This window comes from Streptomyces mesophilus, from assembly GCF_011044995.1.
Lineage (GTDB): Bacteria > Actinomycetota > Actinomycetes > Streptomycetales > Streptomycetaceae > Streptomyces > Streptomyces mesophilus.
In genome coordinates this window covers 1-40546 of record NZ_JAAKZW010000043.1, presented here as the reverse complement: position 1 = coordinate 40546, position 40546 = coordinate 1, and the positions used below count along the sequence as shown (strand labels likewise).

At 70.4% G+C, this 40546-nt stretch carries 31 protein-coding genes; 21 read left to right on the top strand and 10 right to left on the bottom strand.

The genetic code is table 11. The features are described 5' to 3' along the window. Positions 1–67: 67 nt before the first annotated feature. The 3 genes from G6045_RS13740 to G6045_RS13730 form a co-directional block, all read right to left on the bottom strand. Positions 68–1477, bottom strand: a complete 1410-nt coding sequence (locus tag G6045_RS13740; RefSeq protein WP_165332212.1) for a maltokinase N-terminal cap-like domain-containing protein — start codon at positions 1475–1477, stop codon at positions 68–70. A gap of 122 nt (positions 1478–1599) precedes the next feature. Further along, on the bottom strand, positions 1600–3300 hold the full coding sequence (gene treS / locus G6045_RS13735) for a maltose alpha-D-glucosyltransferase (RefSeq protein ID WP_165332211.1): 1701 nt from the start codon (positions 3298–3300) through the stop codon (positions 1600–1602). Positions 3301–3319: 19 nt separating this feature from the next. Then, a complete protein-coding gene (locus G6045_RS13730) occupies positions 3320–5335 on the bottom strand; it encodes an alpha-1,4-glucan--maltose-1-phosphate maltosyltransferase (RefSeq protein ID WP_165332215.1) in 2016 nt (671 codons plus the stop codon). 522 nt (positions 5336–5857) lie between these two features. Here G6045_RS13730 and glgP point away from each other — a divergent pair. Then, positions 5858–8470, top strand: coding sequence for an alpha-glucan family phosphorylase (glgP, locus tag G6045_RS13725; RefSeq protein WP_165332210.1), 2613 nt, complete (start codon positions 5858–5860; stop codon positions 8468–8470). Positions 8471–8703: 233 nt separating this feature from the next. Here glgP and G6045_RS13720 read toward each other — a convergent pair whose 3' ends face one another. The 4 genes from G6045_RS13720 to G6045_RS13705 form a co-directional block, all read right to left on the bottom strand. Then, positions 8704–9483 carry a PaaI family thioesterase gene (locus G6045_RS13720; RefSeq protein ID WP_165332209.1) on the bottom strand — a complete coding sequence of 260 codons (780 nt, stop codon included), beginning with the start codon at positions 9481–9483 and terminating at the stop codon, positions 8704–8706. A 189-nt stretch (positions 9484–9672) separates the two neighbouring features. Continuing rightward, positions 9673–11694, bottom strand: coding sequence for a M4 family metallopeptidase (locus tag G6045_RS13715; protein WP_165332208.1), 2022 nt, complete (start codon positions 11692–11694; stop codon positions 9673–9675). A 349-nt stretch (positions 11695–12043) separates the two neighbouring features. Beyond that, on the bottom strand, positions 12044–13885 hold the full coding sequence (locus G6045_RS13710; RefSeq protein WP_165332207.1) for an ABC transporter ATP-binding protein: 1842 nt from the start codon (positions 13883–13885) through the stop codon (positions 12044–12046). After that, positions 13882–15771: an ABC transporter ATP-binding protein gene (locus G6045_RS13705; protein WP_165332206.1), complete on the bottom strand. Its 1890-nt coding sequence runs from the start codon at positions 15769–15771 to the stop codon at positions 13882–13884. The genes G6045_RS13710 and G6045_RS13705 overlap by 4 nt, the downstream gene beginning before the upstream one ends. Positions 15772–15969: 198 nt before the next feature. Here G6045_RS13705 and G6045_RS13700 point away from each other — a divergent pair, with 198 nt between their 5' ends. Genes G6045_RS13700 through G6045_RS13685 form a run of 4 tightly spaced genes read left to right on the top strand, consistent with a single transcriptional unit; the run spans position 15970 to position 19714 of the window. Then, entirely contained in the window at positions 15970–16914 is a 945-nt protein-coding gene (locus tag G6045_RS13700; protein WP_165332205.1) for an ABC transporter ATP-binding protein, read from the top strand. Next, complete coding sequence (locus G6045_RS13695) at positions 16911–17669, top strand: ABC transporter permease (RefSeq protein ID WP_165332204.1); 759 nt, start codon at positions 16911–16913, stop codon at positions 17667–17669. The genes G6045_RS13700 and G6045_RS13695 overlap by 4 nt, the downstream gene beginning before the upstream one ends. A 46-nt stretch (positions 17670–17715) precedes the next feature. Continuing rightward, the gene (locus G6045_RS13690) at positions 17716–19077 is read left to right on the top strand and encodes a sensor histidine kinase (protein ID WP_165332203.1); all 1362 of its coding nucleotides are present in this window, start codon (positions 17716–17718) and stop codon (positions 19075–19077) included. Next, positions 19064–19714 carry a response regulator gene (locus tag G6045_RS13685; protein WP_165332202.1) on the top strand — a complete coding sequence of 217 codons (651 nt, stop codon included), beginning with the start codon at positions 19064–19066 and terminating at the stop codon, positions 19712–19714. Before G6045_RS13690 ends, G6045_RS13685 begins: the two co-directional genes overlap by 14 nt. Positions 19715–19721: 7 nt before the next feature. On the opposite strand, the gene glgX is transcribed toward G6045_RS13685, so the two are convergent. Continuing rightward, positions 19722–21962 (bottom strand): glycogen debranching protein GlgX, encoded by a 2241-nt coding sequence (gene glgX, locus G6045_RS13680; RefSeq protein ID WP_165332201.1) that lies wholly within the window; start codon positions 21960–21962, stop codon positions 19722–19724. 241 nt (positions 21963–22203) lie between these two features. Between glgX and G6045_RS13675 the strand changes: the two genes are divergently transcribed. The 7 genes from G6045_RS13675 to G6045_RS13645 all read left to right on the top strand — a co-directional run bounded on the left by G6045_RS13675 (position 22204) and on the right by G6045_RS13645 (position 30590). After that, positions 22204–23457, top strand: coding sequence for a L,D-transpeptidase (locus G6045_RS13675; RefSeq protein WP_328707764.1), 1254 nt, complete (start codon positions 22204–22206; stop codon positions 23455–23457). 236 nt (positions 23458–23693) lie between these two features. Further along, a complete protein-coding gene (locus tag G6045_RS13670; protein WP_165332200.1) occupies positions 23694–24959 on the top strand; it encodes a L,D-transpeptidase in 1266 nt (421 codons plus the stop codon). Between the two features lie 97 nt (positions 24960–25056). Then, a complete protein-coding gene (locus G6045_RS13665; protein ID WP_165332199.1) occupies positions 25057–25824 on the top strand; it encodes an enoyl-CoA hydratase/isomerase family protein in 768 nt (255 codons plus the stop codon). Positions 25825–26114: 290 nt separating this feature from the next. Further along, complete coding sequence (locus tag G6045_RS13660) at positions 26115–26618, top strand: ATP-binding protein (protein ID WP_165332198.1); 504 nt, start codon at positions 26115–26117, stop codon at positions 26616–26618. A 70-nt stretch (positions 26619–26688) separates the two neighbouring features. Further along, positions 26689–28236, top strand: a complete 1548-nt coding sequence (locus tag G6045_RS13655; protein WP_165332197.1) for a choice-of-anchor I family protein — start codon at positions 26689–26691, stop codon at positions 28234–28236. 393 nt (positions 28237–28629) lie between these two features. Continuing rightward, positions 28630–29394 carry a polysaccharide deacetylase family protein gene (locus tag G6045_RS13650; protein WP_408056330.1) on the top strand — a complete coding sequence of 255 codons (765 nt, stop codon included), beginning with the start codon at positions 28630–28632 and terminating at the stop codon, positions 29392–29394. Then, positions 29391–30590, top strand: a complete 1200-nt coding sequence (locus G6045_RS13645; protein ID WP_165332195.1) for a YncE family protein — start codon at positions 29391–29393, stop codon at positions 30588–30590. Before G6045_RS13650 ends, G6045_RS13645 begins: the two co-directional genes overlap by 4 nt. Before the next feature lie 106 nt (positions 30591–30696). On the opposite strand, the gene G6045_RS13640 is transcribed toward G6045_RS13645, so the two are convergent. Continuing rightward, positions 30697–31338 (bottom strand): GNAT family N-acetyltransferase, encoded by a 642-nt coding sequence (locus G6045_RS13640; protein ID WP_165332194.1) that lies wholly within the window; start codon positions 31336–31338, stop codon positions 30697–30699. 81 nt (positions 31339–31419) lie between these two features. Between G6045_RS13640 and G6045_RS13635 the strand changes: the two genes are divergently transcribed. The 7 genes from G6045_RS13635 (at position 31420) to G6045_RS13605 (ending at position 37364) form a co-directional block, all read left to right on the top strand. Then, positions 31420–32334, top strand: coding sequence for a helix-turn-helix domain-containing protein (locus G6045_RS13635; protein WP_165332193.1), 915 nt, complete (start codon positions 31420–31422; stop codon positions 32332–32334). 65 nt (positions 32335–32399) lie between these two features. Next, the gene (locus G6045_RS13630) at positions 32400–32615 is read left to right on the top strand and encodes an EF-hand domain-containing protein (protein WP_165332192.1); all 216 of its coding nucleotides are present in this window, start codon (positions 32400–32402) and stop codon (positions 32613–32615) included. A gap of 273 nt (positions 32616–32888) precedes the next feature. Next, positions 32889–33875, top strand: coding sequence for a PstS family phosphate ABC transporter substrate-binding protein (locus G6045_RS13625; protein ID WP_328707763.1), 987 nt, complete (start codon positions 32889–32891; stop codon positions 33873–33875). Then, positions 33872–34822 (top strand): phosphate ABC transporter permease subunit PstC, encoded by a 951-nt coding sequence (gene pstC, locus G6045_RS13620; protein WP_165332191.1) that lies wholly within the window; start codon positions 33872–33874, stop codon positions 34820–34822. The genes G6045_RS13625 and pstC overlap by 4 nt, the downstream gene beginning before the upstream one ends. Further along, positions 34822–35724: a phosphate ABC transporter permease PstA gene (pstA, locus tag G6045_RS13615; RefSeq protein WP_165332190.1), complete on the top strand. Its 903-nt coding sequence runs from the start codon at positions 34822–34824 to the stop codon at positions 35722–35724. Before pstC ends, pstA begins: the two co-directional genes overlap by 1 nt. Positions 35725–35759: 35 nt before the next feature. Then, on the top strand, positions 35760–36608 hold the full coding sequence (pstB, locus tag G6045_RS13610) for a phosphate ABC transporter ATP-binding protein PstB (protein ID WP_165332189.1): 849 nt from the start codon (positions 35760–35762) through the stop codon (positions 36606–36608). Between the two features lie 60 nt (positions 36609–36668). After that, complete coding sequence (locus tag G6045_RS13605; protein WP_165332188.1) at positions 36669–37364, top strand: winged helix-turn-helix transcriptional regulator; 696 nt, start codon at positions 36669–36671, stop codon at positions 37362–37364. A gap of 15 nt (positions 37365–37379) precedes the next feature. On the opposite strand, the gene G6045_RS13600 is transcribed toward G6045_RS13605, so the two are convergent. Further along, a complete protein-coding gene (locus G6045_RS13600) occupies positions 37380–38636 on the bottom strand; it encodes a saccharopine dehydrogenase family protein (RefSeq protein ID WP_165332187.1) in 1257 nt (418 codons plus the stop codon). A gap of 119 nt (positions 38637–38755) precedes the next feature. Between G6045_RS13600 and G6045_RS13595 the strand changes: the two genes are divergently transcribed. Both G6045_RS13595 and G6045_RS13590 read left to right on the top strand, forming a co-directional pair. Continuing rightward, complete coding sequence (locus tag G6045_RS13595; RefSeq protein ID WP_165332186.1) at positions 38756–39550, top strand: TetR/AcrR family transcriptional regulator; 795 nt, start codon at positions 38756–38758, stop codon at positions 39548–39550. Continuing rightward, a complete protein-coding gene (locus G6045_RS13590) occupies positions 39547–40158 on the top strand; it encodes a class I SAM-dependent methyltransferase (RefSeq protein WP_165332185.1) in 612 nt (203 codons plus the stop codon). Before G6045_RS13595 ends, G6045_RS13590 begins: the two co-directional genes overlap by 4 nt. The last annotated feature ends 388 nt before the right edge of the window (positions 40159–40546 follow it).

The window sequence follows — 40546 nt, the reverse complement described above, 5'->3', positions numbered from 1 at the left end:
CGGGTGGGCGCGTACTCACGGGTGAGGCCTCCTCGGGGGGCTTACGGACGTGTCGTACGGGGGGCGTTCAGTGGTGGGGCGGGCCGCCGGACGCATCTGCGAGCCGCCGGATCGCCGCCATCGGGACCGGCAGCCAGTCCGGCCGGTGACGGGCTTCGTACAGGAGCTCGTACACGGCCTTGTCGGTCTCGAAGGCGCGCAGAAGGGCGGGATACGCGTACGGATCGCCGCCCCCGCCGGCCGCGTACCCGGCGCAATAGGCCGCCCGGCAGTCCTCGGCCCATCGGGGTGCCCAGGGTTGGTGGGAGCGCGCCGCGTAGTCGAAGGACCGCAGCATGCCCGCCACGTCCCGCACCGCGGGCTGGGGCTTGCGCCGCTCGGCCAGCGGCCGGGCCGGTTCGCCCTCGAAGTCGATCAGGTTCCAGGAGCCGTCGGCCGTCCGCAGACACTGGCCGAGGTGCAGATCGCCGTGCACCCGCTGGGCGAACAGGTCGTCGGTGTCCGGGAGTTCCCGCAGCTCCTCGAATGCGGCCCCGAGAGAGGAGACGTAGGGCCGCAGCATCGGCACGTCCTGGGCCGTGGCCCGCAGCCGTTCCAGCATCGCGTCCGCGATCTGCTCCCGCTGCGGAGGTCCGAGCGAGACCGTCGGTGCGGCGCTCGCGAGCGCCGCGTGCACCTCCGCGGTGGCCCGGCCGAGCGCATGCGCCTGAGCGCGGAAGTCGTCGCCCTTGGCCAGGGTCCGCAGCGCCAGCTCCCAGCCGTCCTCGGCCCCGGCGAGAAACGGCTGGAGCACCCCGAGCGTCAACGGCTCCGTGCCGTCGAGCTCCGCGGTGCACCAGGCGGCCGGCGCCGGTACCCGGGAGCAGCCTTCGCGGGCGAGCAGCAGGGGGAGTTCCAGGTCGGGGTTGACGCCGGGGACGACCCGGCGCAGGAGCTTCAGGATGAACCTTTCGCCGTACACCAGCGAGGAGTTGGACTGCTCGGCGCCCAGCGTCCGCGGTGCAAGGCCGCCCGGTATGTCGGCGCCCGGCGCGAGCTCGAAGCGCAGCACGCCGCTGCGGCCGGGCGTCCGTAACCGTTCGAGCAGCAGTGTGGCGACCCGCGGGTCGTGCAGCCCCTCGTACACCGCGTACCCGGCGAGCGGCCCGTGCTCGGGGTGGCCGATCAGGGCCGGGGCGAGATGGGGTGGCAGCGTGCGGCGGAACCCGAGGAGCAGCTGATAGCAGTCGCCGGGCCCCGGGGCGGCCTCTCCCTGCGCGGGCACGGTCGGCTGCTGCGCCCGTACGAGCAGATGCAGCAGCCCGGACGGCAGCAGTTCGGTCGACGCCACCAGCGAGAACCCCGTGACCGGCCGCCCCTTGCCCGCGAACCAGCGCTGCCGCGGCAGCCAGGCGCGCAGCAGGGGATCGAGCGAGGCGAGCAGATCGGGCCGGGTGCTCTCGTACCCGGCGGCCGGGCGGATGACGGCTTCCGACATGGCGTGCTTCCTTTCCCCGTACGGGTGGGGGAGCTGTGCCTGGAGACGGTCTCGCGGACCGGGAGGTCACCTTTTCCCGGTGACCGGGACGGGCGATGCCAAACCCGCCCCGGACACCCAAACTACGCGGGATCGGTCCGCAGCCGGAACCAGTAGAACCCGTGCCCGGCAAGGGTGAGCAGATACGGCAGCTCACCGATCGCAGGGAAACGCACCCCGCCGATCAGCTCCACGGGATGCCGGCCGTTGAAGGCCTGCAGGTCGAGCTCGGTGGGCTGCGGGAAGCGCGAGAAGTTGTGCACGCACAGGACCAGATCGTCGCCGTGCTCGCGCAGGAAGGCCAGGACGGCCGGGTTGGACGAGGGCAGTTCGGTGTACGAGCCCAGGCCGAACGCCGGGTTCTGCTTGCGGATCTCGATCATCCGACGGGTCCAGTGCAGCAGCGAGGACGGCGAGGACATCGCGGCCTCGACGTTCGTCACCTGGTAGCCGTAGACCGGATCCATGATCGTCGGCAGCGAGAGCCGCCCCGGATCACAGGACGAGAAGCCGGCGTTGCGGTCCGGCGTCCACTGCATCGGCGTACGTACCGCGTCCCGGTCACCGAGCCAGATGTTGTCGCCCATCCCGATCTCGTCGCCGTAGTACAGGATCGGCGACCCCGGCAGCGACAGGAGCAGGGCGGTGAACAGCTCGATCTGGTTGCGGTCGTTGTCCAGGAGGGGCGCGAGCCGCCGGCGGATGCCGATGTTGGCGCGCATCCGCGGGTCCTTGGCGTACTCCGCGTACATGTAGTCGCGCTCTTCGTCCGTGACCATTTCGAGCGTGAGCTCGTCGTGGTTGCGCAGGAAGATGCCCCACTGGCAGCCGGCCGGGATCGCCGGGGTCTTGGCGAGGATCTCCGAGACCGGATAGCGCGACTCACGCCGTACGGCCATGAAGATCCGCGGCATCACCGGGAAGTGGAAGGCCATATGGCATTCGTCGCCGCCCTCCTCGAACGAGCCGAAGTAGTCGACGACGTCCTCGGGCCACTGGTTCGCCTCGGCGAGCAGCACGGTGTCCGGGTAGTGCGCGTCGATCTCCTTGCGGACCCGCTTGAGCAGCTCGTGCGTACGCGGCAGGTTCTCGCAGTTGGTGCCCTCCTCCGCGAACAGGTAGGGCACCGCGTCGAGCCGGAAGCCGTCGATGCCGAGGTCCAGCCAGAACCTCAGCGCGGAGACGATCTCCTCCTGGACCGCCGGGTTCTCGAAGTTGAGGTCCGGCTGGTGGGAGAAGAAGCGGTGCCAGAAGTACTGCTTGCGGACCGGGTCGAAGGTCCAGTTGGACGTCTCGGTGTCGACGAAGATGATCCGTGCGTCCTGGTACTGCTTGTCGTCGTCCGCCCAGACGTAGTAATCGCCGTACGGCCCATCGGGGTTGGAGCGCGACTCCTGGAACCACGGATGCTGGTCGCTCGTGTGGTTCATGACGAAGTCGATGATCACGCGCATGCCGCGCTGATGGGCGGCGTCCACGAATTCGACGAAGTCCGCGAGGTCCCCGAAGTCCGGCAGGACGGCGGTGTAGTCGGAGACGTCGTAGCCGCCGTCGCGCAGCGGCGAGGCGAAGAACGGCGGCAGCCACAGGCAGTCCACACCGAGCCACTGGAGATAGTCCAGCTTGGCGGTGATGCCCTTGAGGTCGCCGATGCCGTCGCCGTTGCTGTCCTGGAAGGACCGGACGAGTACCTCGTAGAAGACGGCGCGCTTGAACCAGTCGGGGTCCCGGTCCCTCGCAGGGGTGTCCTCGAAGGTATCCGGGACGGGCTCATTGACGATCATATGTGGGTGACCCTCCGATTCACGGCGAGGACGGTCGCAGGACGGTGAGGATGTGAGCGGGCGATCGGCCCGGCTCCAGACGCACGTAGTTGGCCCTGCCCCAGTGGTAGACCTCGCCGGTGAGTTCATCGCGTACCGCGGTGAACTCGTGCCAGTCGAAGCCCAGTTGCGGCATGTCCAACGAGACGGTGGCCTCCTGGGTGTGGTGCGGGTCCAGGTTCACGACCACCACAACCGTGTTCGGGCCATGGGTTTTCGAGTACGCGAGGATCTGGTCGTTGTCCACGTCGTGGAGGTGGATCCGCCGCAGCTGGCGCAGGGCCGGGCTGGTGCGGCGGATGCTGTTGAGGCGGGTGATGAGGGGTGCGATGGTCCGTCCCTCGCGCTCGGCCGCCGCCCAGTCGCGCGGTTTGAGCTGGTACTTCTCGGAGTGCAGATACTCCTCGCTGCCGGGCCGCACCGGAACGTTTTCGCACAGCTCGTAGCCGCTGTAGACGCCCCAGGTGGGGGACAGGGTGGCGGCGAGCACGGCCCGTGCCTCGAAGGCCGGACGGCCGCCGTCCTGCAGATACGCGTGCAGGATGTCCGGCGTGTTCACGAAGAAGTTCGGGCGCATGTAGTGCGCCGTCTCGCGTGCCAATTCCTGGGCGTACTCGGCGAGTTCGCGCTTCTCATTACGCCAGGTGAAGTAGGTGTACGACTGCTGGAAGCCGATCGCGGCCAGGGTGCGCATCATCGCGGGCCGCGTGAACGCCTCGGCCAGGAAGATCACATCGGGGTCGGTGCGGCGGATCTCGCCGAGCACCTGCTCCCAGAACACCACCGGTTTCGTATGCGGGTTGTCGACGCGGAAGATCCGTACCCCGTGGTCCATCCAGTGCCGCAGGACGCGCAGGGTCTCCTTGACGAGACCGGGCATGTCCTTGTCGAAGGCGATCGGATAGATGTCCTGGTACTTCTTCGGCGGATTCTCGGCGTACGCGATCGTGCCGTCCGACCGGTGGTGGAACCAGTCCGGGTGCTTGTCCACCCAGGGGTGGTCGGGGGAGCACTGGAGCGCGAAGTCGAGGGCGATCTCCAGCTTGTGGCGGGCCGCCTCGCGTACGAACGCGTCGAAGTCGTCGATCGTGCCGAGGTCCGGGTGGATCGCGTCATGGCCGCCGTCGGGCGAGCCGATCGCCCACGGGACGCCCACGTCGTCCGGCTCGGGCGAGAGGGTGTTGTTGCGGCCCTTGCGGAAGGTGGTCCCGATGGGGTGGATCGGCGGCAGATACACCACGTCGAAACCCATCGCGGCCACCGCGGGCAGCCGCTCGGCGGCGGTCGCGAAGGTGCCGCCGGTGTAGGTGCCGTCGGGGTTCTCGCGGACGCCCTCGGAGCGCGGGAAGAACTCGTACCACGAGCCGAAGAGGGCCCGCGGGCGCTCCACGAGGAGGGGCAGGTCGGCGGACGCGCTGACGAACTCCCGCAGCGGCCGGCCGGCGAGCGCCTCGCTGACCTGCGGGGTCAGCGCCGCCGCGAGCCGGGCGCTCGGCGGGCGCCGGGTGTCGCGCAGGGCGTCGGCCGCCTCGAGGACGGTGTCCTTGAGGGGCTTGGGTATGTTCCCGGCCGCGCGCTCATGGAGCAACGCGCCTTCCTCCAGGACGAGTTCGGTGTCGAGCCCGGCCGGGATCTTGATGCCCGCGTGGTGCCGCCAGGTCGAGACCGGATCGCCCCAGGCCTCCACGCGGTACGTCCAGACGCCCTCGCGGTCCGCGGTGACCTCGGCGCCCCAGCGGTCGGTGCCGGGGGCCAGTTCGCGCATCGGGGTCCAGGGGCCTTCCCGGCCGTCCGGGTCGACGAGGACCACATTGGCGGCCACGGCGTCATGGCCCTCGCGGAAGACGGTGGCGCTGACCTGGAAGGTCTCGCCGGCCACGGATTTGGCGGGGCGCCGACCGCAGTCGACCAGGGGCTGGACGTCCAGGACGGGGATGCGTCCGATGGTCCCCGGTGGGCCGGGTGGGCCGGACGTTCCGGGTGTTCCGGTGGGCATGCTCACGCTTGAGTTCACGACATCACCTGGGGGTGGGGTGGTCGGGTGGCGGAGGTGCTGCGAGAAGCCGGTACGGGCTGGTACCGGGGGAGCCTTCCACGCGTACGGGGTGGGCAATCCGGGGCTTTGTTAACTACTGGCGCGTATGAGTGCAGACAGTTCGACCGGGGGCGTACGGGCAAGCGAGTACCCCGTTGCGCACACAAGTCGACTTGTGGCGTGAACGCAAGACGGCCTGCCGCGCCGGATGGCGGACCGGGCCGTCGCAACTGCCGTTGCTTTACGGGTTGTTGACCTGGAGCAAAAGGTTCGGTGGCGCCGGCCTGCCCGATGGTTCCTGTAAACAATGTGGATGGGTCGCGTTGTATTCCGGACATGTTCGGAACGCGGCCCGTGCTGCACCCGTCGCGCCCCGCGCGCCGTAGCTCACAAGCCGCGCCGCCACTACCGTCGTGAGGGACGGCGGGGACGTACGAGGGCGTAGGTCCCCTGAAGCACGCATGCCCCTGCGAAGGTGGAACCGTGAAGGCTATTCGTCGATTCACCGTGCGTCCCGTACTGCCCGAGCCGCTCCGTCCGCTCACCGAACTCGCCCGCAATCTGCGCTGGTCCTGGCACGCGGGCACCAGAGAACTCTTCGAGTCCGTCGACCCCGGGCGGTGGGACGGGGACCCGGTGCAGCTGCTCGGCACGGTGCCCCCGTCGCGGCTCGACGAGCTCGCCGCCGACGAGGGCTTTCTGGAGCGGCTGCGGCTCGCCGCCGACGACCTGCGGGAATACGTGGGCGGGGAGCGCTGGTACCAGGGGCAGTCCGAGGCGGGGCTGCCGGCCGGGATCGCCTACTTCTCACCGGAGTTCGGGATCACGGCCGCGCTGCCGCAGTACTCGGGCGGCCTCGGCATCCTCGCCGGCGATCACCTCAAGGCCGCGAGCGATCTGGGTGTCCCGCTGATCGGCGTCGGGCTCCTGTACCGGCACGGCTACTTCAGGCAGTCCCTGTCGCGCGACGGCTGGCAGCAGGAGCACTACCCCGTGCTCGACCCCAACGAGCTGCCGCTCACCCTGCTCAAGGAGCCCGACGGCACACCGAGCCAGGTGGCGCTCGCCCTGCCGCACGGACGGCAGCTGCGGGCCCATGTGTGGCAGGCCCAGGTCGGCCGCGTACCGCTGCTGCTCCTCGACTCCGACGTCGAGGAGAACGATCTCGGCGAGCGCGATGTCACCGACCGGCTCTACGGCGGCGGCAGCGAGCACCGGCTGCTCCAGGAGATGCTGCTCGGGATCGGCGGGGTGCGGGCCGTGCGCACGTACTGCCGCCTGACCGGTCATGCCGAGCCCGAGGTGTTCCACACCAACGAGGGGCACGCGGGCTTCCTCGGTCTGGAGCGGATCGCCGAACTGGCCGAGCAGGGCCTCGACTTCGACGCGGCGCTCGAAGCCGTACGCGCCGGCACCGTGTTCACCACCCACACCCCCGTGCCGGCCGGCATCGACCGCTTCGACCGGGAGCTGGTCGCCCAGCACTTCGGCCCGCAGGCCGAGCTGCCCGGCATCGATGTGCAGCAGATCCTCAGCCTCGGCATGGAGACGTACCCGGGCGGGGAGCCCAACCTGTTCAACATGGCGGTCATGGGCCTGCGGCTCGCGGCCCGCGCCAACGGGGTCTCCACGCTGCACGGCAAGGTGAGCCGGGAGATGTTCTCGGGGCTCTGGCCGGGGTTCGACCCCGAGGAGGTGCCGATCACCTCGGTGACCAACGGCGTGCACGCGCCTACCTGGGTGGCGCCCGAGGTGTTCCGGCTCGGTGCGCAGCAGATCGGGGCGCAGCGCACCGAGGACGCGTTCACCGTGGGCGGCTCGGAGCGCTGGGACGCGGTGGCCGATATCCCGGACGACAAGATCTGGGAGCTGCGGCGGGTGCTGCGCGCGCATCTGGTGGACGAGGTCCGCGCCCGGCTGCGGGCTTCCTGGCGTCAGCGGGGCGCGGGGACCGCCGAACTCGGCTGGATCGACCAGGTGTTGGACCCCGACGTCCTCACCATCGGCTTCGCGCGCCGCGTCCCCTCGTACAAGCGCCTGACGCTGATGCTCCGTGACCGCGACCGTCTGATGGACCTGCTCACGCACCCCGAGCGGCCGATCCAGATCGTCGTCGCGGGCAAGGCTCATCCGGCGGACGACGGCGGCAAGCGGCTGATCCAGGAGCTGGTCAGGTTCGCCGACGACCCGCGTGTGCGCCACCGGATCGTCTTCCTGCCCGACTACGGCATGGCGATGGCGCAGAAGCTCTACCCGGGCTGCGACGTCTGGCTGAACAACCCCCTGCGCCCGCTGGAGGCCTGCGGCACGAGCGGCATGAAGGCGGCGCTCAACGGCTGCCTCAACCTGTCCGTCCTGGACGGCTGGTGGGACGAATGGTACGAGCCGGACTTCGGCTGGGCCATCCCGACCGCGGACGGCGCCGCCACCGACGACGACCGGCGGGACGCGCTCGAAGCGGGGGCGCTGTACGACCTGTTGGAGCAGCGGATCGCGCCCCGCTTCTACGAGCGCGGGCCCGAGGGCCTGCCCGACCGCTGGATCGAGATGGTCCGCCGTACGCTCACCTCGCTCGGCCCGCGCGTCCTCGCCGGGCGCATGGTGCGCGACTACGTGGCCAAGCTGTACGCGCCCGCGGCCCAGTCCCAGCGGGGTCTGGACTTCGCGGCCGCGCGCGAACTCGCCGTGTGGAAAGGCCGGATCCGTTCGGCCTGGCCCCATGTCGCGGTCGATCATGTGGAGGCCGCGACGGTCGGTTCGACGGCGGAACTCGGCGCGACCGTCGCCCTGCGCGTGCGCGTGCAGCTCGGCGAGCTCCAGCCGGACGACGTCGAGGTCCAGTCCGTCACGGGCCGCGTCGACTCGGACGACACCCTGACGGATGCGGTCGCGACCCCGCTGAAGCCGGCGGGCGGCCCCGATCTGGAGGGCCGCTGGATCTACGAGGGCCCGCTCGCCCTCGACCGCACCGGCCCCTTCGGCTACACGGTCCGCATCCTGCCCTCCCACCGCCTCCTCACCTCGGCCCGCGAACTCGGACTGGTGGCCCTGCCCTCGGAGTTGACCGGGGAGGTGGCGGGGGTGCTGATGCGCTGAGTCCGGGCGGCGGCGTTCGCCGGTGACCGTTCGATGAAGCCCGGGCGGCATGGGGGACCGCCCGGGCTTCGGGGAAGTGCGACGCTGCGGGTGCTTGGCTGCTGCGCGCGATTGGCAGCGTGACAGCGGTGACGGGTCCATGCCAGTACGCCTGGCCGCTGGTTGGCCGGATTTCGTCCGTTGCCCGACGCGCCGCGTCCGCTACCCGGTGCACATGGGTGCCGTGTGCACCCTCAGCCGGTCACCGGCTCCTTCGGCGTGATCCACAACGCCTCGCCCAGCGCGCACAGTTCACCCTCCGCCGTCGTGAGCGCCACGCCCACGGTCGTCTTGCGGCCTTCGCGGTGCAGCAGCCAGGCGTACGAGATATGGCGCTCTCCCGCGCGTACGGGAAGCAGTTGCGTGCCCGTGAGACGTGCCGTCACGCCGCCCTCCGGCATCCGCCCGATCCGTATCCCGGTCCAGCCGCCGGGGCAGTCGAGCGCGGCCCAGACGATCTCGGGCGGGAGCGTGCCGTCGGGGCCCGCCAGTTCCGGCTCCGGCACCCAGGCGCCGGCGAGCACCTCGGGGCGGCCCTCGACGCGTCCCGGCAGCAGCTTGAGGCCCCGGCCGGATGCGACATCCGGGCCGCAGCCGTAGCAGTCGGCGATCGGGGGAGGGTTGCGGCGCAGCGAGCGGAGCTGTCGCGCGGCGCCCTCCTCCGCCTCGGCCCACGAGGGCGGCTCGGGCGCCTCGAGAGTGAGCTCGGCGGGGGCCGCCGCCGCCAGGACCGCACCCGTACGGTCCCGTATCTCCGCCCCGCCGCCCGGCCCGTCCGCGAGCACGATCCCGGTCGCCACGGGCACCGCGGCCCGGAAGTCCACCCGCACCTGCTTGGCACCGGTCCGCGCGGCGAGCAGACCCGCGACGTAACCGCCGAAGGCGACGCCCGGATAGCCCGTCACGTGGGCGGGGAGCGTGAGAGGGGTCTCGGTCCAGGTCGCGGTCTCGGTCGCGGTCTCGGAGGAGGTCATCCCTGCATGGTGCACGACGAGCGCATCATGCGCCCGGGGCGATCACTGTGAGGCGTACGACAGTTGGCGCACACACGAAGCCCCGGGCCTCCGTGAGAGGAGTGCCCGGGGCCCCGGATCCGGCCGCCACCGACAGCGGCCGGAACGTCAGCCGGTGACGGCGACTCGTGCGTCAGCCGGCAACGGCGACTAGAACGTCAGCTTCCAGCTGTTGACCCTGCCCGTGTCCTGCGCCGCCTTGTCCTGCACCCGCAACTTCCAGGTACCGGCGGCGACTTCGGACGAGGCGTTCACGCTGTACGTCGCGATGACGTTGTCCGCCGAATCCGAGGAGCTGAACGGCTTCAGGTTGTAGACCGTGCCGTCGGGCGCCACCAGATCCACCACGAGGTCACCGCGCCAGGTGTGCGTGATGTTCACGGCGACCTGGAGGGCGGCCGGCGCGTTGCCGGTCTTGTCCACGGCGATCGACGAGGTCACGGCCGCGCCGTTGTCCGGGATGGCCACGACCGTCGTGTTCTCGTACGAGGTGCCGCCGCCCCCGCCGCCGGAGCGGGCGCCCACGTTGACCCCGGCCCACGCGTCCTGCACCGCCTTGTACTCGGCGCTCGACGTCCCGTACAGCTCACCCGCGACCGCGAGCGTGCCGGTGCGCGCCCCCGCGTAGTTCGTGTTCGAGCCGAACTTGGTGGTCAGCGCCTTGTACCAGATCAGCGCGGCCTTCTCGCGGCCGATACCGGTGACCGGAAGCCCGTCGGAGGTCGGCGAGTCGTAGCTGACCCCGTTCACCGTCTTCGCGCCGCTGCCCTCGGACAGGAGGTAGAAGAAGTGGTTGGCCGGACCCGAGGAGTAGTGCACGTCGATCGAGCCGATGCCCGAGTACCAGGCGTCCTTGGACGAGCCGTCCTTGCTGGGCTTGTCCATGTAGCGCAGCGGCGTCCCGTTGCCCCGGATGTCGATCTTCTCGCCGACGAGGTAGTCGCCCTTGTCCGTGGCGTTGTTGGCGTTGAACTCCACGGCCGCCGCCATGATGTCGCTGGTCGCCTCGTTGAGCCCGCCGGACTCCCCGCTGTAGACCAGGCCCGCGGTGTTGGAGGTGACGCCGTGCGTCATCTCGTGCGCGGCCACGTCGATCGAGGTGAGCGGCTTGGCGTTGGCGGTGCCGTCGCCGTACGTCATGCAGAAGCAGCTGTCCTGCCAGAACGCGTTGACGTAGGCGTTGCCGTAGTGCACCCGCGAGTACGCGGCCACGCCGTCGCCGCGTATACCGCTGCGGCCGTGCACGTTCTTGTAGTAGTCCCAGGTCAGCGCGGCGCCGTAGTGCGCGTCGGCGCCGGCGGTCTCCAGGTTCTGCGGGGTGCCGTCGCCCCAGACGTCGTCCGGGCCCGAGAAGAGGGTGCCGGTGCCGGACGTACCGCGGTTGAGGTTGTACGTCTTGTGGCTGCCGCGTGCCGCGTCGTTGAGGGTGAAGCTGCTGCCCGACTGCGAGGTCCCGAGCGGGACTTGGCCGCCGTACTGGGTGTTGCCCGTGCCTTCGTTCTGCACGGCCTGCCACTCGTACAGCTTCTCGCCGCTCGCCGCGTCCGTGACGACGTGCAGCTCGTTCGGCGTCCCGTCGTGCTGCAGCCCGCCGACCACGGTCTCGTACGCGAGGGTGGGGGAGCCCTTCGCCATCCACACGACCTTGCGCGGCGCCCGCTCGGCGGCGGTCTTCTTCGACCCCTCCGCCTGCGCGGCGTCCACCGCCTGCTCCTCGGCGGCGGACGCGGCGACCTCGGCGGTGGTGTCCACGCCGGTCAGCTTCGCGTTCGACGCCTTGGTGACGCCTTCGGTCTCGCCCGACGTCGCGGCGACCACCAAGTCGCCGCCCAGGACGGGCAGTCCGTCGTAGGTGCGCTCGTAGCGGGTGTGCGTGGTGCCGTCCCGGTCCTGCACGACATCACGGACGACCAGCTTCTCCTTGGCGCCGAGCCCGAGGTCCTTGGCGGTCTCGGCCTTGGTCGCGTTCGCCTCGCGCAGCAGCTCGGCGCGCTGGGCGGGCGACAGCTTCGCGGGCAGCGCGCCCGGATCGGCCTGCCCGGCGACGGGGGCGGCCGTGGGGTCGGCGCTCGCGGTGCCGGCCTGGAGGCCGACGGCGAGCAGGGCGGCGGCGGAGAGCAGGGCGCCGACGGCGGAGGCGCGACGACGGGTGGTGTGGGAGGTGGGTCTCAACACTGACTCCTTCTGCGGGCCGTGGTCACGGCCGGACCACCGGACGGCGGGGTGGCCGGCCGGTCAGAACAGGCAGAACAGCAGAGCGAGGTACTCGAGAGCGACGTGCGTGGGGGGTGCCGTGACCGGTACACGAGTGCCGCGTGGGGCGTCGTGTGCCGATCGAGGTGAAGAGTGGCAGGCGCGTTGACTTGTTGTCAGGAGCGCCTCAACAGGTTGGCCGGAAACGGTTCGTTGTCCGGAGGCGGCTGTTCGGAATACGGAAGGCGTACGGGAGGTGCGGCGCGGGGGCGCGAAGACGGCGGTACGCAGCCGCGTACCGCCGTCGTTCCCAGGGGGAAGCGTTTGCTCAGCCGACGAGGCTGTCCCGCCAGGCCCGGTGCAGATCGGCGAACCGGCCCGTTCCCGCGATGAGTTCGGCCGGCGGGCCGTCCTCGACCACGCGGCCGGATTCCATCACGAGCACCCGGTCCGCGATCGCGACGGTGGACAGCCGGTGGGCGATCACGACCGCCGTACGGCCGTGAAGCACCGTCCGCATCGCCTCCTGCACGGCCCGCTCGCCCGGGACGTCGAGCGAGCTGGTCGCCTCGTCGAGGATCAGGACCGCCGGGTCCGCGAGCAACGCCCGTGCGAACGCGACCAGTTGGCGCTGACCAGCGGAGATCCGGCCGCCTCGCTTGCGTACATCCGTGTCGTAGCCGTCGGGCAGCGCCGTGATGAACTCGTGCGCGCCGATGGCCTTCGCCGCCCGCTCGATCTCCTCGCGGGTGGCCTCGGGGCGGCCGATCGCGATGTTCTCGGCGATCGTGCCGGAGAACAGGAAGGCCTCCTGGGTGACCATCACGACCCCGCGGCGCAGCTCGGGGACGGCCAACTCGCGCAGGTCGACGCCGTCGAGCAGGACCTGCCCCTGCGAGGGGTCGTAGAACCGGGCGAGCAGCTTCGCGAGCGTGGACTTGCCGGCGCCCGTCGAGCCGACCACCGCGACCGTCTGCCCGGCGGGCAGCGTGAGGTCGAAGCGCGGAAGGACCTCGCCGCCGGTGCGGTAGCGGAAGGACACCGCCTCGAACGCGACCGTACGGCCGGGGTGTTCGGACTCGAGGGGCGGCAGCGTCCGCGGCTTCGCGGGCTCGGGGACCGAAGGTGTCTGGGCGAGCAGGCCGGCGATCTTCTCCAGGGACGCGGCCGCCGACTGGTAGGAGTTGAGGAACATCCCGAGCCGGTCGATCGGGTCGTACAGGCGGCGCAGGTACAGCACGCACGCCGCCAGGACACCGAGCGCGAGCCCGCCGCCCGCCACCCGGTACGCGCCCCACAGGACGATGCCCGCGACCGCCGTGTTGGCGACCAGACGGGAGCCGATCACATAGCGCGCCATCTCGAGCAGGGCGTCGCCGTTGGTGCGCTCATGGCGGTGGTTGAGGACCGCGAACTCGTTGTCGTTGGCCTGCTCGCGGCGGAAGGCCCGGACCGGCCGGATCCCGTTCATCGTCTCCGCGAACTTCACGATCACCGCCGCGATCGTCGTCGACCGTCGGCGGAAGATCCGCCCCGCCCGCCGCTGGTAGAGCCGGATGAGCAGATACAGCGGTACGAACGACACCACCGCCACAGCGCCGAGCCCCAGGTCGAGCCAGAGCAGCATCGCCGCGATGTAGACGAACGACAGGATCACCGTGATGAGTTCTTGCAACCCCTCGCTGAGCAGTTCGCGCAGGGACTCCACATCGGTGGTCGAGCGGGAGATCAGGCGGCCCGACGTGTAGCGCTCGTGGAAGTCGACCGAAAGGGCCTGCGCGTGGCGGAAGATCCGGCCGCGCAGATCGAGCAGCACGTCCTGGTTGACCCGCGCCGAGGAGCGGATGAAGGCGTACTGCAGCGCCGCCGAGCCGAGCGAGCACACGGCGTACGCGGCGGCGATCGCGATCAGCGGGCCGTGGTCGCCCCGGCGCAGTGCCGGTACGCCCCGGTCGATGGCGAAGGCCACGAGCAGCGGGCCCGCCTGCACCGCCGCCTGCTGGAGCAGCAGCAGGACGGCCGTGAACGCCACCCGCCCCCTGAGCGGCGCGAGCAGCGAGCGCAGCAGCGCACCCGTCGCGCCTTCGGGCGCGGGCAGGGCGTCCTGCGCGAAGGGGTCGTCCGCCGCCGGTGCGGCGGCAGCGGCCGGCTTGTCCACGGTGGTGGTCAACGGTCCTCCTTCGCGTAGGTCAGGTCGTCGAGGCCGGCCGCGTACGCCGCCTCGTCGGCCTCGTCGTACGCCGCCTCGTCGGCCTCGTCGTACGCCGTGTCGTGGGCCTCTTCGTCCCCCGACATCAGCCACGCGTACTCCGCGCTGTCCCGCAGCAGTTCCTGATGGGTGCCCACCGCGGTGATCCGCCCGCCGGACAGGAGCGCCACCCGGTCCGCGAGCAGCACGGTCGACGGGCGGTGGGCGACGACCAGGGCGGTCGTCTCGGCGAGCACCTCACGCAGCGCCGCCTCGACCAGCGCCTCGGTGTGCACATCGAGCGCGGACAGCGGGTCGTCCAGGACGAGGAAGCGGGGCCGGCCGACCACCGCCCGCGCCAGCGCGAGACGTTGGCGCTGGCCGCCGGACAGGCTCAGGCCCTGCTCGCCGACCTGAGTGTCCACGCCGTGCGGAAGCCGGTGCACGAAGTCCGCCTGGGCGACGGCCAATGCGCGGCGCAGATCGTCGGCCGTGGCGTGCTCGGCGCCCATCAGGACGTTGTCGCCGACGCTCGCCGAGAACAGCGTCGGCTCCTCGAAGGCGACGGCCACCAGTTCCCGCAGCCGCTCGCGCGGCATCGCGGTGATGTCCTCGCCGTCCAGGGTGATCCGCCCGCCGGTCGGTTCGTGCAGCCGCGGTACGAGCGCGGTGAGCGTGGTCTTGCCGCTGCCGGTCGCACCGACGAGCGCCATCGTCTCGCCGGGGCGGATGTGCAGATCGATACCGTCCAGGGCGGGCGCCGTATCGGGCGCCGCGTCCGGATACCTGAACTCGACGCCCTCGAAGCGGAGTCCGGCACCAGGGGCCCCGGTCGAAGCGGCCACCTCCGAGGACTCCGGCTCCGCGTCGAGCACCTCGAAGTACCGCTCCGTCGCCGTCGCCGCCTCCTGGCTCATCGCGAGCAGAAAGCCGATCGACTCCACCGGCCAGCGCAGCGCGAGCGCGGTCGACAGGAACAGCACCAGCGTCCCGGCCGAGAGCCCGCCGTCAGCGACCTGCACCGTGCCGAGCACCAGAGCCGCCCCGATCGTCAGCTCGGGAAGGAGCACGATCACGGCCCAGATCGCGGCGAGCAGCCGCGCCTTGCCCAGCTCGGTGCCGCGCAGGGTGCGCGCCAGATCGGCGAAGGCCCTGGCCTGCGAACGGTGCCGCCCGAAGCCCTTGATGATCCGTACGCCCAGCACGCTCTCCTCGACCACCGTGGTCAGATCGCCCACCTGGTCCTGCGCCCGCCGCGCCACCGCCGCGTACCGCCGCTCGAAGAGCGAGCAGACGATCACCATCGGCACCACCGGGGCGAGCAGCACGAGCCCGAGCGTCCACTCCTGCGCAAGCAGGATGATCATGCCGACGAGGATCGTCACCCCGTTGACGAGCAGGAACGTCAGCGGGAACGCGAGGAACATCCGCAGCAGCATCAGATCCGTCGTACCGCGCGAAAGCAGCTGCCCCGAGGCCCACTTGTCGTGGAAGGCGATCGGAAGCCGCTGCAGATGCCGGAACAGATCCGCCCGCATCGACGCCTCGACGTTCGCGAGCGGACGCGCCACCAGCCAGCGCCGCAGCCCGAAGAGCCCCGCCTCGACGAGCCCGAGCAGCAGCAGATACAGCGCGCCGAGCCACACCCCGCCCGGGTCGCGGTCGGCGACCGGACCGTCCACCATCCATTTCAGGACGAGAGGGATGACAAGCCCCACACAGGACGCCACGATCGCCACAAAAGCCGCGGAGAACAGTCGTGTTCGGACCGGCCGGACATACGGCCACAGTCTCAGCAGGGAGCGTACGGCGGAGCGTTCGGGGGGATCGGCGGTGGCGGCTTCGGTGGCGGCAGGTGTAGTGGGCATCAGTACCGAGCCTAGGCTTCACCCCTGACATTCCCCTATCGGTTTTTGGTCGTACGACCGGGGGCGGACCCCAGGGTGACCACCTCGTGCCGCGGGCCTGCGGGACCGGTCGGACGACCCCCGTCAACCGATCGGCTGATGCCCGGTCGAGCGCGATAGGCGATGTCCGCGAGGGCCCCGCACCGCGACCGTGGAGCCATGCCCCTCATCGAAGTCGCAGACCTGCGCAAGGCCTACGGAGGCCGCCCCGCCGTCGACGGTGTGAGCTTCACCGTCGAGGAGGGCGAGATCTTCGGCATCCTCGGCCCCAACGGCGCCGGCAAGACCACCACCGTCGAATGCGTCGAGGGCCTGCGCGTCCCCGACTCCGGCCGGGTACGCGTCGCGGGCCTCGACCCGGTGGCCGACCACGACCAGGTCACCCGCATCCTCGGCACCCAGCTCCAGGAGAGCGAGCTGCAGGCCAAGCTCACCGTGCGCGAGGCCCTCGAGCTCTACAGCGCCTTCTACGAGCGCCCGGCCGACTGGCGTGCGCTCGCGGAACGTCTCGGCCTCACCGAGAAGCTCACCACCCGCTTCGCCAAACTCAGCGGGGGCCAGAAGCAGCGCCTGTCCATCGCGCTCGCCCTGATCGGGGGCCCCCGGGTCGTGGTCCTCGACGAGCTGACCACCGGACTCGACCCGCGCGCACGGCGCGACACCTGGCAGCTGATCGAGGAGATCCGCGCCTCGGGCGTCACGGTCCTGCTCGTCACCCACTTCATGGAGGAGGCCCAGCGCCTCTGCGACCGGATCGCCGTGATCGACCGGGGGCGGGTGGCAGCCCTCGACACCCCCTCGGGCCTGATCCGCCGCGCCTCGGGCTCGACGGTCATCTCCTTCACGCCTTCGCGCACCCTCGACCCCGCCGACCTGGCCGGACTCCCGGGCACCGCCTCGATCAGCACCGACGGGCGCGACGGCCGGCTCACGGTGAACGGCACCGACGAGACCGTCAACGCCGTGATCACCCTGCTCGCCCGCCACCACATCACCGCCCACCAACTGCGCGTATCCGACGCCACGTTGGACGACGCGTTCCTGGACCTCACCGAAACCGACAGCGCACCGTCCGGCACCGACCTGAAGGGAGCCTCCGCATGAGCGCCCTCGCCCTCTCGCCGGCCACCGGCGCCGTACTCAAGGCGGAGTTCACCCTCTTCCGCCGCGAACCCGGCTCCATCTTCTGGATCATGGTCTTCCCGACCGCCCTGTTCGCCCTGCTCGGCTCCATCCCCAGTTTCCGCGAGGTCGGCGAGTCCATCCCGGGCCTCAGGCTCGTCGATGTCTACGTACCGATCGCGATCCTCACCGCCCTGCTCATGGCCTGCCTCCAGGCCATGCCCCCGGTGATCACCGGCTACCGCGAGCGCGGCATCCTGCGCCGGATGTCCACCACCCCGGTCCGCCCCGCCTCGGTGCTCTCCGCGCAGATGGCGCTGCACGGCGTCGCGGCCCTGGTCTCCGCGGTCCTCTCGGTGCTGGTGGGCAAGTTCGTCTTCGACGTGGCGCTCCCGGAGCAGTTCTTCGGATACGTGGTGGCCCTCGGCCTCTCCGTCACCGCGGCGCTCTCCCTCGGCGCCCTGCTCTCGGCCGTCTCCCGTACGTCCAAGGCCGCGAACGCGGTGGGCGCCGCGGCCTTCTTCCCGATGATGTTCAGCGCGGGCCTGTGGATGCCGGTGCAGACCATGCCCGACGCCCTCGCCCGGACCATGGAGCTGCTCCCGTTCGGCGCCGCCGCCCAGGCGCTCGGCGAGGCCGCGGCCGGCGACTGGCCGAGCTGGTCCCACCTTGGCGTCCTCGCCCTGTGGTCGGTGCTGCTCACCGCCGCGGCGACCCGCTGGTTCCGCTGGGAGTGAGGGGAGTGCTTCGGTGAGCGCGGCACCGTCCGTGCAGACTGAGGGCATGACGGGGAAGACGGGCGGGGTCACGGAATCCGGATCCGGCCGCACCGCCGCCGACGCGGCCGCCGCCCTCGTCGAGGAGCGCTGGCGTCCCGTGCACCGCTACGGCGCCTTCGTACTGCTCGGCGTCGGATTCGTGCTGTCCGTCGCCACGGCCGACGCGGTGGGCATGGACCGCACCGACTGGTACGTCCTCCTGGCGCTCAGCGCCGCCGCCCTCGTTCTGCAGCTGTGGTGGGTCCGGGCGGAGCGCACCCGGCCGGGCCCGTCCGCTGCGGGCGTCTTCTGCTACTGGGTGCGCTGGGCCCTCGCGTTCGTGCTGACCTGGATCAATCCGTTCTTCGCGTTCTTCGCGGCTGTCGGCTACTTCGACGCGGACCGGCTGCTGCCGCCCCTCCTGCGCAAACCCGCCCTGTTCGCCTCGGTCGTCGTCGTGGCCGGGTCCCAGTCGGGCGGCCTGCCGCCCCGCGACCCCCTCGGCTGGATCGTGTTCGGCGCCCTGATCGCCGTCAACATGACTCTGGTCGGTGCGATGGGCCACCTCCAGGCCAAGGAGGATGAGCACGCCCGCGTCCAGGCAAGGACCATCCGGGAGCTGGCCGAGGCCAACACCGCCCTCCAGCAAGCCCTCGACGAGAACGCCGCCCTCCACGACCAACTCCTCGTCCAGGCGAGGGAAGCGGGCGTCGCCGACGAGCGCCGCCGGCTCGCCGCCGAGATCCACGACACCATCGCGCAGGGCCTGACCGGCATCATCGCCCAGCTCCAGGTCGTCGCCAACACCGACGACCGGGCCCTGGCCCGCGTTCACCTCGGCCGCGCCGCCGACCTCGCCCGCTCCAGCCTCGGCGAGGCCCGCCGCTCGGTGCACAACCTCGGACCGGCCGCCTTGCAGGACCAGGGCCTGGCGGAAGCCCTGAAGCAGACGGTGGCGGAATGGTCCGCACGTACGGGCGTACGCGCCGAGTTCACCGTCACGGGCACCGCCGAGCCCCTGCACGACGAGATCGAGGGCACCCTCGTACGGATCGCGCAGGAGGCCCTGTCCAACACGGCCCGGCACGCGGCCGCGACCCGGATCGGCGTCACGCTCTCCTACATGGACGACGAAGTGGCCCTGGACGTACGCGACGACGGCGCCGGCTTCGACCCCCTCACCATCCCGCAGCGCTCCGGTTCGGGCGGCTTCGGCGTCGACGGGATGCGGGCCCGGGCCGAACGCGTCGCCGGCGCCGTGGAGATCGAGTCCGAGCCGGGTCTCGGCACGGCGGTCTCGGCGCGCGTCCCCCTCGTACGCAAGGACGTTGCCGGTACGGACCGTGCGGCCGGTCCCGTACCGTGGGGCCACCATGACCAGCACTGACGCGACGATCACCCTGCTCATCGTGGACGACCATCCCGTCGTACGGGACGGCCTGCGCGGCATGTTCCTCTCGGCGCCAGGCTTCGAGGTGCTCGGCGAGGCCTCGACCGGCGAGGAGGCCGTCGCGCTCACCGCCGGGCTCGACCCCGACGTCGTCCTGATGGACCTGCGGATGCCCGGCGGCGGGGGAGTGGCCGCGATCGCCGAGCTCGCACGGACCGGCGCCCGTGCCAAGGTCCTGGTCCTCACCACGTACGACACCGACTCCGACACGCTCCCCGCGATCGAGGCGGGCGCGACCGGCTATCTCCTCAAGGACGCCCCGCGCGACGAGCTGTTCACGGCGGTACGCGCCGCCGCCGAGGGCCGCACGGTCCTCTCGCCCGCGGTCGCCTCCCGCCTGGTCTCCCGGGTGCGCACCCCCGCCCCGACACCCGGCGAGACCCCGCTCAGCGCCCGTGAGCGCGAGGTCCTGACCCTGGTCGCGCGCGGCACCTCCAACCGCGAGATCGCCCGCGAACTGTTCATCAGCGAGGCCACGGTCAAGACTCATCTCACCCATCTGTACGCCAAGTTGGGCGTGAAGGACCGCGCGGCCGCGGTCGCGACGGGTTACGACCGCGGCATCCTCGGCTGACCGCCGCTCAGTCCGCCACCCGGTAGAGCAGCACGCAGCGGGCCGGCACCGTCACCACCGTCCCCGCCTCGTGGAGCGTGCCGGGAGCCCCCGCCTGGTCCTCGCTGTTGGTGTCCAGGACCAGTTCGTACGCGGTGGCCCACGGCGGACCCGGCAGCGTGAAGCTCACCGGGCGGTCCCCGGCGTGCAGGACCACCAGGAAGCTGTCGTCCGTCACCGGCGCCCCGCGTGCGTCGCGCCCGGGGATGTCGCGCCCGGACAGATACATCCCGAGTGTCGCGGCCGGCGCGTACCAGTCCCGCTCCGTCATCTCCGCGCCGTGCGCCGTGAACCAGGCCAGATCCCGCAGCCCGTCCGCCGAGTGCGCCCGCCCCGAGAAGAACGAGCGGCGGCGAAGGACCGGATGCTCGTGCCGCAGCCGGATCAGCCGGGAGGTCAGCTCGAACAGGGCCTTCCAGCCCGGCTGTTCGAGCAGCGCCCAGTCCACCCAGCTGGTCTCGTTGTCCTGGCAGTACGCGTTGTTGTTCCCGCCCTGCGTACGCCCCAGCTCATCGCCCGCGACCAGCATCGGCACCCCGGTCGAGAGCAGCAGCGTCGTCAGCAGATTCCGCAGCTGCCGGCGCCTGAGCGCCTGGATCCGCTCGTCGTCGCTCTCGCCCTCGACCCCGCAGTTCCAGGCCCGGTTGTCGTCCGTGCCGTCCCGGTTGCCCTCGCCGTTGGCCTCGTTGTGCTTGCGCTCGTAACTCACGAGATCCCGCAGCGTGAACCCGTCGTGCGCGGTGATGAAGTTGACCGACGCGTACGGCCTGCGCCCGCCCCACGCGTACAGATCACTCGACCCGGAGAGCCGGTATCCGAGATCCCGCACGTCCGGCAGCGCACCGCGCCAGAAATCCCGTACGGCACCGCGATAGCGGTCGTTCCACTCCGTCCACAACGGCGGGAAAGACCCGACCTGATAGCCGCCGGATCCCACATCCCACGGCTCGGCGATCAGCTTCACCCGCCGGAGCACCGGATCCTGGGCGATCACCGCGAGGAAAGGCGAGAGCATGTCGACATCGTGAAAGGAACGCGCGAGCGCGGCGGCCAGATCGAAACGGAAACCGTCCACGCCCATTTCCGTCACCCAGTACCGCAGGGAATCGGTGATCAGCCGCAGCACATGCGGCTGCACCACATGCAGCGTGTTCCCGCAGCCCGTGTAGTCCGCGTACCGGCGCGGGTCGCCCTGGAGCCGGTAATAACCCCGGTTGTCGATCCCGCGCAACGAAAGCGTCGGCCCCAACTCGCCCGCTTCCGCCGTGTGGTTGTAGACCACGTCGAGAATGACCTCGATCCCGGCGTCGTGCAGCGACCGCACCATGTCCTTGAACTCGCCCACCTGCGCACCGGTCGTCGCACCGGCCGCATATCCCGCGTGCGGCGCGAAATAGCCGATCGAGTTGTAACCCCAGTAATTCCTGAGGTCCCGCTTCAGCAGATGGTCCTCATGCGCGAACTGGTGCACCGGCAGCAACTCGACCGCCGTCACCCCGAGCCGTACGAGATGGTCGACCGCCGCCGGATGCCCGAGCCCCGCATACGTACCGCGCAATTCCTCCGGAATCCCCGGATGCCGCTTCGTGAAGCCCTTGACGTGCAATTCGTAGATCACCGAGTCCGCCCAGGGCGTTTTCGGCCGCCGGTCCTCGGCCCATTCGTCGGGACCGTCGTCATGGACAACGATTCCCTTGGGCACGAAAGGCGCCGAATCACGGTCGTCGCGCACGGTGTCCGCGACGTGCTGCTCCGGCCAGTCCCGCATATGCCCGTACACCTCGGCCGCCCGGCCGTAGATGCCGTAATCACCGTCCACTGCCCGTGCGTACGGGTCGAGCAGCAGCTTCGCCGGATTCCAGCGCGCGCCCGTCCAGGGATCCCAGCGCCCGTCCACGCGATAGCCGTAGCGCTGCCCCGGCTCGACCCCGGGCACGAACCCGTGCCAGATCTCATGGGTCAGCTCGGTCAGCGGACACCTTGTCTCGCGCCCCTGCTCATCGAAGAGACACAGTTCCACCGCCTCTGCGCCGCCTGCCCACAGCGCGAAGTTGGTGCCGGCCACACCGTCGGGACCGGTCCGAAAGCGCGCGCCGAGCGGCGTCGGCGCCCCCGGCCGGACCGGCCGTGTGGGCAGCGGGCTCTCCCGTCCACGCCGCGTGGCCCCGCGTATGCCGGTGCCGCCAAGCAGTTCGTCCGCCCGTGTCATCCTCTCCGCTGATTCCTGACGTGGTCCTTGTCGTGCCCCTTGCCATGCCTCTTGCTCGGGTGCCCTCGACACCTGTCAGCCTCCCGCGGCTCAGCGGTACTCAGCGCGAGGCCGCCCGGCGGTCGCACGGCGTCCCGGCCGCGGTTCCGTCCGTAACGTCCTCGCTGTCTCCCCCCAGTTGTGCCCCCAACCGGCCCCGCACTCACGTTTCCCCAGGAGGGGGCGCGTCGTTGGGGACAACGTGAGACAAAACGACAGGGGCGCCGGCGCCGGCCGGGCCCGGCGCGCGGTGCAGGCCCTGACCGCCGCCGTGATCAGCATCGGTCTGCTCGCCGGGTGCTCGGCGGACGGCTTCCGGCTCGACGAGATGCTCGGCAAGGGTGAGACCGAACCGATCCGGGTGAGCCCGCAGCACGGTGAGCGCGGAGTACGGCCCGAGGAGGGCATCGAGGTCAAAGTACCCAGCGGGCGCCTGGAGACCGTGAAGGTGGTCAAGTACCAGGACGCACAGGAGTCCCCGGTGCCCGGCCGGATCTCCGAGGACGGCCTGCGCTGGACCCCGGACGACCACCGGCTCGCGCTCGCCGCGAAGTACGAGGTGGACGCGGTGGCCCTGGACGGCCACGGCCGCCGCTCGGCCCGGCACACGACCTTCACCACCTACGTCCCGGACGAACGCTTCGTGGCGTACGTGAAGCCGGAGAACCGTTCCACCGTCGGCACCGGCATGATCGTGTCGCTCGACTTCAACCGCGAGGTCGAGAACCGGGCGGCCGTCGAGCGCGCGGTGAAGGTGACGGCCCAGCCGCCCACCGACATCGTCGGCCACTGGTTCGGCACCGACCGCCTGGACTTCCGTCCCCGCGACTACTGGAAACCGGGCACGAAGGTCACGGTCGATCTGCATCTGCGCGACGTCGAGGCGGCGCCCGGCATCTACGGACTCCAGCACAAGACCTTCGCCTTCACGGTCGGCCGCAGCCAGGTCTCCCTGGTGGACGCCGCGGAGCACACGATGGAGGTACGCAGGGACGGAGAGCTCCTGTCCAAGGTGCCGATCACGGCCGGAGCGCCCAAGACCACCACGTACAACGGGAAAATGGTCATCACCGAGATGCTCGAGGTGACGCGCATGAACGGCGCGACCGTGGGCTTCACGGACTCCGACGGCAAGGGCGAATACGACATCAAGGACGTCCCGCACGCCATCCGCCTCACCACCTCCGGCACCTTCCTGCACGGCAACTACTGGGCCTCGTCGTCCACCTTCGGCCGCGACAACGTCAGCCACGGCTGCGTCGGCCTGCGCGACATCAAGGGCGGCAGCGCGGAAACCCCGGCGGGCTGGTTCTTCGACCGCTCCCTGATCGGCGACGTCGTCGAGGTCACGGGCTCCAAGGACAAGACGGTCGCACCGGACAACGGCCTCGGCGGCTGGAACATGTCGTGGCAGAACTGGAAGAAGGGCTCGGCAATCAGCCCCTCCGGCGTTTGAGGAGATCCGAACGAAGTTCGGATGCGGGGGCCCGGGGGCAAAGCCCCAGGTTTCGGGAAGGGGCGGGGTGGGGGAAAGAAATCCCCACCCCGCCCCGTCAGTTGGGACGGAACAGTGACAACCCGAGTGAGCCACCCCACAAGCCCGTGTGATAACCCTTGCGCATAGGTGCGCGACGAGCACGCGCGCAGCCAGGGGAGCGGGCCTGACCAGGCCATGCGAGGGGAGAACGACAGGTGAACGGGCGACCGATATCGGGGGCATCGGTTGATGCACGGCGACACCGCGCCAGAGGCCGGCTGGCCCTGATCACGGGCGCACTGCTGCTCGCGGTCACCGCTTGCGGCGGCGGCGGCGGAGACGACGGCGGCGGCGACAAGGACAAGAACAAGGCGGGCTCGGACAAGGCGAAGGCCAACACGCCTTCGGTCGCCGTGGTCGACATAGCCCCCAAGGACGGTGCCAAGGACGTCGCCACGAGCGGCGCCCTGAAGATCACCGCCGACAAGGGCAAGCTCACCGACGTCAAGGTCGAGGACACCAAGGGCAGGGCGATCCCCGGCGAGATAGCCAAGGACGGCGCCAGCTGGAAGCCGGAGAGCCATCTCGCCGCCTCCACGAAGTACAAGGTGCACGCCACGGCCAAGGACTCCGAAGGCCGTGCGTCCGCGAAGGACATCAGCTTCACGACCCTCACCCCGAAGAACACCTTCGTGGGTCACTTCACGCCCGAGAACGGTGACAAGGTCGGCGTGGGCATGCCGGTCTCGCTGAACTTCACCCGCGGCATCACCAAGCCCGACGCCGTCGAGGACGCCATCGAGGTCACCGCCGACCCCGCCGTCGAGATCCGGCACAAGTGGTACGGCAACGACCGCCTCGACTTCCGCCCCGAGGAGTACTGGAAGCCCGGCACCAAGGTCACCGTCAAGCTCAACCTCGACGGTGTCGAAGGCCGCCCGGACGTCTACGGCTCGCAGGTCAAGTCCATCACCTTCACCATCGGCCGCTCGCAGGTCTCCACGGTCGACGCCAAGTCCAAGAAGATGACGGTGGAACGCGACGGCAAGGTCGTCAAGACCATCCCGATCACCACCGGCGCCCCGGCCACCCCCTCGTGGAACGGCCAGATGGTCATCACCGAGAAGCACAAGGTGACCCGGATGAACGGCGCCACGGTCGGCTTCACCGACAGCGAGGGCGAGGGCGAGTACGACATCAAGGACGTGCCGCACGCGATGCGTCTGTCGGCCTCGGGCACGTTCATCCACGGCAACTACTGGGCGAGCTCCTCGACCTTCGGTTCCGCCAACGTCAGCCACGGCTGCGTCGGCCTGCGCGATGTCCGCGGCGGCTACGACGGCAAGACGCCCGCCGCCTGGTTCTACGACCAGTCGATGGTCGGCGACGTGGTCACCATCAAGAACTCCAAGGACGACACCATCGACTGGTTCAACGGCCTCAACGCCTGGAACCTGGCATGGGACAAGTGGGAGAAGTAGCCCTCGAGTAGTCTCCCGCCCCTGACGCGACCGTGGGCCCGGTGCTGTGACCAACAGCACCGGGCCCACGTGCGTGAACGGCCGCTAACCTCCGTACATGACCGTCTCTCTCGAAGTCACCGCAGGTGTGGGCACGATCCGTCTGGACCGCCCGCCGATGAACGCTCTCGACGTGGCCACCCAGGACCGTCTCAAGGAGCTCGCCGACGAGGCCACCGCCCGTGACGACGTACGGGCCGTCGTGCTCTACGGCGGCGAGAAGGTGTTCGCGGCCGGTGCGGACATCAAGGAGATGCAGGCGATGGACCATGCCGCGATGGTCCTGCGCGCCCGCGATCTGCAGGACGCGTTCACCGCCGTCGCCCGTATCCCCAAGCCCGTCGTCGCCGCCGTCACCGGCTATGCGCTCGGCGGCGGCTGCGAGCTGGCCCTGTGCGCCGACTACCGCATCGCCGCCGACAACGCCAAGCTCGGCCAGCCCGAGATCCTGCTCGGCCTGATCCCGGGCGCCGGCGGCACCCAGCGCCTCTCGCGCCTGATCGGCCCGTCCCGCGCCAAGGACCTGATCTTCACCGGCCGTATGGTCAAGTCCGACGAGGCACTCCAACTCGGCCTGGTCGACCGCGTGGTGCCCGCCGCCGAGGTCTACGAGCAGGCGCACACCTGGGCCGCGAAGCTGGCCCAGGGCCCGGCCATCGCGCTGCGCGCGGCGAAGGAGTCGGTCGACCGCGGCCTGGAGACCGACATCGACACGGGCCTCGCCATCGAACGCACCTGGTTCTCGGCCCTGTTCGCCACGGAGGACCGCGACCGCGGCATGCGCAGCTTCGTCGAGGAGGGCCCGGGCAAGGCGAAGTTCGTCTGAGCGTCAAGTCGCCGCAGGGTGCGCCGAGTTGACGCACAGGAGGGTGAGCGGTGGCCGCCGCTCACCCTCACGTCCGGCTTATGTCAACCTTAAGAGCGTCTTAAGGCTGCCTTGGCCAGAACTCTGGGTGATCTCTTGAGAGCGGGGTGTCATCGCAGGTCACACCCGGCGTCATCGCACCTTAAGTGCCTTAGGCATATGCCGAATGCGCCCTGCGGAACCATCCATTCCGCGATGTGACTTCTCGCGTAAGGGCTCCAACAGGCCCCGCCTGAGGCCATGATGGGGGCATGGCGGGGCTGGAGAGCAGCGAACAGACACGGCGACACGGCGGCGTGACCGTGTCCCGGTGGTCTCCTGCCGTAGAGGACGAACGGGCCCTGAAAGCCCTGGAGTTGTTCGGTAACCCGACCGAGGACGAAGTCCCGCTGCCCTCCCGGCCCGAGTCGGCCGGCACGGCACGCCGGCTCGCCCAGATCGTCGTCCTGCGCCACTGGGGCCTTTCCCCTCAGGTGGCCGAAGCGGTCGTGCTGCTCGTCTCCGAACTCGTCGGAAATGCCGTACGGCACACCGGAGCCCGGGTGTTCGGCTTACGCATGCTGCGCCGGCGCGGCTGGATCCGGATCGAGGTCCGCGATCCCTCGCGCGGACTGCCCTGTCTGATGCCCGTCCATGAGATGGACACCAGCGGCCGCGGTCTCTTCCTGGTCGACAAGCTCTCCGACCGCTGGGGCGTGGATCTCCTGCCGCGCGGCAAGACCACCTGGTTCGAAATGCGGATCGCCGACCGCTGACCACCGGCCAACCCCCTGAGCATCACCCGCAGTTCCCCTCCGGTTCAGCCATCGCCTGCACGATGCGCCCATGCGAATCACCCGGCGCGCGGCCCGCGTCTCCCTGGCCGCCCTTCTCGTCTCGTCCCTCACCGCCGTGGCGTCCCCCGCCGGCTCCGCCCCCTCCGCAGGGCACAGGGATCGCGGACACGGCCGGCACATCGAGCTCAGGCATCTGTCGACGTTCACCTCGGCGGCCGCCGAGATCGTCGCGTACGACAAGACGTCGCGGCGTGCCTTCGTCACCGGCGCCGACACCCTCACGCTCGACATCGTCGACGTCCGCGACCCCGAAACCCCGCGCCGGGTGCGGACCGTCGACCTCTCCGCGTACGGCGACGGTGCGGTCACCAGCGTCGCCGCGTACGACGGGCTGATAGCCGTCGCCGTCGAGACCGCCGAAGCCGCCGAACGCGGCAAGGTCGTCCTGATGCGCCCCGACGGCGAAGTACTGCGCGCGCTGCCCGCCGGCCACGGCCCCGACATGGTCACCTTCAGCAAGGACGGCGACACCGTCCTGGTCGCCAACGAGGGCGAGCCCGGCGGCTACGCACCCGGCGACACCGACCCCGAGGGCAGCGTCACCCTGGTCGACCTCGCGCGCGGCTGGCAGCGCGCGAGCACGAAGACCGCCGACTTCCGCGCGTACAACCACCGCCGCCTCGGCGCGAGCGTGCGCATCAGCGGGCCCGGCGCGAGCGTCGCGCAGGACCTGGAGCCGGAGTACATCACCGTCGACAAGCACTCCCGCAAGGCGTACGTGACCTTGCAGGAGAACAACGCCGTCGCCACCGTCGACCTGCGCACCGGCAAGGTCACCGACCTCGCGGGCCTCGGCCACAAGGGCCACTCCAAGCCCGGCAACGGCCTGGACACCAGCGACAAGGACGGCGCGATCAACATCGCCACGCGCCCGCTGCTCGGCGTCTACATGCCGGACGCGGCCGCCGCGTTCGAGCGCCACGGCCGTACGTACTACGTGGTCGCGAACGAGGGTGACGCGCGCGAGTACGGCGATTACGAGGACCTCACCCGCCTCGCCGACCTCGACCCGGCGCTGCTGCCCGAGGGCTTCGACCCCGCGCTGCTCGACGACAAGGCGATGGGCCGCCTCGACGTCCTCAACTCCACGCCCGCCAAGCCCGGCGGCCCGCTCTACGCGCCCGGCGGGCGGTCCTTCTCGATCCGTGACACCGAAGGCCGCCTCGTCTGGGACAGCGGCGATCTCCTCGAGCAGCTCACCGCGAAGATCGACCCGGCCAACTTCAACGCCGAGGGTGAGGGCGACTGGGACAAGCGCAGCGACAACAAGGGCCCCGAGCCCGAGGGCCTGACGGTCGGCGAGATCGACGGCCGTACGTACGCCTTCGTCCTCCTGGAGCGCACCGGCGGAGTGATGACCTTCGACATCACCGACCCGCGCGCGCCCCGCTTCAAGGGCTGGACGCGCACCGCGGGCGATGCCTCACCCGAGGGCGTCAGCTTCGTCCCGGCGGCTGCCTCGCCCACCCGTGAGCCGCTGCTGCTCGTCGCGAACGAGGGCAGCCAGACGACCTCGACGTACGAGATCACGCGCTGACGTAAGGCCGCGGACATGCAGAAGCCCCCATCGCGCCGGGGGTGACGGCTTCTAGGGGGCTTCTGCGTGCACCGCGGATCCTCGGGGGGTGTGATCCGCGGTCGTATGGCGATTGCTCGGGTCAATGGGCATCGCGTGCCTCCGACTATGGCAGACGGGCGGTCTCCAAGCCAAAGGTCCTTACTCGGACAATCCCTACCAAACATGAACGATTCAAAGATTAATCTTTGGTGATCTGGAGCACTGACCTTGTAAACAGCGGCTAAATAAGCGCTGTGCAAACGCTTTGGCGGCGCGAGGGGATGGGTGTGGGCTCCGGGAGGGGCGACCCGCGACAGTCCCGAATTGGGTCAATCATTACCTTTTATGCGATAGCCCCTTTAAATGGGCGGCGTGACCACCGACCGCCGCGGTGCTCTGCGCGCCGCAGCCCTGCTCGCCCTCGCCGGCCCGCTCGCCACCGCCTGCTCGGCCGACGGGCCGGACCGCGCACGGGCGCCCGAGCCCCGGCCCTCGGCGCCGCCCCCGGCGCCCGGACCGCGCCGCTTCCCGGGGCTGCCCGCGCAGATCGAGCACGGCCCACGGAACAATCCCCGCGTCGCGCTCACCTTCCACGGGCAGGGCGACCCGAAGATCGCCCGGCAGCTGCTCACCCAGGCGGAGAAGGCCGGCGCCCGTGTCACCGTGCTCGCCGTCGGCAGCTGGCTCGACCGCTATCCGGAGCTCGCCCGCCGCATCCTCGACGGCGGCCATGAACTGGGCAACCACACCCTGCGCCACCTCGACATCAACCAGCTCTCCGAGGCCGAGGCGTTCGCCGAGATCACCGGCTGCGCGGACCGCCTGCGCCGGCTGACCGGTTCGATCGGCACCTGGTTCCGGCCCTCCCGTACGCAGCACGCGAGCCCGCTCGTACAGAAGCTGGCCCGCCGGGCCGGCTACCCGCACGTCCTGTCGTACGACACGGACTCCCTGGACTTCACCTCGCCCGGCGCCCAGGCCGTGGTCCGCAACAGCACCTCCACGGTGCGCGGCGGATCCGTGGTGAGTCTGCACTTCGGGTACGCGGACACGGTCGCCGCGCTCCCGGCCGTCCTGGAAGAACTCGCCCGCCGCGAACTGACCGCGGTGACCACCACGGAGCTGCTGACCTCATGAAACCTCTCGCCCGACCTCTCACGAAGAGAACCCGCCTGCTGGCCTGCGGTGTGCTCGCCGCCTCCGTCGTCCTCGCGGCCTGCGGCTCGCCCGAGCAGTCCGTCCACGAGAAGTCCGCCGCACAGCAGGCGGCGCTCAAGCCGGCCGGGCCCAAGCCGGTCTACGGGCTGCCCGGGATGCCGCCGGTGGAGAACCCCAAGGACATCTACGCGGCGAACCGGGCGGGCAACCTCTCGCCGTTCATGAAGACGGTCAAGGAACGGATCTACGTCCCGAACACCAACTCCAACACGGTCTCGGTGATCGACCCCAACTCCTTCCAGGTCGTCGACACCATCGAGACCGGCACCCAGCCGCAGCACGTCGTGCCCTCCTGGGACATGAAGACCCTCTGGGTCAACAACAACCGCGGCCACACGCTCACCCCGCTCGACCCGCTGACCGCCAAGCGCAAGGCGCCGGACGTCGAGGTGCACGACCCGTACAACCTCTACTTCACGCCCAACGGCAAGAGTGCGATCGTGATGGCGTCGCTCGACCGCGAGATCGTCTTCCGCGATCCGCAGACGATGAAGCGCCAGCACACCGAGCCGGTGAGCTGCTACGGCGTGAACCACGCCGACTTCTCGCTCGACGGCCGCTACTTCATCGTGTCCTGCGAGTTCTCCGCCGAACTGCTCAAGGTCGACACGGAGAAGATGAAGGTCGTCGGCCAGATGAAGCTGCCCTTCGAGGGCGCGATGCCACAGGACGTGAAGATCTCGCCGGACGGCAAGACCTTCTACATCGCCGACATGATGGCGCACGGCATGTGGGTCCTGGACGGCGAGAAGTTCACGACGCCGAAGCTGATGCCCACCGGCAAGGGCTGCCACGGCCTCTACATCTCCCGCGACTCCAAGGAGATGTACGTACCCAACCGCGGCGAGGGCTCGATCTCGGTCTTCGACTTCGCCCAGAACAAGCTCACCAAGAAGTGGTGGCTGCCCGACGGCGGCTCCCCGGACATGGGCGGCGTCTCGGCGGACGGCAACGTCCTGTGGCTGTCGGGCCGTTACGACAACGAGGTGTACGCCATCGACACCCACAGCGGCGTCCAGCTGGCCCGTATCCCGGTCGGCGGCGGCCCGCACGGACTCGCGGTCTATCCCCAGCCGGGCCGCTACTCCCTTGGCCACACCGGAATCTTCCGGTGACCCTCGGCTGACCCACTGAAGGTCCCGGAGACCACCGGGCGCGGGCGCTACTCGGAGGCGCCCGCGCCCGGTTCTGTCTCTTGTACGGGGGCTTTGTACGGGGGCGTCACGGCGCGAAGAACAGCACCTCCGAGGCCACCGCCTTGTACCCCGCCGCCTGGAACGTCCGCACACTGCGCGCATTGCCCGGCGACTGCTGCGCCCACAGCACCGCATCCGCCGGTACGAGATGACGCGCCGCGACCGCAAGCTGCCGGCCGAGCCCCCGGTGCCGTACGTCCTCGTCGACCTCCACCGACACCTCCCAGCGCCCCGCGAGCCCGCGCCCGAGCGCCAGCAGACCGCCGTCGGTCGTCCACACGCGCACGTCGTCGCGGCGCTTGCGGGCGTACGCCACCCGCGGGTGGTCCTGGTCCTCGATCTCCCGCAGCGGGAGCGGGAGTTCACCGCTCAGCGGTGTCGCCACCGTCATCAGATCGATGGTGTCCGTGCGCCGGCCCGTCCGCTCCATGAACGCCGCGAGGAAGCGCGGGTTCATCGTGGCCGCGAGGGCGTCGCAGTCCATGGCCGCGAGCGTCTCGCGCACCCAGTCCGGGTCCTCGTCGGTGAACACCACCGAGTGGGCCGTGAACGCGAGGACACCCGCGTCCCGCGGGTTCGGCTGCGGCAGGATCGTGGTCGTGCCGTCCGGTGCGGGAAACCGGCCGGCCGCCGCGGCGGCGAGTACCTCGGCAAGTGCGCTGCTCATCTTCGTACCCCCACGTCGAAGCAAACCCTGTCGAAGCAAACCCTTGAGTCTCCACCCACTGGAAGGCACAGACTCTCCTTCATGATCCACGACGGCCCGGAGCTGCTCACCATCGGGCAGCTCGCCCGCCGCACCGGACTCCCGGTGCGCACCATCCGCTACTGGTCCGACGCCGGCGCGCTGCCCGTGGTTGACCGCTCCGAGGGCAACTACCGGCTCTACGACGCCGAGTCCGTGGCCCGCCTCGAACTCATCCGCACGCTGCGCGACCTGGGCCTCGGCCTGGACGACGTACGCGCGGTGGTCGCCGGGGAGATCACCGTGGCGCAGGTGGCGGCGCGGCATGTGAGTGCGCTCGACGCGCAGATCCAGAGCCTCAAGGTGACCCGGGCCGTGCTCGCGACCGTCGCCAAGCGCGGTTCGACCGCACAGGAGATGACCCTGATGAACAAGCTGGCCCGACTGAGCGCCGCCGAACGGGCGCGCATCATCGACGAGTTCACCGCCGAGGTGTTCGGCGGGCTCGACACCACCGACCCCGACATCCGTACGCGGCTGCGGTTCGGCATCCCCGATCTGCCGGACGATCCCACGGCCGGGCAGGTCGACGCCTGGGTGGAGCTGGCGGAGCTGCTGCAGGACCCCGAGTTCAGGGGCGCGATGCGCAAGGTGATCGAGTTCAACGCGGCGGGACGTACCGCCGAGACCCCGGCCGGCAGCTCCCTGTGGTTCATGAGCCGGCTCGTCCACTTCGCGGGCGAGACCCGCCGCCGTGGTGTGGCGCCCGACTCGGAGGGGGCGCGCGAGGTGCTCGGTGAGCTGCTCGGGGACGCGGACCGGGCCGCGGTCCTGGCGCTGATCCGGTCGGCGAGCGCGGCCCGGGTGTCCCGGCTGCGGGAGCTGATCGCCCAGGTGCAGGGGATGGAGACGGCGCCGGACTACCGGGAGGAGTTCAGCTGGGTCGTGGCCGCGCTCGAGGACGAGCTGTCCCGCTGACGGGGACGTATGACCGGGTAGTTAATCTGACCGGGTCAGTTCAGCACCAAGAAGGGGTGGAAGGCATGGCCGACATCGAGGCGGCACGCGCGCAGTTCGACCGGATCGACTCGGATGGTGACGGTCTGATCACCGCCGCGGAGTTCAAGAGGGCGCTCGCTCAGGGCGGCGACTGGAACGTCACCGAGTCGGTCGCCCAGGCCGTCATCAACGCCAAGGACATCGACGGCGACAAGAAGCTCTCCTTCGACGAGTTCTGGGGCCACCTCAACAAGGCCTGAGGCACCTCGCGCGCCGGTGCCCCGCGGGGGTGCACCGGCGCGCTTGTCCTGTGCCCCTGACGCCCCAACTTCCCCGCTTATCAAGGCAGTTCACGCCTACGAGATCCAGCTCGCCATTCGAGCGCCCGCGTTCATATCCTTCCGCGCCCGCGTACACCGCGCGTTCACCGCCGAGGACTTCCATCCATGGTGTCCTGACCGCGAGCCCACCCCCACAGGGGCGCCGGTCCACGCCGCCGGGCGGCTGCCCGGCCGACGCGAGGGTCGTTACTCGTGAACACTTCCACTGCGCTGCGCCGGGCCAGGACTCCGCTGGCCCTCACCGCCGCCGTACTGCTCGCCGCGACCGCCTGTGGCGGAGAGGACGCCGGAGGCGGTGGCGGCGGCGACGGCAAGGACGGCGCCCTGAAGGGCAATATCCGCATCGACGGCTCGTCCACCGTCGCCCCGCTGTCCTCCGCCGCCGCCCAGCTCTTCCAGGCCGAGAACTCCGGGGTCAAGGTCACCGTCGGCACCTCGGGCACCGGTGGCGGCTTCGAGAAGTTCTGCGCCGGCGAGACCGATATCTCCGACGCCTCCCGTCCCATCAAGGACGAGGAGAAGTCCGTCTGCGACGGAAAGAAGATCGGGTTCGAGGAGTTCCAGGTCGCCAACGACGGCCTCTCCGTCGTGGTCAGCAAGGAGAACGACTGGGCCGAGTGCCTCACCGTCGACCAGCTCAAGAAGATCTGGGAGCCCAAGTCGAAGGTGAACAACTGGAACCAGGTCGACTCGAAGTTCCCCGACGAGAAGCTCGAACTCTACGGACCCGGCACGGACTCGGGCACCTTCGAGTACTTCACCGAGGCGATCAACGGCGAGGACGGCGCGTCGCGCACCGACTACTCGCCGAGCGAGGACGACAACGTCATCATCCAGGGCGTCTCCGGCTCCAAGGGCGGCCTCGGCTACTTCGGCCTCTCCTACTACGAGGAGAACAAGGACAAGCTGAAGCTGGTGCAGGTCGACGGCGGTGACGGCTGTGTCGAGCCCACCACCGAGACCGTCCAGGACGGCACGTACAAGCCGCTGTCCCGGCCGCTGTTCATCTACCCGAAGGCCAGCTCGCTCGACAAGCCGGAGGTCGAGGCGTTCGTCGAGTTCTACGTCGAGAAGCACGCCGAGATCGCCGAGAAGGCCCTCTTCGTCCCGCTGAACACAGAACAGGAGACCCAGCTGAAGGCGGCGCTCGACAAGCTGCGTGAACAGCAGAAGTCATGAGCGTCCCTCAGCAGAGGCCGCGGTCCGCTTCGGGAAGCCCCGGCTTCCTGAAGCGGTCCCAGCCGCGCTACGGCGAGAAGGTCATCAAGGTCCTCCTGGTGGCCGCCGCGCTCGTCTCGGTCCTGACCACCGTCGGGATCGTGATCGCGCTCGTACCGCCGACCAGCGACTTCTTCGGCGAGGTCGGCCTCGGTGAGTTCCTCACCGGCACCGAGTGGTCGGCCCTGTTCAACCCGCCCGAGTTCGGGGTGCTCCCGCTGGTCGGCGCGACCCTGCTCATCACCCTGATCGCGCTGGTCGTGGCCGTGCCGCTGGGGCTCGGTGCGGCGATCTACCTCAGCGAGTACGCGAGTTCCCGTACGCGGACGGTCTTCAAGCCGGTCCTCGAAGTGCTCGCCGGTATCCCGACCGTCGTCTACGGCTTCTTCGCGCTGAAGGCGATCACCCCCTTCCTGCGCGACAACTGGTGGTTCGACCAGCCCCCGCAGATCTTCAACGCCCTCTCGGCCGGCTTCGTCATGGGCATCATGATCATCCCGACGGTCGCCTCGCTCTCCGAGGACGCGATGGCCGCGGTGCCGCACGCCCTGCGCGACGGCGCCTTCGCGCTCGGCTCCTCGCGGATGCAGGTCTCCACGCGGGTCGTCTTCCCGGCGGCCCTGTCCGGGATCGTGGCCGCGGTCGTCCTCGGGATCTCGCGCGCCATCGGCGAGACGATGATCGTCGCGATCGCCGCGGGACTGCGGCCCCAGCTCTCCTGGAACCCCCTCGAAGGCATGCAGACCATGACCGCCTTCATCGCGGCCGCCGGCATCGGCGACGTCCCGGTCGGCTCGACCGGCTACAAGACCATCTTCGCGGTGGGCTCGCTGCTCTTCGTGATGACGCTGGTGATGAACCTGATCAGCATCCGTCTCGTCCGCAAGTACCGGGAGGTGTACGAGTGATGGCCTCCTCCGTCCTCGAGCACGACGCCCCACCCGGGGTCCCGCGCCTCAAGGGCCGCGGCACACCGTGGCGCGAACGGTTCTTCCGCCTGAGCCTGTGGACCTCGCTCGCGGTCGGCGTGATCTTCCTCGCCGGCCTGCTGATCTACGTGGTCTACGAGGCGTGGCCACGCCTGGACTCCCGTATCTGGACGAACTTCCCCGACATCATCGACCCCACCAACGCCGGCGCCCAGTCGGCCATCATGGGCACGATCTGGGTGATCGCGTTCACCGCGCTCTACTGCCTGCCGACCGGCATCCTCGCGGCGATCTACCTCGAGGAGTACGCCGATCCGGAGCGCTGGTGGAACAAGCTCATCGAGATCAACATCCAGAACCTCGCCGCCGTGCCGTCGATCGTCTACGGCATCCTCGGACTCGGCGTGATCTCCCGGGGTCTTGGCTTCGGCCAGACCGTCCTCACCGCGTCCCTGACGCTCTCGCTGCTCGTCCTGCCCATCGTGATCATCGCCTCGCGCGAGGCGATCCGGGCCGTACCGCAGTCCATCCGCCAGGCCTCCCTCGCGCTCGGCGCCACCCAGTGGCAGACGATCCGGCTTCAGGTGCTGCCCGCGGCCGTACCCGGCATGGCGACCGGCTCGATCCTGGCCCTGTCACGGGCGATCGGTGAGGCGGCACCCCTGCTGCTGCTCGGCGGGCTGACCTTCATCACCTTCAACCCCACCGGAGTGCAGAGCCAGTTCACGGTCCTGCCGATCCAGATCTTCAACTGGATCAGCCAGTCGCGCGCCGAGTTCGTCTCGCTCGCCTCCGCCGCGATCGTGATCCTCCTGGTCATCCTGCTCGCCATGAACTCCCTGGCCATCTGGCTGCGCAACCGCTACGCCCGCAGGTGGTGAGCGCCATGTCTCCCACGCCTTCTCTGGAGCCCGACATGCCCCCTCCGTCCGACCCTCCCGGCGGCACCCGCACCCCACAGGTCTCCTACCGCCAGGCACGCCCGCTCGCCGGAGCGGTCTTCGAGGTGGGCGGCCTTTCGGTCTTCTACGGCGACCACGAGGCGGTGCGCGACGTCAACCTCTCCATCGGGCACCGCCAGATCACCGCGATGATCGGGCCGTCCGGCTGCGGCAAGTCCACCGTCCTGCGCTGCTTCAACCGGATGAACGACCTCATCCCGCACGCCCGCGTGGCCGGCAAGATCCACTACCACAGCGAGGACCTGTACGGCCGCGAGGTCGACCCGATCGAGGTGCGCCGCCGTATCGGCATGGTCTTCCAGAAGCCCAACCCGTTCCCCAAGTCCATCTACGACAACATCGCCTACGGCCCGCGCGTGGGCGGCTTCAAGGGGAACCTCGACGACCTCGTCGAGGAGACCCTCACGCACGCGGCCCTCTGGGACGAGGTCAAGGACAAGCTGAAGACCTCGGCGCTCGCGCTCTCCGGCGGCCAGCAGCAGCGGCTCTGCATCGCCCGCACCATCGCGGTGCAGCCGGAGGTGATCCTGATGGACGAGCCCTGCTCGGCCCTCGACCCCATCGCCACGGCGAAGATCGAGGACCTGATGGAGAAGCTCGCCGAGGAGTTCACGATCATCGTCGTCACCCACAACATGCAGCAGGCGGCGCGGGTCTCGCACCGCACGGCCTTCTTCACCGCCGATGTCGACGACAAGGGTGAGCGGCACGGCAGGCTCATCGAGTACGACGAGACGTCCCGGATCTTCTCCAACCCCTCGGACAACCGCACGGAGGACTACATCTCCGGCCGGTTCGGCTGAGTGATCTGCTCAACTGCCGTTCCCAGCACGGTACGTGGCCCGTCCGAAGGAGGACCACGCGTGACCCCCGATGCGCACGCCGGCGGCACCCGGCCGCCCGATCTGCTGCTCGCCGACCCGGACACCGCGCTCGCCACCGCGGCGGCCGCCCGCTTCGAGGCGGCGGGCGTGGCGACGGTCGTCTGCCACGACGGCGCCGAAGCCCTGCTCCAGGCCGGCGCGCGCCGCCCACGCGCCCTGCTGCTCGGCGCACCCCTGCCGGTGGTGGACTGCGCGCGGGTCACGACGCTCGTCGCCCGGCTGCACCCGGTCCCGGTGGTGGTCGCGGCCGGTGCGGACGGTGCGGTGGAGGCCACCGCCGCGCTGGCGGCGGGTGCGGTGGCCTACGTGGCCCGCCCGTACCGCACCGAGGAGATCATTCCGCTGCTGTCCTTCGGCCGCGCGCCCGCGCCCTTGGTGGTCGGCGACATCGAACTGGACCCGGAGGGCTTCCACGTACACGTGCGCGGCACCCGACTCAGGCTTCCCGTACGGGAGTTCATGGTTCTGCGCTATCTGATGGAGCACGTGGGCCGGGTCGTCCCGCGCGCGGAACTGACCCGGGCCCTGTGGGGCACGGACACGCTCGACAGCAACACCCTCACGGTCCATGTCCGCCGCGTACGCAACAAGCTCCAGGAGGCGGGCGGGTCCTGCACGATCGATGCGATACGGGGGATGGGGTACCGGCTCGAGGTGGCGCGGGTCAGGCGGTGAGGCGCCCCGTCGTGCTCAGATTTCCTCGCGCATCCCCCACGGCGAACCGTACGCGGTGAGCAGGTCCAGGAACGGCTGAGGCGACAGGGCCTCCGGGCCGAGCACGCCCGAGCCCTTCCAGACACCGCCGGCGAGCAGTTCGAGGGCGATGACCGGGTTGACGGCGGTCTGCCAGACCACGGCCTGGGAGCCGTACTCCCGCATCGACCACTCGTTGTCGACGACGTGGTACAGATACACCTCGCGCGCCGCCCCGTCCTTCGTGCCCTTGACCCAAGTGCCCGCGCAGGTCTTGCCCTTCATACGGTCGCCCAGAGTCGCCGGATCCGGCAGACAGGCCGCCACCACGTCGCGCGGGGAGACCGCGACCGGACCGTCCGGGCCCGGCACGGTGACCTTCGCGGTGGAGTCGAGGCCCAGCTCGTGCAGGGTCTTCAGCTTGGCGATGAAGTCGTCGCCGAGCCCGTACTTGAACGTCACGCGGCGCGCGTCGATCCAGCGGGGGATCAGGAGCACCTCTTCGTGCTCGACGTTCACGCACTCCACCGGGCCGATGCCCTCGGGGAACTCGAAGACCTCCGGCTCGCTGAAGGGCGCGGTGGTGTGCCAGCCGCGGTCCTTCTCGTAGACGACCGGCGGGTTCAGGCACTCCTCGATCGTGGTCCAGATGCTGAAGGACGGGGCGAAGTCGTAGCCCTCGACGGTCAGGTCGGCGCCGTCGCGTACGCCGATCTCCTCGATCTCGTCGAAGAGTTGATCGGCCGCGTAACGGGCGAAGACATCCGACAGGCCCGGCTCCACGCCCATGCCGACCAGCGCGAGGCGCCCCGCGGCCTCCCACTCGGCGGCCTTCGCGAACTGCTCGTCGCCGAGCTTCACCCCGCAGTCCTCGTACGGGGTGGTGGCGTGCGGAGCGGACAGCGACATGGCCATGTCCATGTAGTGCGCGCCCGCGGCGAGCGCGGCGTCGAACAACGGCATCACGAAGCGCGGGTCCGTCGCGTTCAGGAGTACGTCGCAGCGCTCGTCGGCGAGGACCTGTCGTACGGCTTCCTGATCCGAGGCGTCGAGGCGGCGTGCGCTGAACCGGCCCTGCTGCCCCTGCCCTTGCTCCTGCCCCTGCCCCTGCTTCTCGTCGAGCGCGGCGACGGCCGCTTCGGCGCGGGACAGGTCGTAGTCCGCCACCACCATGTGCGTCAGGAAGTCGCGCCGGGCCGCGATACGGGTGACGGCGGTGCCCACGCCGCCCGCGCCCACGAGGAGTACACGCATGACCTTGCCTCTCGACGAAAGCTCGCCCCGTGGCGGTCGCCCGGGGGTGACCTGATGCAACGGCACGGGAGGGCTTAACGTCTACAGCGTTGGCATAAGGAGTCGGGAAGGGGCTCGCGGTGGCGAAGAAGGTGGTTCCCGAGGCGGAGCGGCGCAGGCGGCGCCCCACCCGGCAGGGCCAGGTGCTCTCGGAGACGCTCATCGTCGAGACGGCGCTGCGGATGCTGCACGAGCACGGCAGCGCGGGCCTGACCGCCCGCCGCCTGGGCACGGCGCTCGGCGCCGATCCCAGCACCGTGTACCGCTACTTCGCCGGCCTCGACGGTCTGACCCGTGCGATCGGCGAGGAGTTGATGGGTCGGGCCCTGGACACCTGGGCGGCCACGGGGGACTGGCGCGCGGACCTGCGCGCCCTGGGCCTGGCGATCCACGCCTCCTACCTCGCCCATCCGCAGGCGGCCGTCCTCACGGCGAGCCGGGTCACCGGCCGCCCCCGCGAGATCGAGGTCGACGAGACGATCCTCGGCATCCTGCGCGGCGCCGGCTTCACGGACACCGACGCCGTCGCGGTCTACCACGCGTTCATCGACCTGGCCCTCGCCTTCGCCGCGCTCGACGCGGGCGCGCTGGCCCTGAAGGACGAGGCCCGCGAGAGGGACGAGCAGATGTGGACCTCGACGTACGCGCGCCTGCCCGGCACGACCCACCCGCACATCGCCGCGACCGCGCCCCTGTTGGCCGAGCGCATGAACCGCAGCGCCTACCCGACCGTCCTGGGGACGCTGCTCGACGGCGCGGCTGCGCGCCTCGCGGGGGCGCACCGCCGCGGCCGTACCGGGCAGGGCCGCTCGCGCGGCTCCGGGGCCGGGCGGGCGGATGCCGAGGACGCCGAACGCGTACGGTCGCTCTCATGAATCGATGGCAGGAGCTGACCGGAGGCACCTCCGGGGACGAGTACGCCGCACGTTTCGCGGCGCTGGCCCGGAGCGGAAAGGACGTGCACGGCGAGGCGCGCTTCTGCTCCGCCCTGGTGCCGGTCGGGGCGCGGGTCCTCGACGCCGGGTGCGGAACGGGTCGCGTCGCGATCCGGCTGGCGGAACTCGGATACGACTGCGTCGGGATCGATCTCGACGCCTCGATGCTCGACGTGGCGCGGGCGCAGGCGCCGGAGCTGACGTGGGTGCGGACCGATCTCGCCGCGTTCGACCCGGCCCTGCTGGGCATCGCCGCGGACTTCGACCTCGTGGTCGCCGCGGGCAATGTCTTCCCGCTGCTCGCCGCCGGGACCGAGGCGGCGGTGACCGCGCGCCTGGCCGCGGCGCTGCGCCTGGGCGGGCTCCTGGTCGCGGGCTTCGGCCTGGACGCCGCTCATCTGCCGGTGCCGCCCGGTCTCACGGTGGAGCAGTACGACGGGTACTGCGCCGCGGCCGGCCTCACCCGCGTCGGCCGGTTCGCCACCTGGGACGGCGACGCCTACGAGGGTGGCGGATATGCGGTCAGCGTCCACCGGGCCGGCACCTGACAGGGCTTGGCGGACGGGTCCGCGCGGGCGCGGGCTGGCTGACTGGCTGAGCCACCGAGCCGCTCGGCCACTGGTTGGCTGGCTGGCTGAGCCACCGAGCCACCGAGCCGCCCAGCCGCGGGCTGGCTGACTGGCTCAGCCACTGGGCCGCTGGGCCACCGAGCCGCCCAGCCGCGGGCTGGTTGAGTGGCTCAGCCACTGGGCCGCTGGGCCACTGAGCCACCCAGCCGCGTGGCCACTGGCTGGTTGAGTGGATCAGCCACCGAGCCACCGACCCCGCTCAGCCACTGGGCCGCTGGGCCACCGAGCCGCCCAGCCGCGGGCTGGTTGAGTGGCTCAGCCACTGGGCCGCTGGGCCACTGAGCCACCCAGCCGCGTGGCCACTGGC

Coding starts and splice junctions, on each gene's coding strand:
- G6045_RS13700 (WP_165332205.1), top strand. CDS start 15,970: ATGCCCCTCATCGAAGTCGCAGACCTGCGCAAGGCCTACGGAGGCCGC.
- treS (WP_165332211.1), bottom strand. CDS start 3,300: ATGATCGTCAATGAGCCCGTCCCGGATACCTTCGAGGACACCCCTGCG.
- G6045_RS13645 (WP_165332195.1), top strand. CDS start 29,391: ATGAAACCTCTCGCCCGACCTCTCACGAAGAGAACCCGCCTGCTGGCC.
- G6045_RS13660 (WP_165332198.1), top strand. CDS start 26,115: ATGGCGGGGCTGGAGAGCAGCGAACAGACACGGCGACACGGCGGCGTG.
- G6045_RS13590 (WP_165332185.1), top strand. CDS start 39,547: ATGAATCGATGGCAGGAGCTGACCGGAGGCACCTCCGGGGACGAGTAC.
- glgX (WP_165332201.1), bottom strand. CDS start 21,962: ATGACACGGGCGGACGAACTGCTTGGCGGCACCGGCATACGCGGGGCC.
- pstA (WP_165332190.1), top strand. CDS start 34,822: ATGGCCTCCTCCGTCCTCGAGCACGACGCCCCACCCGGGGTCCCGCGC.
- G6045_RS13740 (WP_165332212.1), bottom strand. CDS start 1,477: ATGTCGGAAGCCGTCATCCGCCCGGCCGCCGGGTACGAGAGCACCCGG.
- G6045_RS13685 (WP_165332202.1), top strand. CDS start 19,064: ATGACCAGCACTGACGCGACGATCACCCTGCTCATCGTGGACGACCAT.
- G6045_RS13635 (WP_165332193.1), top strand. CDS start 31,420: ATGATCCACGACGGCCCGGAGCTGCTCACCATCGGGCAGCTCGCCCGC.
- G6045_RS13665 (WP_165332199.1), top strand. CDS start 25,057: ATGACCGTCTCTCTCGAAGTCACCGCAGGTGTGGGCACGATCCGTCTG.
- G6045_RS13640 (WP_165332194.1), bottom strand. CDS start 31,338: ATGAGCAGCGCACTTGCCGAGGTACTCGCCGCCGCGGCGGCCGGCCGG.
- pstB (WP_165332189.1), top strand. CDS start 35,760: ATGCCCCCTCCGTCCGACCCTCCCGGCGGCACCCGCACCCCACAGGTC.
- G6045_RS13630 (WP_165332192.1), top strand. CDS start 32,400: ATGGCCGACATCGAGGCGGCACGCGCGCAGTTCGACCGGATCGACTCG.
- G6045_RS13730 (WP_165332215.1), bottom strand. CDS start 5,335: ATGCCCACCGGAACACCCGGAACGTCCGGCCCACCCGGCCCACCGGGG.
- G6045_RS13600 (WP_165332187.1), bottom strand. CDS start 38,636: ATGCGTGTACTCCTCGTGGGCGCGGGCGGCGTGGGCACCGCCGTCACC.
- G6045_RS13705 (WP_165332206.1), bottom strand. CDS start 15,771: ATGCCCACTACACCTGCCGCCACCGAAGCCGCCACCGCCGATCCCCCC.
- G6045_RS13655 (WP_165332197.1), top strand. CDS start 26,689: ATGCGAATCACCCGGCGCGCGGCCCGCGTCTCCCTGGCCGCCCTTCTC.
- G6045_RS13690 (WP_165332203.1), top strand. CDS start 17,716: ATGACGGGGAAGACGGGCGGGGTCACGGAATCCGGATCCGGCCGCACC.
- G6045_RS13720 (WP_165332209.1), bottom strand. CDS start 9,483: ATGACCTCCTCCGAGACCGCGACCGAGACCGCGACCTGGACCGAGACC.
- G6045_RS13695 (WP_165332204.1), top strand. CDS start 16,911: ATGAGCGCCCTCGCCCTCTCGCCGGCCACCGGCGCCGTACTCAAGGCG.
- pstC (WP_165332191.1), top strand. CDS start 33,872: ATGAGCGTCCCTCAGCAGAGGCCGCGGTCCGCTTCGGGAAGCCCCGGC.